The sequence below is a fragment of the Erwinia aeris genome, assembly GCF_041224955.1.
GTDB classification, from domain to species: domain Bacteria; phylum Pseudomonadota; class Gammaproteobacteria; order Enterobacterales; family Enterobacteriaceae; genus Erwinia; species Erwinia aeris.
Genome location: NZ_JBGFFX010000001.1, coordinates 683,184 through 740,489, shown reverse-complemented (window position 1 = coordinate 740,489; position 57,306 = coordinate 683,184). Strand labels below are relative to the sequence as shown.

51 protein-coding genes (2 of these 51 running past the window's edge) are annotated in these 57,306 nt (G+C 58.2%); 29 read left to right on the top strand and 22 right to left on the bottom strand.

From position 1 onward, the window contains the following. From catC to ydgT, 9 genes are all read right to left on the bottom strand, one after another. Window positions 1-9, bottom strand: partial view of a muconolactone Delta-isomerase gene (catC, locus tag AB6T85_RS03505; protein WP_369894808.1) — the 5' end (the start) only. 282 nt of this gene lie to the left of the window's left edge; 9 of the gene's 291 nt are visible here — the first part of the coding sequence; it begins with the start codon at window positions 7-9; its stop codon lies off the left edge, out of view. Between the two features lie 54 nt (window positions 10-63). Then, on the bottom strand, window positions 64-699 hold the full coding sequence (gene nth, locus AB6T85_RS03500; protein ID WP_253454364.1) for an endonuclease III: 636 nt from the start codon (window positions 697-699) through the stop codon (window positions 64-66). Further along, window positions 696-1,391, bottom strand: coding sequence for an electron transport complex subunit E (locus AB6T85_RS03495; RefSeq protein ID WP_369894807.1), 696 nt, complete (start codon window positions 1,389-1,391; stop codon window positions 696-698). The genes nth and AB6T85_RS03495 overlap by 4 nt, the downstream gene beginning before the upstream one ends. Beyond that, window positions 1,384-2,013: an electron transport complex subunit RsxG gene (gene rsxG, locus AB6T85_RS03490; protein WP_301253434.1), complete on the bottom strand. Its 630-nt coding sequence runs from the start codon at window positions 2,011-2,013 to the stop codon at window positions 1,384-1,386. Before rsxG ends, AB6T85_RS03495 begins: the two co-directional genes overlap by 8 nt. Further along, complete coding sequence (gene rsxD / locus AB6T85_RS03485; RefSeq protein ID WP_253454361.1) at window positions 2,013-3,074, bottom strand: electron transport complex subunit RsxD; 1,062 nt, start codon at window positions 3,072-3,074, stop codon at window positions 2,013-2,015. The genes rsxG and rsxD overlap by 1 nt, the downstream gene beginning before the upstream one ends. Beyond that, entirely contained in the window at window positions 3,075-5,606 is a 2,532-nt protein-coding gene (rsxC, locus tag AB6T85_RS03480; RefSeq protein ID WP_369894806.1) for an electron transport complex subunit RsxC, read from the bottom strand. Next, complete coding sequence (rsxB, locus tag AB6T85_RS03475; RefSeq protein ID WP_125290113.1) at window positions 5,599-6,174, bottom strand: electron transport complex subunit RsxB; 576 nt, start codon at window positions 6,172-6,174, stop codon at window positions 5,599-5,601. Before rsxB ends, rsxC begins: the two co-directional genes overlap by 8 nt. Continuing rightward, window positions 6,174-6,755: an electron transport complex subunit RsxA gene (gene rsxA / locus AB6T85_RS03470; protein ID WP_034914646.1), complete on the bottom strand. Its 582-nt coding sequence runs from the start codon at window positions 6,753-6,755 to the stop codon at window positions 6,174-6,176. Before rsxA ends, rsxB begins: the two co-directional genes overlap by 1 nt. A gap of 354 nt (window positions 6,756-7,109) precedes the next feature. Beyond that, window positions 7,110-7,325, bottom strand: a complete 216-nt coding sequence (gene ydgT, locus AB6T85_RS03465) for a transcription modulator YdgT (RefSeq protein ID WP_125290112.1) — start codon at window positions 7,323-7,325, stop codon at window positions 7,110-7,112. Between the two features lie 525 nt (window positions 7,326-7,850). Here ydgT and ytfQ point away from each other — a divergent pair. From ytfQ to AB6T85_RS03435, 6 genes are all read left to right on the top strand, one after another. Continuing rightward, window positions 7,851-8,807 carry a galactofuranose ABC transporter, galactofuranose-binding protein YtfQ gene (ytfQ, locus tag AB6T85_RS03460; protein ID WP_253454359.1) on the top strand — a complete coding sequence of 319 codons (957 nt, stop codon included), beginning with the start codon at window positions 7,851-7,853 and terminating at the stop codon, window positions 8,805-8,807. Between the two features lie 47 nt (window positions 8,808-8,854). Next, window positions 8,855-10,375 (top strand): galactofuranose ABC transporter, ATP-binding protein YtfR, encoded by a 1,521-nt coding sequence (gene ytfR / locus AB6T85_RS03455; RefSeq protein WP_369894805.1) that lies wholly within the window; start codon window positions 8,855-8,857, stop codon window positions 10,373-10,375. Then, window positions 10,368-11,378 (top strand): galactofuranose ABC transporter, ATP-binding protein YtfT, encoded by a 1,011-nt coding sequence (gene ytfT / locus AB6T85_RS03450; RefSeq protein ID WP_253454357.1) that lies wholly within the window; start codon window positions 10,368-10,370, stop codon window positions 11,376-11,378. The genes ytfR and ytfT overlap by 8 nt, the downstream gene beginning before the upstream one ends. Continuing rightward, complete coding sequence (gene yjfF, locus AB6T85_RS03445; RefSeq protein WP_253454356.1) at window positions 11,371-12,354, top strand: galactofuranose ABC transporter, permease protein YjfF; 984 nt, start codon at window positions 11,371-11,373, stop codon at window positions 12,352-12,354. The genes ytfT and yjfF overlap by 8 nt, the downstream gene beginning before the upstream one ends. A 248-nt stretch (window positions 12,355-12,602) precedes the next feature. Further along, window positions 12,603-13,832 (top strand): anaerobic sulfatase maturase, encoded by a 1,230-nt coding sequence (locus AB6T85_RS03440; protein ID WP_369894804.1) that lies wholly within the window; start codon window positions 12,603-12,605, stop codon window positions 13,830-13,832. 59 nt (window positions 13,833-13,891) lie between these two features. Continuing rightward, window positions 13,892-15,562, top strand: a complete 1,671-nt coding sequence (locus AB6T85_RS03435; protein WP_369894803.1) for a sulfatase family protein — start codon at window positions 13,892-13,894, stop codon at window positions 15,560-15,562. A gap of 84 nt (window positions 15,563-15,646) precedes the next feature. Here the strand turns inward: AB6T85_RS03435 and araA are convergent, their stop codons facing one another. Together araA and AB6T85_RS03425 are read right to left on the bottom strand one after the other, a co-directional pair. After that, a complete protein-coding gene (araA, locus tag AB6T85_RS03430) occupies window positions 15,647-17,152 on the bottom strand; it encodes an L-arabinose isomerase (RefSeq protein WP_301250963.1) in 1,506 nt (501 codons plus the stop codon). Between the two features lie 9 nt (window positions 17,153-17,161). Then, the gene (locus AB6T85_RS03425) at window positions 17,162-18,844 is read right to left on the bottom strand and encodes a ribulokinase (protein ID WP_369894802.1); all 1,683 of its coding nucleotides are present in this window, start codon (window positions 18,842-18,844) and stop codon (window positions 17,162-17,164) included. Window positions 18,845-19,189: 345 nt separating this feature from the next. Here AB6T85_RS03425 and AB6T85_RS03420 point away from each other — a divergent pair, with 345 nt between their 5' ends. The 5 genes from AB6T85_RS03420 (at window position 19,190) to AB6T85_RS03400 (ending at window position 24,780) form a co-directional block, all read left to right on the top strand. After that, window positions 19,190-20,173 carry an arabinose ABC transporter substrate-binding protein gene (locus AB6T85_RS03420; RefSeq protein WP_125290104.1) on the top strand — a complete coding sequence of 328 codons (984 nt, stop codon included), beginning with the start codon at window positions 19,190-19,192 and terminating at the stop codon, window positions 20,171-20,173. Between the two features lie 47 nt (window positions 20,174-20,220). Further along, entirely contained in the window at window positions 20,221-21,735 is a 1,515-nt protein-coding gene (gene araG, locus AB6T85_RS03415) for an L-arabinose ABC transporter ATP-binding protein AraG (RefSeq protein ID WP_369894801.1), read from the top strand. Between the two features lie 15 nt (window positions 21,736-21,750). Next, window positions 21,751-22,731, top strand: a complete 981-nt coding sequence (gene araH / locus AB6T85_RS03410) for an L-arabinose ABC transporter permease AraH (RefSeq protein WP_253454351.1) — start codon at window positions 21,751-21,753, stop codon at window positions 22,729-22,731. Window positions 22,732-22,740: 9 nt separating this feature from the next. Beyond that, window positions 22,741-23,652, top strand: a complete 912-nt coding sequence (gene araC, locus AB6T85_RS03405) for an arabinose operon transcriptional regulator AraC (protein ID WP_125290101.1) — start codon at window positions 22,741-22,743, stop codon at window positions 23,650-23,652. Between the two features lie 87 nt (window positions 23,653-23,739). Further along, window positions 23,740-24,780, top strand: a complete 1,041-nt coding sequence (locus tag AB6T85_RS03400; protein WP_369894800.1) for an oxidoreductase — start codon at window positions 23,740-23,742, stop codon at window positions 24,778-24,780. Between the two features lie 64 nt (window positions 24,781-24,844). On the opposite strand, the gene add is transcribed toward AB6T85_RS03400, so the two are convergent. Together add and AB6T85_RS03390 are read right to left on the bottom strand one after the other, a co-directional pair. Further along, a complete protein-coding gene (gene add / locus AB6T85_RS03395; RefSeq protein ID WP_253454349.1) occupies window positions 24,845-25,843 on the bottom strand; it encodes an adenosine deaminase in 999 nt (332 codons plus the stop codon). A 169-nt stretch (window positions 25,844-26,012) separates the two neighbouring features. Next, window positions 26,013-27,512 (bottom strand): YdgA family protein, encoded by a 1,500-nt coding sequence (locus AB6T85_RS03390; RefSeq protein ID WP_369894799.1) that lies wholly within the window; start codon window positions 27,510-27,512, stop codon window positions 26,013-26,015. Between the two features lie 365 nt (window positions 27,513-27,877). Between AB6T85_RS03390 and fumC the strand changes: the two genes are divergently transcribed. Then, window positions 27,878-29,275: a class II fumarate hydratase gene (gene fumC / locus AB6T85_RS03385; RefSeq protein ID WP_253454347.1), complete on the top strand. Its 1,398-nt coding sequence runs from the start codon at window positions 27,878-27,880 to the stop codon at window positions 29,273-29,275. Between the two features lie 36 nt (window positions 29,276-29,311). Here the strand turns inward: fumC and tus are convergent, their stop codons facing one another. Together tus and AB6T85_RS03375 are read right to left on the bottom strand one after the other, a co-directional pair. Further along, window positions 29,312-30,241 carry a DNA replication terminus site-binding protein gene (gene tus / locus AB6T85_RS03380; protein WP_369894798.1) on the bottom strand — a complete coding sequence of 310 codons (930 nt, stop codon included), beginning with the start codon at window positions 30,239-30,241 and terminating at the stop codon, window positions 29,312-29,314. A 132-nt stretch (window positions 30,242-30,373) separates the two neighbouring features. Continuing rightward, window positions 30,374-30,775: an H-NS family histone-like protein gene (locus tag AB6T85_RS03375; protein WP_125290095.1), complete on the bottom strand. Its 402-nt coding sequence runs from the start codon at window positions 30,773-30,775 to the stop codon at window positions 30,374-30,376. A gap of 702 nt (window positions 30,776-31,477) precedes the next feature. Between AB6T85_RS03375 and AB6T85_RS03370 the strand changes: the two genes are divergently transcribed. Then, entirely contained in the window at window positions 31,478-32,554 is a 1,077-nt protein-coding gene (locus tag AB6T85_RS03370) for an AbrB family transcriptional regulator (RefSeq protein ID WP_369894797.1), read from the top strand. Between the two features lie 22 nt (window positions 32,555-32,576). On the opposite strand, the gene AB6T85_RS03365 is transcribed toward AB6T85_RS03370, so the two are convergent. Next, window positions 32,577-34,616, bottom strand: coding sequence for a choline transporter (locus AB6T85_RS03365; RefSeq protein WP_253454344.1), 2,040 nt, complete (start codon window positions 34,614-34,616; stop codon window positions 32,577-32,579). A 392-nt stretch (window positions 34,617-35,008) separates the two neighbouring features. Between AB6T85_RS03365 and msrA the strand changes: the two genes are divergently transcribed. Further along, window positions 35,009-35,539, top strand: coding sequence for a peptide-methionine (S)-S-oxide reductase MsrA (gene msrA / locus AB6T85_RS03360; RefSeq protein ID WP_253454343.1), 531 nt, complete (start codon window positions 35,009-35,011; stop codon window positions 35,537-35,539). 38 nt (window positions 35,540-35,577) lie between these two features. On the opposite strand, the gene AB6T85_RS03355 is transcribed toward msrA, so the two are convergent. After that, the gene (locus AB6T85_RS03355; RefSeq protein WP_301250954.1) at window positions 35,578-36,813 is read right to left on the bottom strand and encodes an MFS transporter; all 1,236 of its coding nucleotides are present in this window, start codon (window positions 36,811-36,813) and stop codon (window positions 35,578-35,580) included. Window positions 36,814-36,909: 96 nt separating this feature from the next. Here AB6T85_RS03355 and AB6T85_RS03350 point away from each other — a divergent pair, with 96 nt between their 5' ends. From AB6T85_RS03350 to AB6T85_RS03335, 4 genes are all read left to right on the top strand, one after another. Next, the gene (locus tag AB6T85_RS03350) at window positions 36,910-37,806 is read left to right on the top strand and encodes a LysR family transcriptional regulator (protein WP_369894796.1); all 897 of its coding nucleotides are present in this window, start codon (window positions 36,910-36,912) and stop codon (window positions 37,804-37,806) included. Between the two features lie 117 nt (window positions 37,807-37,923). Next, window positions 37,924-39,141, top strand: a complete 1,218-nt coding sequence (gene mlc / locus AB6T85_RS03345) for a sugar metabolism global transcriptional regulator Mlc (protein WP_369894795.1) — start codon at window positions 37,924-37,926, stop codon at window positions 39,139-39,141. Window positions 39,142-39,272: 131 nt separating this feature from the next. Continuing rightward, window positions 39,273-39,944: a dethiobiotin synthase gene (bioD, locus tag AB6T85_RS03340; protein WP_253454340.1), complete on the top strand. Its 672-nt coding sequence runs from the start codon at window positions 39,273-39,275 to the stop codon at window positions 39,942-39,944. Between the two features lie 147 nt (window positions 39,945-40,091). Next, window positions 40,092-41,546, top strand: a complete 1,455-nt coding sequence (locus AB6T85_RS03335) for an MDR family MFS transporter (RefSeq protein WP_369894794.1) — start codon at window positions 40,092-40,094, stop codon at window positions 41,544-41,546. A 30-nt stretch (window positions 41,547-41,576) separates the two neighbouring features. Here AB6T85_RS03335 and AB6T85_RS03330 read toward each other — a convergent pair whose 3' ends face one another. Together AB6T85_RS03330 and AB6T85_RS03325 are read right to left on the bottom strand one after the other, a co-directional pair. Continuing rightward, window positions 41,577-41,876, bottom strand: a complete 300-nt coding sequence (locus AB6T85_RS03330) for a DUF1161 domain-containing protein (protein WP_253454338.1) — start codon at window positions 41,874-41,876, stop codon at window positions 41,577-41,579. 51 nt (window positions 41,877-41,927) lie between these two features. After that, window positions 41,928-42,275, bottom strand: a complete 348-nt coding sequence (locus AB6T85_RS03325; RefSeq protein WP_369894832.1) for a DUF1283 family protein — start codon at window positions 42,273-42,275, stop codon at window positions 41,928-41,930. Between the two features lie 132 nt (window positions 42,276-42,407). Here AB6T85_RS03325 and AB6T85_RS03320 point away from each other — a divergent pair, with 132 nt between their 5' ends. Further along, window positions 42,408-42,737 (top strand): YnfA family protein, encoded by a 330-nt coding sequence (locus AB6T85_RS03320; RefSeq protein WP_301250949.1) that lies wholly within the window; start codon window positions 42,408-42,410, stop codon window positions 42,735-42,737. 106 nt (window positions 42,738-42,843) lie between these two features. Here AB6T85_RS03320 and ydfG read toward each other — a convergent pair whose 3' ends face one another. Continuing rightward, window positions 42,844-43,590: a bifunctional NADP-dependent 3-hydroxy acid dehydrogenase/3-hydroxypropionate dehydrogenase YdfG gene (gene ydfG / locus AB6T85_RS03315; protein ID WP_369894793.1), complete on the bottom strand. Its 747-nt coding sequence runs from the start codon at window positions 43,588-43,590 to the stop codon at window positions 42,844-42,846. 376 nt (window positions 43,591-43,966) lie between these two features. Between ydfG and guaD the strand changes: the two genes are divergently transcribed. Genes guaD through xdhC form a run of 4 tightly spaced genes read left to right on the top strand, consistent with a single transcriptional unit; the run spans window position 43,967 to window position 49,841 of the window. Continuing rightward, entirely contained in the window at window positions 43,967-45,292 is a 1,326-nt protein-coding gene (guaD, locus tag AB6T85_RS03310) for a guanine deaminase (RefSeq protein ID WP_253454335.1), read from the top strand. After that, window positions 45,289-46,734 (top strand): xanthine dehydrogenase small subunit, encoded by a 1,446-nt coding sequence (gene xdhA / locus AB6T85_RS03305; RefSeq protein ID WP_369894792.1) that lies wholly within the window; start codon window positions 45,289-45,291, stop codon window positions 46,732-46,734. The genes guaD and xdhA overlap by 4 nt, the downstream gene beginning before the upstream one ends. Beyond that, window positions 46,724-49,084, top strand: coding sequence for a xanthine dehydrogenase molybdopterin binding subunit (gene xdhB / locus AB6T85_RS03300; protein ID WP_125290083.1), 2,361 nt, complete (start codon window positions 46,724-46,726; stop codon window positions 49,082-49,084). The genes xdhA and xdhB overlap by 11 nt, the downstream gene beginning before the upstream one ends. Continuing rightward, window positions 49,074-49,841, top strand: coding sequence for a xanthine dehydrogenase accessory protein XdhC (gene xdhC / locus AB6T85_RS03295; RefSeq protein WP_125290082.1), 768 nt, complete (start codon window positions 49,074-49,076; stop codon window positions 49,839-49,841). Before xdhB ends, xdhC begins: the two co-directional genes overlap by 11 nt. Before the next feature lie 69 nt (window positions 49,842-49,910). Here the strand turns inward: xdhC and AB6T85_RS03290 are convergent, their stop codons facing one another. Continuing rightward, the gene (locus tag AB6T85_RS03290) at window positions 49,911-50,414 is read right to left on the bottom strand and encodes a phenolic acid decarboxylase (RefSeq protein ID WP_369894791.1); all 504 of its coding nucleotides are present in this window, start codon (window positions 50,412-50,414) and stop codon (window positions 49,911-49,913) included. A 95-nt stretch (window positions 50,415-50,509) separates the two neighbouring features. Here AB6T85_RS03290 and AB6T85_RS03285 point away from each other — a divergent pair, with 95 nt between their 5' ends. Next, window positions 50,510-51,373, top strand: coding sequence for a LysR family transcriptional regulator (locus tag AB6T85_RS03285; RefSeq protein ID WP_369894790.1), 864 nt, complete (start codon window positions 50,510-50,512; stop codon window positions 51,371-51,373). A gap of 45 nt (window positions 51,374-51,418) precedes the next feature. Next, window positions 51,419-53,467 (top strand): peptidyl-dipeptidase Dcp, encoded by a 2,049-nt coding sequence (dcp, locus tag AB6T85_RS03280; RefSeq protein WP_253454332.1) that lies wholly within the window; start codon window positions 51,419-51,421, stop codon window positions 53,465-53,467. A 44-nt stretch (window positions 53,468-53,511) separates the two neighbouring features. Here the strand turns inward: dcp and hpxO are convergent, their stop codons facing one another. Continuing rightward, the gene (hpxO, locus tag AB6T85_RS03275) at window positions 53,512-54,669 is read right to left on the bottom strand and encodes an FAD-dependent urate hydroxylase HpxO (RefSeq protein WP_369894789.1); all 1,158 of its coding nucleotides are present in this window, start codon (window positions 54,667-54,669) and stop codon (window positions 53,512-53,514) included. A 291-nt stretch (window positions 54,670-54,960) separates the two neighbouring features. On the opposite strand from hpxO, the gene AB6T85_RS03270 reads away from it, so the two are divergent. The 4 genes from AB6T85_RS03270 to AB6T85_RS03255 form a co-directional block, all read left to right on the top strand. After that, complete coding sequence (locus AB6T85_RS03270) at window positions 54,961-55,596, top strand: aspartate/glutamate racemase family protein (protein WP_301250941.1); 636 nt, start codon at window positions 54,961-54,963, stop codon at window positions 55,594-55,596. Window positions 55,597-55,676: 80 nt separating this feature from the next. Then, complete coding sequence (locus AB6T85_RS03265; RefSeq protein ID WP_125290076.1) at window positions 55,677-56,123, top strand: DUF441 domain-containing protein; 447 nt, start codon at window positions 55,677-55,679, stop codon at window positions 56,121-56,123. Between the two features lie 60 nt (window positions 56,124-56,183). Beyond that, window positions 56,184-56,597: a hypothetical protein gene (locus AB6T85_RS03260; protein WP_301729604.1), complete on the top strand. Its 414-nt coding sequence runs from the start codon at window positions 56,184-56,186 to the stop codon at window positions 56,595-56,597. 161 nt (window positions 56,598-56,758) lie between these two features. Next, window positions 56,759-57,306 carry the 5' end (the start) of a glycoside hydrolase family 10-like protein gene (locus AB6T85_RS03255; protein ID WP_369894788.1) on the top strand. Its footprint extends 745 nt past the window's final position, so the window shows 548 of its 1,293 coding nt (coding positions 1-548); it begins with the start codon at window positions 56,759-56,761; its stop codon lies off the right edge, out of view.

The following is a 57,306-nucleotide window of genomic DNA, read 5'->3' as shown; positions in this document are numbered from 1 at the left end:
AAACAGCATACCTTTTTCTCCTTAATCTCAGTAAATTGCCGGGTATTTTATCCGGCAAAAGGATCAGATATCGGTTTTCTCGCCGTACTCGCAAAGATCCTCAATCAGGCAGGAGCCGCAGCGCGGTTTGCGGGCAATGCAGGTGTAGCGGCCGTGCAGGATCAGCCAGTGGTGACAGTCTACTTTGAACTCTTTTGGCACCACTTTTAGCAGCTTTTCTTCTACCTGCTCAACGTTCTTCCCCGGCGCGAATTTCGTGCGGTTGCAGACGCGAAAGATATGGGTATCCACGGCAATGGTCGGCCAGCCGAAAGCGGTATTCAGCACCACGTTCGCCGTTTTGCGGCCCACGCCCGGCAGCGCTTCCAGCGCCTCGCGGCTTTCCGGCACTTCGCCGCCGTGCTGCTCCAGCAAAATACGGCAGGTTTTAATGACGTTCTCCGCCTTGCTGTTAAACAGGCCGATGGTCTTGATATAGGCTTTGACGCCGTCGACGCCCAGCTCCAGCATGGCGGCGGGCGTATTGGCAACCGGATAGAGCTTTGCGGTCGCCTTGTTAACGCTGACGTCGGTGGCCTGCGCCGAGAGCAGCACGGCGATCAGCAGTTCAAAAGGCGTAGTGAAAACCAGTTCCGTAGTGGGATGCGGATTGTTATCACGCAGCCGCACTAAAATTTGCTGACGTTTATCCTTGTTCACAGCGTGCTCGGTGCTCCTTTCGGCAGGCTGGCTTCTGCCGCCCTGCGGGCCGCACGGGCCTTCATCTTGTTATCAATCAGGTATTTCGCGGCCAGCAGCATCCCCAGGCCGATAAACGCGCCCGGCGGCAGCATCGCCAGCAGCATTGGCGAATCAAAATGCACAACCTGCACGCGCAGCACTTTCGCCCACGGGCCAAGCAGCTGATCGGCGCCGTTGAAAATGGTGCCGTTACCGATGATTTCACGCAGCGAGCCCAGCACGAACATCACGCTGGTGGCGCCCAGGCCAATGGCCATGCCGTCCAGCGCGGCCAGCGGCACGCTGCTGCGCGAGGCGACCGCTTCGGCGCGGCCCACCACGATACAGTTGGTGACGATCAGCGGAATAAAGATGCCTAACGACTGATAAAGCCCGTAGGCATAGGCGTTGATCAGCATCTGCACGCAGCTCACCACGGCAGCGATAATCATCACGTAAATCGGAATGCGGATATCGGCCGGCACCCAGCGGCGCGAGGCGGAAATCGCGCTGTTGGTGCAGGTCAGCACCAGCGTGGTGGCCAGGCCGAGGCCCAGCGCATTGGTGGCGGTAGAGGTGACCGCCAGCAGCGGACACAGGCCCAGCAGCTGAACCAGCGCCGAGTTATTTTTCCACAGCCCGCCGATCAGCAGGGTTTTGGCTTCACTCATTGGAGTCTCCACAGGTTGGCAGCGAGGCAAGCTGCCCCGGCAACGTTTCAACAAATAGCGTAGTGCGTTTTGTCGCATTCACTACCGCGCGCGGTGTGATGGTGGCGCCGGTAAACTGATCGAAATCGCCGCCGTCTTTTTTCACCGCAAAATGCTTATCATCTTTACCACTCAGCCTGACGCCGCTGAAGCTTTCAATCCAGTTAGAGATGCGCAGCTCTATTTTATCCCCCAGGCCCGGCGTTTCATGGTGTTCCACCACGCGCACGCCCAGTACTTTTCCGTTGAAGTCCGCGCCGACCAGCATCTGAATGGCACCAGAATAACCGTCGGGCGCGGTAGTCTCAACCGCTGCCGCCACCGGCCGGTCATCTTTGCGCGCCAGGTACAGGCGGTGTACACCGCTGCCCAGCGCCGGATTAGTGACGCTGTAACACTCCTGCTGAATCGGATTATTATACAGCTCCGGCGGCACCACCTGATCCAGCAGGCTTTTTTGCTGTAGCGTGGTCTGGTGGTCAATAGTCGGTTTGGTCACGCTGTTGATCACTGCGGTCAGACCGGTAGTGACAGCGGCGAACAGCGCCAGCGTCACGCCATTTTTACGAATCGCATCCAGCATTACTTTTCCTTACGATGGCCGTAAACGCGCGGCTGCGTGTAATAGTCGATCAGCGGCACGGTGATATTCGCCAGCAGCACGGCAAACGCCACGCCGTCAGGATAGCCGCCAAAGCTGCGGATAAGCCACACCAGCAGGCCAATCAGCACGCCGTAAAGCAGGCGGCCTTTATTGGTGGTCGAGGCCGTGACCGGGTCGGTGGCGATAAAAAAGGCGCCGAGCATGGTTGCACCGGAGAAAAGGTGGATCGCAGGCGACACCAGGCTTTCAGGCGAAAAGAACCAGCCGAGCGTGGAGAAGAGCGCCAGCGACAGCAGCATACTGGCCGGGATATGCCAGCGAATGCTGTTGGTGAGCAGCAGAAACAGACCGCCGACCAGATAGCCGATATTTACCCACTGCCAGCCCAGGCCGGCAATAACGCCGCTGTAAATGGGCAGGGCATGCAGCTGCTCCGCGCTGTGTCCGGCGCGCAGGCCGGTTTTAAAGGTATCCAGCGGCGTCGCCTGGCTGACGCCGTCTACGCCGATTTGCAGCTGCTGCATAGTGTGGCCATCAAGCGTCGACCCGTGAAAAATCATCTGCAGCGTGTCCCAGAAGGTGGGCGTGACCGACTGCAAAGCGTCCGGCGGCAGCCAGCTGGTCATCTGCACCGGAAAGGAGATCAGCAGCACCACATAGCCCACCATGGCGGGGTTGAAAGGATTCTGTCCCAGGCCGCCATACAGCTGTTTAGAGATCACCACGGCGAAGAGGGTGCCGATAATTATCACCCACCACGGCGCCAGCGGCGGAATACTGATCGCCAGCAGCAGCGCGGTCAGCAGTGCGGAATTATCGCCCAGCGTTTTGCCTAACGGCTGCTTGCGCAGCTTAAGGATGGCGGCTTCGGCACCGATGCCCGCCGCAGCGGCAATCGCGATTTGAATGAGGGTGCCCCAGCCGAAAAACCAGCACTGAGCCGCGATGCCGGGCAGGGTAGCCACCAGCACCAGCAGCATAATGGTGCTGGTGCTGCGGCGATTATGGGTGTAAGGCGAACTAGCGATGCGAAAAGCCATTTAATCCTCTTGCGTAGAATGCTGCGCCTTACGCGCTTTAACGCGAGCGATGGCCGCCGCCACTGCCGCTTTGCGGGGATCGTCATGTTCTGACGAAGGGATAGTCGTCGCCTGCGCGACCTGTTCCGCCGTTGTGGCCGCCTGGTGCTCTTCGACTCTCTGCTCGATATCGTCCGCAGCGGCTGCTTTCGCGGCCGCCGCTTTCTTCGCTTTGGCGCGGGCAATTGCGGCCTCAACGGCTGCCTTGCGCGGATCGACCTGTGCGGCTTCCGGCTGTTCGCTTACCTGTACGGATTGCTGTTCAGCTGCCTGCACGGGCTGGCTTTCGGTCGTCTGCACGGCGTCGTCAGCAGACGCTTTCGCGGCCGCCGCTTTCTTCGCTTTGGCGCGGGCGATAGCGGCCTCAACGGCTGCCTTACGCGGATCGACCGGTGCGGCTTCCGGCTGTTCGCTTACCTGTACGGATTGCTGTTCAGCTGCCTGCACGGGCTGGCTTTCGGTCGTCTGCACGGCGTCCACAGCAGACGCTTTCGCGGCCGCTGCTTTCTTCGCTTTGGCGCGGGCAATTGCGGCCTCAACGGCTGCCTTGCGCGGATCGACCGACGCGGCTTCCGGCTGTTCGTTTACCTGCACGGATTGCTGTTCAGCTGCCTGCACGGGCTGGCTTTCGGTTATCTGCACGGCGTCGTCAGCAGAGGCTTTCGCGGCCGCCGCTTTTTTCGCTTTGGCGCGGGCAACTGCCGCCTCAACCGCTGCCTTGCGCGGATCGACCGGTGCGGCGGCTGCCTGCACGGGTTGCGCCTGGGCTGCCGCTTCGCCTTCCGTCGTCGCTTTTTTCGCTTTGGCACGCGCGATAGCCGCTTCGACCGCTGCCTTACGCGGATCGCCTGCCTGACGCGTTGCCGGCTCGGTCTCGGACTGCTTTTCAGCCTGCTGCGCGCGCGCCTGCGCTTTCCGCGCTTCACGCTGCGCTACGGCCGCCGCAGTTTCCGCAGCCAATGCGTCTTCGCTGGTTGTCGTCTGCTTCGCTTTCACCCGCTCCAGCGCCGCTTCGACCTCGCCGCGATCCCGCTGGCTGACGGTGCGTTTTGCCTGCTGATGACGGTTTTCACGCGCCAGCTTTTCACGTTCCAGACGGGCCTGGCGTGCTTCAAAGCGCGCTTTTGCCTGCGCGGTGCGCTCCGCTTCCAGATCGATAGCGCGGATCTCCGCTTTTTCCTGGCGGTAATACTGCACCAGCGGAATATTGCTGGGGCAGACATAGGCGCAGGCGCCGCACTCAATGCAGTCGTCAATATTGTGCTCGCGCGCCTTATCGTGGTCGCCGCCCCGGCTGTACCAGTAAAGCTGCTGCGGCAGCAGGGCCGCCGGGCAGGCGTCCGCACAGGCGCTACAGCGAATGCAGGATTTTTCCTCTTCGCTATCGCCCATCTCGCTGGCGGAAGGGGCCAGGATGCAGTTGGTGATTTTCACCACCGGCACGTCCAGCGTTGGCAGCGTAAAGCCCATCAGCGGGCCGCCCATCACCACCATCTGGCCGGGGCCTGGCGTAAAGTCGGCCTGCTGTAACAGATGACTGATGGGCGTGCCGATGCGTCCCCAGACGTTGCCTGGGCGCTTAACGGCTTCGCCGGTCAGGGTCACCACGCGCTCGGTTAGCGGTTCGCCGTTGATAATGGCGCGTTTAACCGCCCAGGCGGTGCCGACGTTCTGCATCAGCACGCCGATATCGGTGGAGCGGCCGCCGTGCGGCACCTCCAGCCCGGTCAGAATTTTAGTGAGCTGCTTAGCGCCACCGGAAGGATATTTGGTCGGGATAACCCGGATCTGCATATCCGTCGCGCCGCCCAGCGCTTTTTTCAGCGCGGCGATCGCTTCCGGCTTGTTGTCTTCGATGCCGATCAGCACGCGCTCGGCCTGCAAGACCCAGCCCAGGATGCGGCTGCCTTCGATGACCTCGTCCGCGCAGTCCTGCATCAGACGGTCATCGGCGGTGATATAGGGTTCGCACTCGGCCGCATTGATAATCAACGTTTTTACGCCGCGCAGCCCGCCTCTCAGCTTGGTAGCGGTAGGAAAGCCCGCGCCGCCAAGCCCGGCCACGCCGGCCTGATGAATACGCTCGACTATCGCCGCGCGCTCATGCTGGCGATAGTCGGCCAGCGGATTTTTTTCAATCCAGCGATCTTCGCCGTCCGGCGTGATAAAAATGCACATTTCCGCCAGCGCGGAAGGGTGCGCCGTCATATGAGGCGCAATATCGTCCACGGTGCCCGAAGTCGGCGCGTGTACCGGCAGCATCCGACCACGGCCAAACGTCAACGGCTGACCGCGCAGCACTTTATCACCCGGCTTCACCAGCATTTCGCCCTCGTGGCCGATATGCTGCTTAAGAGGAATAATAAAGTGGGAAGGCAGCGGCAGCTGGCGCAGCGGCGTGCGGCTGGACTGGGTTTTCATTTCCGGCGGATGAATACCGCCCTGAAAATCCCACAGCTTCTCTTTTTTAAACAGCTTGAACAGGTTACGCATGGCTTTCCACAGAAATGACTTTGACCGGGATAGTTTGCAGATCCCACTTCCAGTTTGCCGTTGTGGTGGCGACCGGACGCATCTCGATGCAGTCAGTCGGGCAGGGCGCGACGCAGAGATCGCAGCCCGTGCAGACATCGCTCAGCACGGTATGCATGGCGCGCGTGGCGCCGACGATGGCATCGACAGGGCAGGCCTGGATGCATTTGGTGCAGCCGATACAGTTTGCTTCGTCAATCCACGCGACTTTGCGCTCGGGTTCCCGCGCCGCTTCGTCGCCCAGCGGCTGTGGCTCGACGTTCAGCAGCGCGGCCAGCTTGAGCATGGTCTGTTCGCCGCCGGGCGCGCACTTGTTGATCTGCTCGCCGTTGTTGCCCACCGCATCCGCATAGGGGCGACAGCCGGGATAGCCGCACTGTCCGCACTGGCTTTGCGGCAAAATAGCGTCGATCTGCTCGACGATAGGATCTTCTTCAACTTTAAATCGGCGCGAGGCATAGCCCAGCAGGCCGCCGAAAATCAGGCCCAGCACGCTTAATACCGCCACCGCAATCCATACTGCACTCATCAGAATTTCACCAGACCGCTAAAGCCCATAAATGCCAGCGCCATCAGACCTGCGGTCACCAGCGCGATAGAGGAGCCTTTAAAAGGCGCAGGCACGTCGGCCAGCACCAGCCGCTCGCGGATACCGGCAAACAGCACCATCACCAGCGAAAAGCCGATCGAGGCGCTGAAGCCGTACAGCGCGGCCTGTAAAAAGGTATGGTTCAGGTTGACGCTCAGCAGCGGCACGCCAAGCACCGCGCAGTTAGTGGTAATCAGCGGCAGAAAAATGCCCAGCAGCCTGTAGAGATCCGGGCTGGTTTTACGCACCACCATTTCGGTGAACTGCACCACTACCGCGATCACCAGGATATAGGCCATGGTGCGCAGATAAACCAGATCCAGCGGCAGCAGGATCAGATGATTCACCAGCCATGCGCAGATCGAGGCCAGGGTGATCACAAAAGTCGTGGCGAGTCCCATGCCAATCGCCGTTTCCAGTTTTTTGGAAACGCCCATAAAGGGACAGAGGCCGAGAAACTTCACCAGGACGAAGTTATTCACCAGCACTGTGCCAATAAAAAGAAGCAGGTAGTCGGTCATTTTTACGCCTGAGAAAAAATAAAAGCGGCTTATTATCGGTCATTCGCGGCCGGACAACAACATCAGCGCGCCGTAGAGCAGCAACGACCGCACGGAGGATTAAATTATCGCCTGTTTTTTCGACACCGAATGCGCCAGAAAGCGTGATTAAAGCGTGCAGTATAGCGGAAGGTGGCAGGCCGACCGTCAACGTAGCCTGTCAGAGATAAAAAAAACCGGGCGTTGCTCAGGCGAGCGGCAACGGCAGCCCGCCTTGATACAGGTTCAGGTTATAAAAACGCTGAGGATGGTACAGCGCGCCCGCGGGGGGAAGAGCTGCAGACTGGAGCAGGTAACAGGATCAGAACGGAAAACCTAAACGACATAATGCCAGACGGATTTGGGTACGCAGCCGAGATCGAACAGACGTCCACCCGAAGCCAGTTCAGCACGACGATGATCGGCGGCGCGATACATATCCATAATCTCTTTATTATCGGTCAGAGAATAGTTGAGATGATCAAACAGCTTCTCCAGGGTATCCGGAGAGCTTACTTTACGAAATTTTAACAGATAGTCTTGAACTGTCATGGTTGCCGTTATGATAAGAAATGAGGAGTTTTAAGTATATGACCAGGCAAGGGGCTGTCTATAGTAGAAAATGCACATTCACGGTAAATTCAGAATAAAGAGTAAGGCATTTCCGCATCCTGCCGCCGTGATTGTCGACTTTAATTAGCATTTGCCCGACTCTTGTTAATAAATGTTATCAGTGTTAATAACTGGATCCAACGGGATGTGGTATTGCTCACAAAATAACGTTTTGCTCTTGCTACAGGCTATTTACGTAAGTCGGCAGATACGGTGCTTCTCTTTGTAATCGCTTTCATGAAGCAGACGGATAAGCGCTTATCTTTATTACACTTATTTAACAATGACTTTTCCGCCTTGACGTATATTTTATCCATATTCCTTTCTTCACTGAAAATCCCTGCCGTTTTGCCCCGCCTTAATTGCTGAATTTTGTGAGCATTGTCGTAAATGTTTTTTTCTGGCTGAGCCACCCTTAAGCGGCAATCACACCCGGATAATGACCCCCGTCAGAGGAACAGACCTATGTGGAAACGTTTACTTTTAACCACGCTGATTGGCGCGGCGCTGAGCGGTAACGCGCTGGCAGAAAACCTAACGGTTGGCTTTTCTCAGGTTGGCTCCGAATCGGGCTGGCGAGCGGCGGAAACCAGCATGGCCAAAAGCGAAGCGCAAAAACGCGGCATCACGCTGAAAATTGCCGACGGACAGCAAAAGCAGGAAAACCAAATCAAAGCGGTGCGCTCGTTTATCGCGCAGGGCGTGGACGCCATCTTTATCGCGCCCGTGGTACAAACAGGGTGGGAACCGGTGCTTGAGGAAGCTAAAGACGCCAAAATCCCCGTGTTCCTGCTGGATCGCGCCATCGTGGTAAAAGATAAATCGCTCTATATGTCCGTCGTCACGGCGGATAACGTGCTGGAAGGCAAGCTGATTGGCGACTGGCTGGTCAAAGAGCTGGCCGGTAAACCCTGTAATGTTGTGGAGCTACAGGGCACCGTCGGCGCCAGCGTGGCGATAGATCGCAAAAAAGGCTTTGCCGAAGCCATTGCTAACGCGCCCGGCATTAAAATTGTGCGCTCGCAGTCCGGAGACTTTACCCGCAGCAAAGGTAAAGAAGTCATGGAGAGCTTTATTAAAGCGGAAAACAACGGCAAGAACATCTGCATGGTTTACGCCCACAATGACGATATGGCGATTGGTGCCATTCAGGCCATTAAAGAAGCCGGCCTTAAGCCGGGCAAAGATATTCTGACCGGCTCGATTGATGGCGTGCCGGATATTTACAAGGCGATGCTGGCAGGCGAGGCTAACGCTAACGTCGAGCTGACGCCTGATATGGCCGGCCCGGCATTCGACGCGCTGGAGAAATTCCGCAAGAACGGCGCCCAGCCGCCAAAAATTATCAAAACCGAATCGAGGCTCTTTTTGCCAGCCGACGCCCAGGCCCAGCTGGATAAGAAAAAAGGAATGGGTTACTGACACCTTTGCCGTCCGCTTGTCGGACGGCGCTGCTTTCGAGGCCAGCCATGACCAGCTCATCGCAAACATTGCCGCTGCTCAGCATCAGCGGACTGAGTAAAAGTTTTCCCGGCGTCAAAGCGCTGGCAGGCGTTTCTTTCGATCTACAGGGCGGTGAAATCATGGCGCTGCTGGGCGAGAACGGCGCGGGTAAATCCACCCTGATTAAAGTGTTGACCGGCGTTTACCGGCGCGATGCGGGCACCGTTACGCTGGCGGGCCAGGCTATCGATCCGCGCAGCACGGCGGAGGCCCAGCAGGCGGGGATAGGTACCGTCTATCAGGAGGTCAATCTGTTGCCCAACATGTCGGTCGCGGACAACCTGTTTATCGGGCGCGAACCGCGTCGGCTGGGGATGATCGATCGCCGCCGCATGAATAAAGAGGCGCGAACGCTGCTGCACAATTACGGCTTTGAGCTGGACGTGACGCGCCCGCTTGGCCACTATTCGGTTGCGATGCAGCAGATTATCGCTATCTGCCGCGCGGTCGATCTCTCCGCACAGGTGCTGATCCTGGATGAGCCAACGGCCAGCCTGGACGCCAGCGAAGTGACGATGCTGTTTACGCTGATGAACCAGCTGCGCGCGCGCGGCATGGGGCTGATTTTCGTTACCCATTTTCTGGACCAGGTATACAAAATTTGCGATCGCATCACCGTGCTGCGCAACGGCCAGTTTGTTGCTACGCGAGAAACGCACGCGCTGCCGCAAATCGAGCTGATTAAGCTGATGCTGGGGCGCGAACTGCTGGAAACCGCCCTTCAACGCGCGGGCAGCACCTTAAAAAGCCATCAGCCGGTGGTGGAGTTCAAAGATTACGGCAGGAAAGGGACGATAGAGCCCTTCAGCCTTAGCGTTCGTCCCGGCGAGGCCGTTGGCCTTGCCGGTCTGCTGGGCTCCGGACGCACGGAAACCGCAGAACTGCTGTTCGGCATTAAAAGCGCCGACAGCGGCAGCGCCTTCATCAGGGGAAAACCCCGCACTATCCGCACGCCCGCGCAAGCCTCGCGCACGGGAATCGGCTTCTGTCCCGAAGATCGCAAAACCGACGGCATTATCGGCGCGGCCTCCGTGCGGGAAAATATCATTCTGGCGCTACAGGCCCAGCGCGGCTGGCTCAGACCTATCGCCAGGCGCGAGCAGCAGCAGATAGCCGAACGCTATATCAAAAGCTTAGGCATTCGGACGCCGCATGCCGAACAGCCGGTGGAGCTGCTGTCCGGCGGCAATCAGCAAAAGGTGCTGCTCTCCCGCTGGCTGGTGACCAAACCGCAGTTTCTGATCCTGGACGAGCCGACGCGCGGCATCGACGTTGGCGCGCACGCGGAGATTATCCGGCTAATCGAAACGCTTTGCGCGGATGGCCTGGCGCTGCTGGTTATCTCTTCTGAACTGGAGGAACTGGTCGGCTATGCGGACAGGGTGATTATCCTGCGGGATCGCCGACAGGTTGCGGAGATCCCGCTGGAGGATCTCTCCGTCACCGCTGTGGTTAAGGCGATAGCCGCCGGAGGAACCCATGCTTGAGACAAGGCTGATGAAAAAAACCGCTTCGGGACGGAAACTTCCGCCGGGCATGCCGCAGCTCGCCGCGCTGATCCTGGTGCTGCTGGCGGACAGCCTGGTGGCAAACAACTTCTTTGCCGTGCATCTTCAGGACGGGCGGCTGTTCGGCAGCCCGATTGATATTCTTAATCGGGCCGCGCCGGTAGCGCTGCTTTCAATCGGCATGACGCTGGTGATTGCCACCGGCGGCATCGACCTGTCGGTAGGCGCGGTGATGGCGATTGCCGGTGCCACGGCGGCCACGCTGACCGTTTCCGGACACAGCCTGCCGGTCATCGTGCTCGCCTCGCTGGGCAGCGGGCTGCTGTGCGGCTTGTGGAACGGCGTGCTGGTGGCGCTGTTAAAAATCCAGCCTTTTGTGGCGACGCTGATTTTAATGGTGGCCGGGCGCGGCGTTGCCCAGCTGATTACCCAGGGGCAAATCGTCACCTTTAACAGCGACTCGCTGGCGCAGCTGGGCAGCGGCACGCTGTTGCTGCTGCCGGTGCCGGTATGGATAACCCTGGTCGTGGCCCTGCTGGTCTGGCTGCTGGCAAGAAAAACCGCGCTGGGCATGTTTATCGAAGCGGTGGGGATTAACCTGCGCGCCGCGCGCAACGCCGGGGTCAACGGCTGGGCGGTGGTGATGACAACCTATATCATCAGCGGACTGTGTGCCGCCGTGGCGGGGCTGATTGTCGCGGCGGATATTCGCGGCGCGGACGCCAACAATGCCGGGCTGTGGCTGGAGCTGGACGCTATCCTCGCCGTGGTTATCGGCGGCGCTTCGCTGCTGGGCGGCCGGTTTAACCTGCTGCTGTCGCTGCTGGGCGCGCTGACTATTCAGGCCATGAATACCGGTATTCTGCTTTCCGGCTTTCCGCCGGAGCTGAACCAGGTGGTCAAGGCCGTGGTGGTGATGGCAGTGCTGCTGCTGCAATCGCCCGCCTTTCTGCAACTGTTTAAGCGAGGTCGCCGTGATTAAACGCTATTTGCCGTTAATGATTACGCTGCTGGTGTTTGTGGCGGGCTACCTGTTCTGCCTGGCGCAGTATCCCGGCTTCGCCTCCACCCGCGTGATCGCCAATATCCTGACCGATAACGCCTTTTTAGGGATTATTGCCGTTGGCATGACCTTTGTGATCCTCTCCGGCGGTATCGATCTGTCGCCGGGCGCGGTGATCGCTTTTACCGGCGTTTTTCTGGCGCGGGCCATTGGCGATTTTCATCTCGATCCCTGGCTGGCGTTTGCGCTGGTGATGGTGCTTGGCTCGGCATTCGGCGCGCTGATGGGCTGGCTGATCGACGCGCTGAAAATGCCTGCTTTTATTATCACGCTGGCTGGCATGTTTTTTCTGCGCGGCAGCAGCTATCTGGTGTCGGAAAGCTCTATCCCCATCGATCATCCGCTGTACGGCACGCTCTCTTCGCTGGCCTGGAAAATTCCCGGCGGCGGGCGGCTCAGCCTGCTGGCGCTGATTATGCTGGTGGTGGTCGCGGCGGGGATCCTGCTGGCGCACCGTACGCGCTTTGGTAACGAAGTCTATGCTATTGGCGGGAATATCACCTCCGCGCGCCTGATGGGCATCGGCACGCGCAGCGCTACCGTACGTATCTATATGCTCTCTTCTGCGCTGGCGACGCTGGCGGGCATCGTGTTTTCGATCTATACCTCGGCCGGTTACGCGCTGGCGGGCATGGGCGTAGAACTGGACGCCATCGCGTCGGTGGTGATCGGCGGCACGCTGCTCTCCGGCGGCGTCGGCACGGTGCTCGGCACGCTCTTTGGCGTGCTGATCCAGGGGTTAATCCAGACCTGGATTAACTTTGACGGTACGCTCAGCTCATGGTGGACCAAAATCGCCATTGGCATCCTGCTGTTTGCTTTTATCGCGCTGCAAAGGCTGCTGACGGCAGTCTGGGATCGCCAGCAGAATGCGCCGGTGAAGCGTCTGAGCTGACTCGACTATTTTTTGCCGAAGAGGTAAACCGCACTGATTTATCGTGATTGTAATCACAGTATGCCCCGTCGGCAGTTGTGGGAACGGCCGTCGCGGGCTTAGTGTCATCCACGGCAGGGCGTAACCGCAGGGCGGGCGAAACCTGAAAAAAGAGCGTGAAATATTCCGCTTTTTTTTCAGGTTTTTTTTCGCCTGTTAGTCAGGGAAGGCATCGCAGCAGCACGCGTGATAACGCACCAGGAGGGGGTATGCAGAACGGCATCAATTTTCAGCTCATGGCCAAGCCTCCCGGCGCGGCCTGCAATCTTCGCTGTGATTACTGCTTTTATCTGGAAAAAATCCAGCTTTATCCGCAGCATACCGCGCACAGAAAAATGGATGACGCGACGCTGGAAAACTATATTCGTCAGACCATTGCAGCCCAGCACGCGCCCGTCGTCGACTTTATCTGGCAGGGCGGCGAACCAACGCTGGCGGGCATCGATTTCTACCGTCGAGCGCTCGAACTTCAGCAGCGTTACGCTCAGGGCCGGCAAATCAATAATTTTTTCCAGACCAACGGCGTCAATCTTAACGACGACTGGGCGCGCTTTTTCAAACGGCACCGCTTTCTGGTGGGGCTTTCGCTGGATGGCGACAGCATCACGCACGACCGTTACCGGCGTTCGCGTGCGGGCAAAGGCACCTTTAACGAGGTGATGGCCGGGCTGGCCTGCCTGAAACGTCACCATGTCGACTTTAACACGCTAACGGTAGTCAACGCCGATAACGTCGCCAGACCAAAGGAGATTTACCATTTTTTGCGCCGCGCAGGCAGCCGCTATATGCAGTTTATTCCGCTGGTGGAGCGACGAGCGTCCGAGCCAGACGCCAGCGGCCTGACGCTGGTCACGCCGGATTTCAAAGGTGACTGCCGGGTCGCGCCCTGGTCCGTACCCGCGCTGGCTTACGGCCGCTTTCTTAACGCGATTTTCGACCACTGGGCGCAGCACGATATCGGCGCAATTTTTGTGATGAACTTTGAACAGACGCTGGCGAAGCTGGTCGGCCAGCCCGGCATCTGCGTACAGAGCGAAACCTGCGGCGGTAATCTGGTGGTAGAGGCGCAGGGCGATATCTATTCCTGCGACCATTTTGTTTATCCGCAGCACCGGCTGGGCAATATCAACCATGATGATTTACGCACGCTGGTGAACGGCGAGAAGCAGCGCGCGTTCGGCCAGCGCAAGCTGACCCAGCTGAATCAGGCCTGCCTGCGCTGCGACGCCAGATCGCTTTGCCATGGCGGCTGCCCCAAACATCGTTTTCTGTATGCCGAAGGAGACTGGCCGCAAAACTATTTCTGCGCGGGGCTGGCGTTGCACTACCGGCACGTGCTGCCGGTGATGCAGCAGATACTCTCGCTGGCGCAGCAGGGAAAAAGCGCGCCGCAGCTGCAAAAAAGCATCCGGCGATATTACCAGGGGCTGCGCCCCTGAACCAAACGGACGAGCGCGCAGGTCGTCGCCGTCCGGTTACCGTCACGGAGGATAAAGTTATGAAGAAAACAACCTTAACCGCGCTGGCGCTCTGCTGCCCGGTATTATATCAACCCGCTACGGCGGCCCCGCCGCCTGCGGCAGGCGCGTCGGCAAAACCCAATATCGTTTATATCCTGCTGGACGATCAGCGCTACGACGCCTTCGGTTTTATTAACCCGCTGATCAAGACGCCGCATATGGATGAGATCGCCCACAACGGCACCTGGTTTAAAAACGCTTTTGTTACCACATCGCTCTCTTCGCCCAGCCGGGCTTCTATTCTTACCGGGATGTACGCGCATAACCATGGCGTAGCGGACAATAATCCGACCGATCTTTCGCGGCTACGCTATTTTCCGGAGCTGCTGCAAAAGAGCGGCTATCAGACCGCCTTTTTTGGCAAATGGCACTTCGGCGGCGCGGACAGCACGGCGAAAGCGGGTTTTGCCGGATTTGACCGTTGGGTAGGGCTGCTGGGCCAGGGCGACTATTATCCCATCAATATGTTCGGCGAACCGGCGATGCTGAATATCGACGGTAAGCTCACGCCGCAACAAGGCTACATTACCGACGAGCTGACCGACTATACGCTGGACTGGCTTGACCATACCGACAAGTCCAGACCCTTTATGGTTTATCTGTCGCACAAGGGCGTTCATGCCGATTTTTATCCCGCCGTGCGCGATAAGGGCAAACTTTCCAGTGTGACTTTCCCGCTGCCGGAGACGTGGGCCGATACGCAAGAAAACTACGTCGGCAAGCCAATGTGGGTAAAAAACCAGCGTAACAGCTGGCACGGCGTGGACTATCCCTATGACAGGAAAATGGATCTCCAGCAGTTCCAGCGCGACTACTATGAAACGCTGATGGCGGTGGACGACAGCGTGGGGCGCGTGCAGGCGTGGCTGAAGAAAAACGGCCTGGCCGATAACACCATCGTGATGGTGATGGGCGATAACGGCTTTATGTTCGGCGAGCATGGTCTGATCGATAAACGCGCCGCCTACGAGGAGTCGATGCGCGTGCCGCTGATAGCGTCCGGTCCCGGTTTCGCTAAGGGCAAAGTGGTCGAGGATGTGGTGGCGAACATTGATATCGCGCCGACCCTGCTGGATGCGGCGGGCATTGCGAAACCGGCGAACTACGACGGCAGCAGCTTTCTCGGGCTGGGTACCGGCCGTAAAGATTTGCCGCCGCGTAAGGATTACTTCGTCTATGAATATTTCTGGGAATACAACTTTCCCTATACGCCGACTACCTTTGCTATTCGCACGCCGCAGTATAAATACATTCAGTACTACGGTATCTGGGATAAAGAGGAGCTGTACGATATCGCCAAAGATCCGCATGAGAAGCACAATCTGATCGACGATAAATCCAAAGCGATGATCGAAACCAAAATCGCGCTGCGCAAAAAGCTGTTTGACGGTCTGAAAGATCATCAGGGCAACAGTATTATTCCCTACAACGAGCGCACCAGTCAGGGCGTGGTGTTCCGTTATCGGGAAGGCGGAAAGAAAATGGCCGATTTTCCGGCGGAGTGGCTGCGTGGTGACAATCCCCGGGACAAATACGACGGCGTGCTGCCGGACCAGTATCAGAAAGAGAAAGCAGACGAGCAGGTGTTCGCCTCTTTTGAAAAAACGGAGGCGCTGATCCACCAAATGCTCCAGCAGCCAGCCCGATAGCGGCGGGGAGCCCGTCCGGCGACAGATAAAATAAAAGCCCCGACGTCTCCGTTGGGGCTTTATATGCTTGCCAGATCGGCAGGCTTAACGCTGGTTCAGCCGATAGTACGCCTCGTTCCAGCGCAGCGCGTCCTTAAAGCCGTGCAGCGTGGTTTCTTCGTCAATCACCAGCACCTCAATACCGTGCATTTCGCCGTACTGACGCATATCCTCCACCGTCAGCGCCTGGCTGAACACGGTATGGTGCGCGCCGCCGCCGAGGATCCAGGTTTCGGAGGCCGTTGCCAGCGAAGGCTGTGCGCGCCACAGAGCGCGGGCTACCGGCAGCTTCGGCAGCGGTTTTGGCTGCTCCACGGCGTCGACGACGTTAACCAGCAGGCGGAAGCGGTCGCCCATATCGATCACGCTGGCGTTTACCGCGCGTCCGGCTGGCGTGGAGAAAATCATGCGCGCCGGATCGGCCTTGCCGCCAATGCCCAGATACTGCACGTCAATCAGCGGACGGCTTTCTTTGGCGATGGAAGGGCAGACTTCCAGCATATGCGAACCCAGCACCAGCTCGTTGCCCGGCGAGAAGTGATAGGTGTAATCCTCCATAAAGGAGGTGCCGCCCGGCAGACCGGTCGCCATCACTTTAAAGATGTGCAGCAGCGCGGCGGTTTTCCAGTCGCCTTCGCCGGCAAAACCGTAGCCCTGGCCCATCAGTCGCTGTACCGCCAGGCCCGGCAGCTGGGTCATGCCGTGCAGGGTCTGGAAGTTGGTGGTGAACGCCATGCAGCCTTCGGCCTGCAAAAAGCTTTTGATCCCCAGCTCGATGCGGGCCGCATCCAGCACGTTCTGTCGCTTCTCGCCGTTGGCTGCCGCCGCTGGCGTAAAGTCATACAGGCTCTCGTATTCATCGATCAGCGCGTTGACGTCGCCATCGCTGACGCCGTTAATCACCTCCACCAGGTCGCCCACGCCCCAGCCGTTAACCGAGTAGCCGAACTGGATCTGCGCCGCCACTTTATCGCCTTCCGTTACCGCTACTTCGCGCATATTGTCGCCAAAGCGAGCGACCTTAAGCTGCGAGCTGGCCTGCTTAGCGGCAGCGGCGCGCATCCACTTGCCGATGCGCTCCTGGGCAGTTTTATCCTGCCAGTGGCCGGTGATCACGCTGTGCGGTAGCCGCATCCGCGCGCCGATAAAGCCGAACTCGCGGCCGCCGTGCGCGGTCTGGTTCAGGTTCATAAAGTCCATATCCATGCTGTCCCACGGGATCTCCGCGTTGAACTGGGTATGGAACTGCAACAGCGGCTTGTTCAGCACCGACAGGCCGCCAATCCACATTTTGGCGGGCGAAAAGGTATGCAGCCAGGTGATGATGCCTAAACACTCGTCGGCATAGTTCGCCTCGCGGCAGAGCGCCAGCGCCTCGTCAGGGCTTTTCACCAGCGGCTTGAGCTGAAGACGAAACGGCAGATTGCCGTCGCGGTTAAGCCCGTCCACCACCTGCTGAGCATGATGCTCCACCTGACGCAGCGTCTCACTTCCGTAAAGGTGCTGTGTACCGATAACAAACCAGACGCTGAGCGCATTGAGCTGAGCCATACTTTCTCCTTAACTGTTGAGCTGGCGCGGGGCGAACAGGGGTTCGGCCACGTCGCACCATTGAAGGTAACGCTGATAAAGCTGCTGATAGCGATCGACGCGGCTGGCGTCGGGCTGCAGCGTGGTAGCAATTGGGCTGGCCATTTTCTGCTGGGCGGCAGGCACGTCGGGATAGACGCCGGCGGCCACGGCGGCAAAAATCGCCGCGCCCAGCGCACAGCATTCGTCCGACGCGACGATATCCAGCGGTCGGTTCATCACATCGCAGCAGACCTGCATAATGGCCGGGGATTTACGGGCGATACCGCCCAGGGTCAGGATGTTTTCTACCGGAATATCCTGACGCTCGAAACATTCCATAATGGCGCGTGCGCCAAAGGCGGTGGCGGCGATAAAACCGCCGAACAGCGTGGCCGCGTCGGTACCCAGGTTAAGATCGGTAATGACGCCTTTCAGGCGCTGATTGGCAAAAGGCGTGCGGCGGCCGTTAAACCAGTCCAGCACCACCGGCAGATGATCCAGCTGTGGATCGGCAGCCCAGGCCTGAGTTAATTCGTTAAGCAGATTTTTCTGTATCTCCGTCAGTTCCGCCTGAAGATGCGGGTGTTTTTCGGCGGCCTGAATTAACGGCCAGCTGAGCAGGCGACTGAACCAGGCGTACATATCGCCAAACGCCGACTGGCCCGCTTCCAGGCCGATCATATTCGGCACCACGCTGCCGTTAACCTGGCCGCAGATGCCGTCAATGGCGCGCTCGCCGACGCGGTCCACATCGGCGATCAGGATGTCGCAGGTTGAGGTGCCAATCACTTTTACCAGCGTGTAAGGCGTGGCGCCCGCGCCGACGGCGCCCATATGGCAGTCGAACTCGCCGCCGGAAATCATCACGCCAGACGGCACGCCAAGCCGCGCCGCCCATTCCGCCGTAATCTGCCCAACGGGCTGTTCGGCCGTCCAGGTTTCGCTGAACATCGGCGTATCCAGATGCTCCGTCAGCAGCGGATCCAGCGCGTTAAAGAAATCCGCGCCCGGCAGGCCGCCCCAGGCAGGATGCCACAGCGATTTATGCCCGGCGGCGCAGCGTCCACGGCGGATCGCTTCCGGCGCGGTAGTGCCGCTGAGCAGGGCGGGCACCCAGTCGCACAGCTCCACCCAGGCGACCGCCGCCTCGCGCACCGCTTTATCCTCACGGCTGACGTGCAGGATTTTTGCCCAGAACCACTCTGAGGAGTAGGTGCCGCCAATAAAGCGCGCGTAGTCTTCGAAACGCCCGCTGTGGCACAGCGCGGTAATTTCTTCCGCTTCTTTAATGGCCGTGTGATCTTTCCACAGCACAAACATGGCGTTGGGGTTTTCAGCGAATTCCGGACGCAGCGCCAGCACGTTGCCGTCGCGATCGATGGGCGCTGGCGTGGAGCCGGTGGAATCGACGCCGATCCCCACGATGTTTTGGCGCTGAGCGGGCGTTAATTTAGTGACAACGTCACTTATGGCCCGCTCAAAGGCGTCGATATAGTCCTGCGGATGATGACGGAACTGATTGATGCGGCTCTGGCTGTACAGACCCGCCTGCCAGCGCGGATAGGCGACGACTCCGGTTTGCAGCTCTTTACCGCTTGCGCACTCTACTGCCAGCGCGCGTACGGAATCACTGCCAAAGTCCAGACCGATTGTGATGGCGTCCAACTGCATTTTTCTCTCCGGGCGGTCAATGAATACGATATGACTACCCTAAGAAATCGCGCGCCAGGCGGTTAGTCTAAAGGGCGCTGCAAATATGCACTTTTCTGTCGTCGCGCAGCGTTTTGTGACCAACTTCAAATGTTTGATTTGTGTTAATTTTGCTAAATATATGGATTAAACAGCTAAAAGCTCAGGGTGTGATAGCGCTCTCCCTTTCTACGCATCTTTACCATTACAACTAGCGCTTATCGGCGTCTGCGCTAATGCCGAATATGCTGGCGTTACAGCGTGCCAGGACCGAATGATACCGTTTACATTAAACCGCCAAAAGCGGGCACTGAGCCGGAGAGCCTCATGCACAAATTTACTCAGGCGTTAGCCATCGCTGGCCTCGCCGCCGTTATGTCACATTCAGCTATCGCTGACACCATGAAGCTGGGTTTTTTAGTCAAGCAGCCGGAAGAACCCTGGTTTCAGACCGAATGGAAGTTCGCCGATAAGGCGGGCAAAGATTTAGGCTTTGAGGTAATTAAAATCGCCGTGCCCGATGGTGAAAAAACGCTGAACGCTATCGACAGCCTGGCCGCAAGCGGCGCGAAGGGCTTTGTGATCTGCACGCCCGATCCTAAACTCGGTTCCGCCATCGTGGCGAAGGCCCGCAGTTACGATCTGAAAGTGATTGCCGTGGACGATCAGTTTGTTACAGCCAAAGGCAAACCGATGGATACGGTGCCGTTGGTGATGATGGCGGCAACCAAAATCGGCGAGCGTCAGGGGCAGGAACTCTATAAGGAGATGAAAAAGCGCGGCTGGGACGCGAAAGAAACGGGCGTCATGGCGATTACGGCGGACGAGCTGGATACGGCACGTCGCCGCACCAGTGGGTCAGTGGACGCGCTGAAGGCGGAAGGCTTCCCGGAAGCACAGATTTATAAAGTACCGACCAAATCCAACGATATCCCCGGCGCTTTCGACGCGGGCAACTCGCTGCTGGTGCAGCATCCGGAAGTGAAACACTGGCTGATTGTCGGCATGAACGACAACACCGTTCTCGGCGGCGTGCGCGCAACCGAAGGCCAGGGCTTTAAGGCGCCGGACGTGATCGGCATCGGCATTAACGGCGTGGATGCTATCAGCGAACTCTCCAAAGGCAAGGCGACCGGTTTCTTCGGCTCGCTGCTGCCAAGCCCGGACGTGCACGGCTATAAAAGCATTCAGATGCTCCACGACTGGGTGACCAAAGACGCCGAGCCGCCGAAGTTTACCGAAGTCACCGACGTGGTGCTGATCACCCGCGACAACTTCAAAACCGAGCTGGCTAAAAAAGGCCTGATGTAATCGGACGGGGGCCGCCGCGCGGTCCCCGGCGCACCTTATAGCGAGGAATGACCATGCCATCCCCGTATCTGAGCTTTCACAATATCGGCAAAACTTTCCCCGGCGTTAAAGCGCTGACGGATATCAGCTTCGACTGCGCGGCGGGCCAGGTGCACGCCCTGATGGGCGAAAACGGCGCGGGCAAATCGACGCTGCTGAAGATCCTGAGCGGCAGCTATCAGCCGTCCAGCGGCGAAATCCGCCTGAAAGGCCAGCCGGTTAATTTTGCCAACACGCTCGACGCGCTGAACGCGGGCGTGGCGATTATCTATCAGGAACTGCATCTGGTGCCGGAAATGTCGGTAGCGGAGAACATCTATCTGGGCCAGCTGCCGCAGCGCGCGGGCTTTGTTAACCGCTCGCTGCTGCGCTACGAGGCGGGATTACAGCTAAAAAACTTAGGGATGGATATCGATCCCGATACGCCGCTGAAGTCGCTGTCGCTTGGCCAGTGGCAGATGGTGGAAATCGCCAAAGCGCTGGCGAGGAATGCCAAAGTCATCGCTTTTGACGAGCCGACCAGCTCGCTCTCCGCCCGTGAAATCGAGCAGCTGTTCCGCGTGATCCGCCAGCTGCGCGACGAGGGCAAAGTGGTGCTGTATGTTTCGCACCGAATGGAAGAAATCTTCGCGCTCAGCGATGCCATTACCGTCTTTAAAGACGGCCGCTACGTGCGGACCTTTCAGGATGTCGGCGCCACCAGCCATGATGAACTGGTGCAGGCAATGGTTGGCCGCGAAATTGGCGATATTTACGGCTACGCGCCGCGTAAAACCGGCGAGGTGCGCCTGAAGCTGGATAACGTGCAGGCCAAAGGCGTGCGGACGCCGATCTCGCTGGAGGTGCGCGCGGGAGAAATCGTCGGCCTGTTTGGCCTGGTGGGCGCGGGCCGCAGCGAACTGCTGAAAGGGCTGTTCGGCGGCACGCGCATCAGCGGCGGCGAAGTGCAGCTTGACGGCAAAGCGTTAACCATTCGTGAGCCGTCCGACGCTATCCGCGCCGGGATCCTGCTCTGTCCGGAGGATCGCAAGGCGGACGGCATCATCGCGGTGCATTCCGTGCGCGACAACATCAATATCAGCGCGCGGCGCAATAACCTCACCGCAGGCTGCCTGATCGACAACCAGTGGGAAAGTAAAAACGCCGCCAGCCATATTCGCTCGCTGAATATTAAAACGCCCGGCGCCGACCAGCTAATCATGAATCTTTCCGGCGGTAATCAGCAGAAGGCGATCCTGGGACGCTGGCTGTCGGAAGAGATGAAAGTGATCCTGCTGGACGAGCCAACGCGAGGCATTGACGTCGGCGCCAAGAATGAAATTTACCGTTTGATTTACGCGCTGGCGGAAGAGGGCATCGCCGTGCTCTTCGCCTCCAGCGATTTACCGGAGGTGATGGGGCTGGCCGATCGCATTCTCGTGATGCGCGAGGGCGCCATCGCGGGCGAGCTGAGCCATCAGGAAGCCACCGAAGCCCTGACGCTGGCGCTTGCCATGCCGAAAACCACGCAGCGCGTAGCCTGACTTAAGGAGTCAATCATGTCTTTAACTACCTCTTCCGCCACGCCGCCAACGCAGCGCGTCAATCTGAGCCGCATCTGGGATAATTTCGGGATGCTGGTGGTGTTTGCCGTGCTGTTTATCGGCTGCACGATCTTTGTGCCCAACTTCGGCACGTTGATCAATATGAAAGGGCTGGGCCTGGCGATGTCGATGTCCGGCATGGTGGCCTGCGGCATGTTATTCTGCCTTGCCTCCGGCGACTTCGATCTCTCGGTCGCCTCGGTGATTGCCTGCGCCGGCGTCACCGCCGCCGTAGTGATCAATATGACGGAAAGCCTGTGGATCGGCATTGCGGCGGGCCTGCTGTTGGGCGTGCTCTGCGGGTTCGTTAACGGCTTCGTGATCGCCAAACTCAAAATCAACGCGCTGATCACCACGCTGGCGACGATGCAAATCGTGCGCGGCCTGGCCTATATTTTCTCTGACGGCAAGGCCGTGGGCATTGAAGACGAGCGTTTCTTCGCGCTGGGCTACGCCAGCTGGCTGGGCGTTCCGGCACCGGTCTGGCTGACCATCGGCACGCTGATTGTCTTTGGCTTTCTGCTGAACAAAACCACCTTTGGCCGCAACACGCTGGCTATCGGCGGCAATGAAGAAGCGGCTCGCCTGGCTGGCGTACCGGTAGTGCGCACGCGTATCATCATTTTCATTCTTTCCGGGCTGGTTTCCGCCGCGGCGGGCATTATCCTCGCTTCGCGCATGACCAGCGGCCAGCCGATGACCTCGCTGGGCTATGAGCTGATCGTTATCTCCGCCTGCGTGCTGGGCGGCGTCTCGCTGAAGGGCGGCATCGGCAAAATCTCCTACGTGGTGGCGGGCGTGCTGATCCTGGGCACGGTGGAAAACGCGATGAACCTGCTGAATATCTCGCCGTTCTCGCAGTATGTGGTGCGCGGCCTGATCCTGCTGGCGGCGGTGATTTTCGACCGCTACAAACAAAAAGCCAAAACGGCCTGAGGAGGCGTTATGTATCATCGTCTGGCGCCGGTGGCGCAATCCAATCCGCTGCTGCCCGGCTATCCCTTTAACGCCTGGCTGGTGGCGGGCCTGACGCCAATCGGCGCGGGCGATCCGCTCGACTTCTTTATCGATCGGCCCTCCGGGATGAAAGGCTATATCATCAACCTGACCATCAAGGGCCGTGGCCAGGTCTTCAGCGGCGAAGAGGCGTTTGAGTGCGAGCCGGGCGATCTGCTGCTGTTTCAGCCTAAAACCTCGCACTACTACGGCCGCTCGCCGGAGAGCGACTGCTGGCACCATCGCTGGATCTACTTCCGCCCGCGCGCCTACTGGAGCAGCTGGCTGGTGTGGCAGGATGAGAAGCGCGGCGTCGGCAGGCTGCGGCTGCCCGAACGGCTGTGGGGCGAGTTCGAACGGCTGTTTACCACCATTGAGCAGACGCACACCTCCGGCAAACGCTTTGCGGAAGAGCTGGCGATGAACCTGCTGGAAAGGCTGCTGCTGCGCGCGGTGGAAGAAGATCCGCGCAGCCATCAGCAGATCCGCGATCCGCGTATCATCGAAGCCTGCCAGTACGTGACCAACAACCTGGCGGGCGAGCTGAAGATTGACGAGGTCGCCAACCACGTGTGCCTGTCGCCGTCGCGGCTGGCGCACCTGTTCCGCGAGCAGATGGGCATCAATCTGCTGCGCTGGCGAGAGGATCAGCGCATCATTCGCGCCAGGCTGCTGTTGCAGACCACTCAGGAGCCTATCGCCACCGTGGGGCGCATTGTGGGCTATGACGATCAGCTCTATTTTTCCCGCGTGTTTCGCAAGCGCGTAGGCGTCAGCCCCAGCGATTTCCGTCGTCGCTCGCTGGACGCCGACACGCTGGTGACGCGCGAAAGCTGGGATCTGCTGAGCGCCAGTCAGTAACTTTCTTATAACATTCAGCCTAATCCGTCTTGTCCTTGCCCGAACGATAGTCTTAAATCATTCGGGTAAGCGACAAGAGGAATTGACATGAACGACACTATTCGCGTTGGCCTGGTGGGCTACGGCTTTGCCAGCAAGACGTTTCACGCGCCCCTAATCAGCGGCACTTCCGGCATGGAACTGGCCGCCGTATCCAGCAGCGACGCTGCTAAAGTACATGCCGACTGGCCCACCGCCACGGTCGTGGCCGAACCGCAGGCGCTGTTCGATGACCCATCCATTAAGCTGATTGTTATTCCCACCCCTAACGACACCCATTTCCCGCTGGCCAAAGCCGCGCTTAACGCAGGCAAGCACGTGGTGGTGGACAAGCCCTTTACCGTGACACTGTCACAGGCGCGCGAGCTGGAAGCGCTGGCGGCCGCCAAAGGCCTGCTGCTGTCGGTCTTTCATAACCGCCGCTGGGACAGCGATTTCCTGACCCTGAAAACGCTGCTGGCAGAAGGCACGCTGGGCGAAGTGCGCTACTTTGAATCCCATTTTGACCGTTTCCGGCCGGAAGTGCGCAACCGCTGGCGCGAGCAGAAGGGCGCGGGCAGCGGCATCTGGTACGATTTAGGGCCGCACCTGATCGACCAGGCGCTCCAGCTGTTCGGTTCGCCGGTGGCGATTAATGTGGATCTGGCGGAGCTACGCACGGGCGCGCAGACTACCGACTATTTCCACGCCGTACTGACCTATCCAAAGCGTCGGGTGGTGCTGCATGCCAGCATGCTGGCGGCGGCGGAATCGCCACGCTATCAGGTACACGGCACGCGCGGCAGCTATGTAAAATATGGTCTGGATCCGCAGGAAGACAGCCTGAGAGCGGGCGCGCGTCCGCCGCAGGAAGAGTGGGGCTACGATATGCGCGACGGCGTGGTCACGCTGGCTAACGGCGAAATGATGGCGGAAGAGACGCTGCTGACCACGCCGGGCAACTATCCGGCCTATTACGCCGGCATTCGCGACGCTGTCAACGGCGACGGCGCGAATCCGGTGACGGCGCAGGAAGCGATTCAGGTGATGGAGCTGATCGAACTGGGCCTGCAATCCGCCGAGAAGCGTCAGACCCTGTCGCTGAAGTAGTCTTATGGCACTGCAGCAGGCTTAGCGAAAACTGCCCCGGCGCGCTGCCGGGCAGTTTTAGCGATCAGGCCGCTACGCTGGCGCGGATCGCCTCTTTTTCCGCTTCGCTTAAGAAAGCGATTTTCAGGCCGTTTTCCTGGGCGGTACGGATCTGCTGCTGGCTCAGGCCTGCCTGCGGCGCGGCGATTTTGTATTCGTGCCCAATCTCAATACCCTGCACGGCAGGATCGTCAGTATTGATGGTCGCCAGAATGCCGTGATCCAGGAACGTCGCCAGCGGATGGTGCAGCAGCGAAGAGACGGTGCTGGTCTGGATATTGGAGGTCAGACAGGACTCAATGCCGATCCCTTTTTCCGCCAGGTAATCCATCAGTTTTGCATCTTCTACCGCTTTCACGCCGTGACCAATACGCTCGGCGCCCAGCTCGTGGATCGCCTGCCAGATGCTTTCCGGCCCTGCTGCTTCACCGGCATGAACGGTAATACGCAGGCCAGCGTCGCGCGCGCGGGTAAAGTGGCTTAAAAACTGGCTGCCGGGGAAGCCCAGCTCGTCGCCAGCCAGATCCAGCGCGGTGATGCCGTCACGGTGCGCCAGCAGCGCCTCCAGCTCCAGCAGACAGGCTTCTTCGCCAAAGGTGCGGCTCATAATGCCGATCAGGCGTACGGTAATGTTGTGCTTTTCGCAGCCCGCGCGTACGCCGTCAATAACGGCTTCCACCACGCCCGCGATCGGCAGGTTGTGGGTCATCGCCATATAGCCGGGAGAAAAACGCAGTTCCGCATAGTGGATACCGGCGCGGGCGGCGTCTTCAACGTTCTCCATCGCGATACGGCGGCAGGCTTCCAGCGAGCCAAGCACCTTGACGCCCCAGTCCAGCTTTTGCAGAAAGCTGACCAGATCCGGCTCGTTTTTCATTACCTGCACGTGCGGGCGCAGCGTTTCCAGCGTGGTGGCGGGCAGCGTAAGGTTAAATTCACGGCCTAAATCAAGAATGGTTTGTGCACGGATATTGCCGTCAAGATGGCGATGGATATCGGTAAGGGGAATACGGGAATCAATCATGGCGGTGCACTCTGTAGTGATAAAAGTGCATAACAGTATAAAAACATTCCGCGCTGCTGTACCAGCGAATTGCGCGATTGTCGGGCCAACTGCCGATTAATTGCCCGCTGGCGCAATAAAAAACCGTACCGGCCTTGCGCACGGTACGGTTGGTAGCTTAACGATGGGGTTACTGCTGCGGCATTGCCGCCGGTTCGCCGCCCAGCATATAGCGGGCAAAGAACTGGTCGAGCGTCATTTTCTCGCCGTTCATCGTAACCTGGCCGCTCGCATACTGTAGGCTGGTGACGATATTGTTGTCCTGCTGTTTGGTCAGACGGAACATCTGGCCCATTGCGGCCACGCCTTTCACCTGCTGATCGGCCAGCTTAGCGGCTTCTTCCTGCTTATAGCCTTCCGCCATAGCAACCTGCGTCATCATCTCCGTGGCCATATCCATAGAGATAGTCAGCTTGCCGTCCAGCGTTTTCAGCACGTTATCCAGCGCCTGGCTCAGGGTTTGCGGCTGCGGCGCACCGGCAACGCGATCTTTAAAGTGCACGGAAAGGTTAAAGTTGCTTTCGCCTTTGGCGTTTTTCCAGCTCAGCGGCGCAATAGTGATGACCGGGTTACCTTTCAGCAGCAGCGGCAGGTTGGCATTGAGGATTTCGCCGATACGCTGCTGATAAAGCGCAAAGTTATCGCTCACGCCCGGTTCGTTCATCAGCGCCTGCACCTGGCTTTGATAGTTATCGCTGAAGGCCTTAAGACCGTCGGCGTCAAACTGGGAAAGCTTGAGCGACAGTTTGACCTGACCGAAGTCCCGATCGCGGATTTTCATCGCGTCCAGCGCAAGGTCGGTGGTGCCGGAAACCTGATTGTTCACGCTATCGTAAGCGGAGTTCAGCTTAATGCCGTGCAGTTCAAAAGAGGGCTGGCCGTTTACGGTCGAGCTGAGCTTATCCAGGCTGCTTTTCTGATCGCCAATGCGCAGGCCCTGGGCGTTAAGGTGCGTTTTGCCGTCCAGGGTCAGGCCGTTCAGGGTAAACATAACCGGCATATTAAGCTGATTGCGCATGGTCAGCACCAGGCTTTCCAGCTTGCCGTCGTAATCAACCTTATCGCCTTTTTTATCGGCGCTGAGGTTGATGGTGCCGCCGTTAGAGGCAAAGCGCTCACCGGTCTGGGCATTGGTATAGTCCAGCGGCAGCAGCTTAATAACGGAAGCGGTCGCGCCGCCGTAGCCTACGCGGGTTTCCGCCTGCAACGCCGACTTGCCTTTAGCCATCTCAAACAGCTTTTTCACCGCGTCGGTATTTTCGAGCTGGGTATGTACCGAAGCCATGCTGGGGATCAGATTGAATTTTTTCAGCTGGGCGAAAGGGAAAGGGCCATGATCGATTTTTTCGTCAAACACCACGCTCTGGCCCGGCTTCAGCGGCGAAGTATCTTCGGTCTGTGAGTCAGACTGGACCACCAGGCGCAGCGAGCTGCTGAAAACGCCGCGCTGCCAGTCCTGATAGCTTACCTTCAGGCGGCTGTTCGGTGCCAGCACATTCAGGCGAGCGTTGGCCTCCTGCACCAGTTCATCCCTGTTCTTTTCCAGCTGTTTACCGGTAAACCACGCCGTACCGGTCCAAATCACGCCAAGAGCGACAATCACGCCCACCGCTACTTTTGTTTTTTTCATCTGTAAAATCGTCCTTTTTTAAGTCACCGATGCCGACAATCGCATCCGGCGCAATCCGGCAAGAAAAACGTTTCTGTATAACAGGTTAATTATGATAGCAACTGTGGCTCGCGGCGTCAGCCGCAATCTGGCTTCCGTGCGTAATGTAAAAAGAATGCGGCAGGTTGCCAGAATAAATGCGGGCCAGGCAGAAAGAAAAAAAAGTATTAACTCTGTGTTATATGAAAGAAATTTTCGGCGGCGGCGAAATGCGATAAGGACGACCGGCTCGCAAAATGTTAAATTATTGTATGTCATACTATGGCCCGCGCAAAACGCCCGGACGGGCAAGTTGGGTTTCATCATAACCAGTAAAGGAGAGAGACATGGCCGCCAACCGCATTGAAAAAGATTCAATGGGTTCCATCGAAGTGCCGGCAGATAAACTTTGGGGCGCGCAAACGCAGCGTTCTCTGGAGCATTTTCGCATCTCCAGCGAAAAGATGCCTGTTGAACTGGTGCACGCGCTGGCGTTAACCAAACGCGCAGCGGCGAAGGTGAACAGCGATCTGGGCCTGCTGCCCGCAGAACGCTCGCAGGCGATAGTGCAGGCTGCCGACGAGGTTCTGGCCAACCAGCACGCAACCGAGTTTCCGCTGGCTATCTGGCAGACCGGTTCCGGTACCCAGACCAATATGAATATGAATGAAGTCCTGGCCAACCGCGCCAGCGAGATCCTGGGCGGCGAGCGCGGCATGTCGCGTCTGGTGCACCCTAACGACGACGTTAACAAGAGCCAAAGCTCTAACGACGTTTTTCCTACCGCCATGCACGTTGCTGCCGTTATCGCGCTGAAAGAGCACCTGATCCCTCAGCTGAAAGTGCTGCAAAAAACGCTGGATGAAAAAGCACAGGCCTATAAGGACATCGTGAAGATTGGCCGTACCCATCTTCAGGACGCCACGCCGCTGACGCTGGGCCAGGAGATTTCCGGCTGGGTGGCCATGCTGAAGCACAATCTGACGCATATTGAGCAGAGCATTCCGCACGTGGCGGAGCTGGCGCTGGGCGGCACGGCGGTTGGTACCGGGCTGAACACGCACCCGGAATATGCGGTACGCGTAGCCAAAGAGCTGGCGGAGCTGACTAAGCAGCCTTTCGTCACCGCGCCAAACAAATTTGAAGCGCTGGCAACCTGCGACGCGCTGGTGCACGCGCACGGTTCGCTGAAAGGACTGGCGGCCTCGTTAATGAAGATCGCTAACGACGTGCGCTGGCTCTCTTCCGGCCCTCGCTGCGGTATCGGCGAGATCGCCATCCCGGAAAACGAACCGGGCAGCTCTATCATGCCAGGTAAAGTGAATCCGACGCAGTGTGAAGCGATGACCATGCTTTGCTGTCAGGTGATGGGCAACGACGTTGCGGTCAATATGGGCGGCGCGTCCGGTAATTTTGAGCTTAACGTTTATCGTCCAATGATTATTCATAATTTCCTGCAGTCGGTGCGGATGCTGGCGGACGGTATGGACAGCTTTAATCACCATTGCGCCGTAGGCATTGAGCCGAACCGCGATCGTATTTCACAACTGCTGAATGAATCGCTGATGCTGGTAACGGCGTTGAATACCCATATCGGTTACGACAAAGCGGCGGAAATTGCCAAAAAAGCGCACAAAGAAGGCCTGACGCTGAAAGCGTCCGCGCTGAAGCTGGGCTACCTAACGGAAGAAGAGTTTGACCTTTGGGTCAGGCCGGAAGAGATGGTCGGCAGCATGAAAGCGTAATAGCTGAATAAGAGCGGAAATGTTTCCGCTCTTTTTTTATGCAAGGCGGTCACTGTAAAGGTGTAAACGAGGGATCAGCGAAAAGAGCTTTTTTGCTTCCGGTTTAAATCGATGCACGATCTTACCGGCATCGTAATTTAATAATTCGCCCAGCTTAGGGACGGATAAGGCATCGGGGCAGAGCACCAGCAAGGGAGAAGGGCAGGCGAGCTGCGTTTGTTTTTGCTGTTCCTTATTCCATACGCGGGCAATCGGCTGCACCTTGACCGGCCTTTTTATCTTCAGCTTTGCCGTAGCGGGCAGCGAATTAAGCATGGCGATCTCATCCTGTAATTTTTCCCCCCACTGTTCGCGCGTCCAGGGTGCCATAGCGCGACCGGAGCGCAGGCTTTTTTTCAGTTTTTCCACTATCTCTTCGCGACTAACGTTTTTAATTATATGTTTATTTGCCCAGCCGAAACGCACGGAATCGGGCGCGTCGAGTAAAGAGATAGAGCGATAAGCGTTAAGCGTTATTAGCCCCCGCAAATGGCTGTGCACAAATTCAAAACGATCTTCGCTGGGCACGCCCGACTCTACCGTAATAATTTCCTCCAGCCGTTTTTTTAGTTTATTAACGGTCTCTACCTGCTGCCGTAAAGCATCGGCCTGTTCCGCTGAAGCCTCAAGGCAAATGGCGCCGGGCAGGCGAACGGCGGCCTTGGTGCTGACCGTTTCCGACTGGTGCTGCATATAAAGCCGGCCGTAGTGGGCGAGGGCCATGGCGAAGGCGGGCTGCGCCAGATGCTGCACGACGGCGATTTCCGTGACGGGATCGTGTTCCTGACCTTTTTGAACAGGCGGCAGTTCAAACACGCGGGCGGCCAGCAGGCGCTGTCCGGAAAGCCGCTGCGTAAGCTCGCCTAAAGCGGCCTGCAAATCCGTGGCGCAGCGGTGCAGATTTTCAACGGCGTCGTATCGACTCATCATATGTCCTTAGTTACAACATACTTATAAGAGGGTAGAGAGTAAAGATTAACTACGCAAGCGAGGGAATAAAGGAACCGGTCAGAAAGGGAATAAAAGCTGCCACGCTGAATGACCAGCGTGGCTGAAGATTTAAATCAGGAAATCTTCCAGCTTTTTACCCTGATCCAGCGCCTGCTTAATCACCGCTGGCGTACGGCCCTGGCCGGTCCATGATTTGGTTTCGCCATTTTCATCGGTATATTGATATTTAGCAGGACGTGGCGCGCGCTTGGCACGAGATTTACCTGAATTAGTTTCAGCTGCGGTCAGCTCGCTTAAATCGATACCGTCGTCCAGAAGCATCTGACGATATTTCGCCAGCTTCTCTTCTTTTTCTTTGATTTCAGAAGCGATAGCCGCTTCTGCATCACGACGTTCGTTAACGACTGCTTCGAGTTTTTCCAGCATCTCTTCCAGTTCAGATAAAGAAACTTCACGAGCCTGTGCACGAAGAGTTCGAATGTTATTTAGTACTTTCAGAGTTTCGCTCATAAAGGAATCCGTAGCGTTAAGTTAGTTAAAAAACATAATCAGTGTATGTATCGTAGGACAGTGTACATAGAATTGCCGCAGTTAAAAACACTAAATCTAAAAAAAAATCCTTAATTACGCGACTTTTTCATATTTTTTGCAAAATAGCGCCGGCAGAATGACGCTATATTTTTTTATGAATGGGAAAATTCTTAACGCCATACTGAAGTGTGACAATAAAAAGGCACGTCAGGCTTATCAAACACCTCTACAATTACAGCGCCGAAGCGCACGGGTAAAGAGAGCTGATTTAATCTGCTGTAACGGCATCGTAAGAAATTTTTGCAAGCTGCCAGCAGGATTGTTTATCGGCCTGTTATGCTGCACGGCTTTAAACTCTGCCGCCAGGTAAAATCAGTAAAGCCGCCGCTTATAATGAAAGCGGCAAAGATAAAAATATCAGGATACAAAGTTGCCCTGCTTCGCCTTGCCCGTTTCACTAATTATCGTCAAATTCATCCGTTCGGCTTATCTTTGTAGTTACAACATACTTTTAGTTAGGTTTTTAAAGGTGGCGTTAAGTCCGCTATTACATGCAGCTCCTCTGTGGCTTTAAAACAGAGAACTAAAGCTTTATAGCTCGGGCAGGTAATAACCAGCGATACTGGTACGGTTTGTTTTGATGTGCCAGGATAAACGTATCTGTTTCAGCAGGATAAATTAATGCACGCCTCTTTTTTACGCTGGCCCGTTCTCATTCTGTTGTCTGCGCTTGTAGTAAGCCTTCTTGAACAGCTACGGCTGCCCGCCGCGCTGCTGCTTGGCCCCATGCTGGTGGCGATTGTCTTTGCCGCTCACGATAAGCCGGTGATCATTGCCAGACCGCTCTTTTATTTAGCGCAGGGCGTGGTGGGGTGCATGATCGCCCGCGCCATGCCGCCCTCGATATTTACAGAAATAGCCGCAAACTGGCCGCTGTTCGGCGCGGCTATTTTCTCCGTTATTATCGCCAGCGCGCTGTCGGGATGGTTGTTAACCCGCTGGCAGGTGTTGCCAGGCTCAACGGCAATATGGGGATCGTCGCCCGGTGCCGCTGCAGCAATGACGCTGATGGCGGAAAATTATGATGCCGACGTGCGGCTGGTCGCCTTTATGCAATATCTGCGTGTGGTTATTGTCGCGGTGCTGGCTACCTTCATCGCACGTATCTGGGCGCCTTCGCCAACAGCCTCGTCAGCTTCGGCGTTTGCCATTATTCAGCCGGTGGCATGGCCCGCGTTCGGCGCCACTTTATTAGTGATTGTGGCCTGCGTGGGAATTAGCCGCCTGTTAAGGCTGCCTGCGGGCGCTTTATTAATTTCGCTGGCTGGCGGACTACTGGTGCAAAATACCCACTGGGTAAAACTGGAATTACCGCCTGTTTTACTGATGACGGCCTATGCTTTGATTGGCTGGAGCATCGGGCTGCGCTTCAATCGCGCTATCCTTATCTATGCGGCAAAGGCGCTGCCGCGTTTGCTGCTGGCGATATTTAGCCTGGTGGCCGTTTGCTGCGGGCTGGCTTTTTTACTGGTACGTTTCGCCGGTATCGATCCTTTAACCGCTTACCTGGCAACCAGCCCCGGCGGCGCCGACTCCGTAGCCATTATTGCCGCGTCCAGCCATGTCGATCTTTCCTTTGTTATGGCCATGCAAACCGGGCGTTTTATGGTGGTGCTGCTTACCGGGCCGCTTTTAGCTAAATGGTTAGCGAAGCGGGCAGGCGCGCGGCAGCTGACAGGCAATAAAAAGCCGGACTAAAAGTCCGGCCCTTGTTTTTTTATCAGGCTTCCGGGAAAGGCATGGTGCTGCCCGGCGCTTCCCGATGAATATGCAGGAAGGTCAGATGACGCTCGTACTGATCGAGAATGTCATTGATGATCTGCTCTTTGGTATAGTCCATCAGATCGTTGCCCTGCGTACCCTCAAGCAGGAAGGTTTCCAGACGGAAATAGTCCGACTTGCCGCTGCGGGCGCGATAGGTAAACGCCGGTACGGAGTAGCGCTGCGGCCAGATCTGATACAGGAAGCTCTGCTCGTCGCCCAGGTTGACCACCATTTCCAGATGGTTGAGGCGTTCATCCTCCAGCGGCGGCAGCTCGCTGACCTGCACCTTAGCACCGCGTCGCTCCAGCTCCAGCGCGACTTCTTCCATCGCTGGTCGACAAACGTTATCCAGCATCTTTTTCGTATGCGTGCTGCCGGGATAGTTCATCACGCGGGAGATACGCTGTTTCCAGTTCAGGCGATCCTCGCGGGAAACCGGCGCTGGCGGCGTGCTGACGATGGTACTGGCGCGGCGGTGATCTTCCACGCGCAGCGACTTATAGAGACCGGCCATCACAAAGAAAATCACAAAGCTGAAGGGCAGACCCATAATCACCGTGGTTTTCTGTAGCGCGGTCACGCCGTTAACCATCAGCATACCCAGCGTCAACAGGCCAATCGCCAGCGACCAGAAAATACGCAGCCAGTTAGGCGCATCGTTATTGATGTCGCTCAGCTTCGAGGTAAAGTTGCCCAGCACCAGCGAGCCGGAGTCCGCCGAGGTGACGTAAAAGAGCAGGCCGGTGATAGTGGCTACAGAGGCGCTGAAGGTAAAGGCAGGATACTGCGCCAGCAGGCTGTAGAAGCCGCGTTCCGGGTGAGCCAGCGTTTCCTGCGCCAGCGCGGTGTTGCCGTGAATAATTTCATACAGCGCGCTGTTGCCGAAAATCGACAGCCACAGCAGGGTAAAGATAAACGGAATGGTCAGCGTGCCCACCACAAACTGGCGGATGGTGCGGCCGCGTGAAATTCGCGCCAGGAACAGGCCGACAAACGGCGACCAGGCAACCCACCACGCCCAGAAGAACAGCGTCCAGTTGTTCATCCATTCGGTAGGGCGGTCGAAGGCAAAACTGTTCAGCGTCATGCCCATAAAGCGGTTGATATAGTCGCCAACGTTCAGCACCAGCGCATTAAGCAGGAAGCTGGTGTTACCCATGCACAGCACGAACAGGATCAGACCCAGCGCCAGCAGCACGTTAAGTTCCGACAGCAGACGGATCCCTTTATTCACGCCGGAAGTCACCGAAATAGTCGCCATAATTACCGACAGCGCAATCAGCGCTGCCTGGGCTGTCAGCCCTTCCGGCACGTCAAACAGCACCTTCAGACCGTAGTTCAGCTGCACCACGCCAATCCCCAGCGTGGTGGCGATACCGAAAATAGTCCCGATAACCGCCGCGATATCCACTGAATGGCCGATAGGGCCGTTGATCCGCTTGCCGAAGATAGGGTAGAGCGCAGAGCGGATAGTCAGCGGCAGGCCGTAACGATAGCTGAAGTAGCCCAGCGCGATGCCCATCAGTGCGTACATCGCCCAGCCGGTTAAACCGTAGTGGAACAGCGTCCAGACCATCGCCTGTCGCGCTGCCTCCAGCGTCTGCCCCTGGCCTTCCGGCGGCATCATATATTGCGTGACGGGTTCCGCTACGGAGAAAAACATCAGATCGATGCCGATGCCGGCGGCAAACAGCATCGCCGCCCAGCTCATCAGGCTGAACTCCGGCTTGGACTGCTCCGGGCCGAGCTTGATAGAACCAAAACGGGAAGCGGCAATCAGCACCACAAAGACGATATAAACGGTGGCCGCCAGCAGGTAATACCAGCCGAACGTATTGGAGACCCATTGCAGGGTATTATTTATCCAGCGATCGGATAAATCGGTAAAAAAGATAGTGGCAAGCGAGAACAGCAGAATTAACGCTGCTGAGGTATAAAAGACCACGGGATTAATGCGGTCTTGCTGATCTTTCCTGGGTATTTCAGTCGTCGGCATAGATTCTCCGAAAAAATGCTCAAGAATAAACCCGGTTTTCACAAAGCGTGCCTTAGCGCATACTGGGAAACATCCGCCGCATATCCGCTAACTACACTGGGGAACCGCTCGGGCAGGTAGTTTATGAGGTTGATCTTTGTCGATTATTTAGCTGTTTGCTCTGTCTCCTTCCTTCAATTGTTAAAAATAAGCTCCACATGATAGTTTTTATTGATTGAGCATTCAATTAAAAATAACAAAGCGATAAATTCATCGCATCAGACCTTATAGTTTCTGTGTGTTATTGGTTTTGGCTTTTACTCTAATAACCAGCACCGCATGGAAGGGCGTAGCAATAATTAAAAACTTATGCTGCAATGATTAACGAGGCTTGCAAAAGCAAATAAGGAATTATGATGACTGAATATGCAATTATCGCGGGTGGCTGTTTCTGGTGTACCGAAGCCGTGTTTAAGCAGATTAACGGCGTGGAATCGGTAGAGAGCGGCTACATTGGCGGCCACGTTGCCAACCCGACTTACAAGCAGGTCTGCACGGGCGAAACCGGCCATGCGGAAGCTATCCGCCTGGGCTTCGATCCGGAAAAAATCAGCTACGGCGAGCTGCTGGATATCAGCTTCGCTACCCATGATCCAACCCAGCTAAACCGTCAGGGTAACGATATCGGTACCCAATACCGCTCGGCGATTTTCCCGCTGAATGAAACGCAGGCGGTGGAAGCCAAAGCGGCTATCGCGCGCGCGCAGGCGGAGCTGGCGGAGCCGGTGGTAACGACCATCGAAAGCGCCAGCGAATGGTATCCGGCGGAAGATTATCATCAGAACTATTGGGAAGGCGAAGGGCAGGAAAACCGTTATTGCCTGGCCGTGATCCCGCCAAAACTGCAGAAGCTGCGCAAGCACTACGCCAGCCAGAATAAATAAGGCGTTACTTCTGAAAGCGGGCAGCCAGCCCGCTTTTTTTACAGCTTTTTACTGCGCAGGCGGAAACCGGTCATCAGCGCCAGCAGCAGCAGCAGCGTAATAAAACCGGCAATGCCCGGCCAGCCGAAATGATGCCAGAACACGCCGCCAAGCGTACCCGCCAGGCTCGATCCCAGATAGTAGCTAAAAAGATAAAGCGAAGAGGCCTGTCCTTTGGCACGTCTGGCGCGCGGGCCTATCCAGCCGCTGGCAACGGAATGCGCCGCAAAAAAGCCGGCCGTAAACAGCATCATGCCCGGAAAAATCAGCCATAACGTATTCGCCAGCGTGATCAGCACGCCAGCCAGCATCAGGGTCACCGACGCCAGCAGCACCGCCGCCCGGCCGTATTTAGCGGTCATCGCGCCCGCTTTCGGCGAGCTCCAGGAGCCGGTGAGATAGACCACGGAAAGCAATCCTACCACCGCCTGGCTCAGCGACCACGGCGGTGACAGCAGCCGGTAGCCAATATAGTTAAACAGCGTGACGAACGCGCCCATCAGCAAAAAACCTTCTGCAAACAGCAGCGGCAGGCCGCTGTCGCGCCAGTGCAGCCGAAAATTGATCAGCAGGCTGCGCGGCCTTAGCGAGGCGGGGCGGAAATGGCGCGAGGGCGGCAGAATTTTCCAGAACATCAGCGCCCCCGCCAGCGCAAAGCAGCCAATAACCGCGACCGCGACTCGCCAGCTGGTAAAATCGGCGATCACGCCGCTTAACAGACGGCCGCTCATGCCGCCGATGGAGTTGCCGCTAATATACAGGCCCATCGAAAAGGCGATGGCGCTGGGGTGGATCTCTTCGCTCAGATAAGTCATTCCCACCGCCGCCACGCCGCTCAGCGCCAGGCCGGTCAGCGCCCGCATCAGCAGAATGCCGTGCCAGCTGGACATGCCTGCCGACAGCAGCGTAAACAGCGCTGCCAGCATCAGCGCCGTCACCATAACGTTTTTACGGCCGACCGCATCGGAAAGCGGGCCGGTTACCAGCAGGCCCAGCGCCAGCAGACCGGTAGAGATAGACAAAGAAAGGCTGCTGGCGGCAGGCGAAACGCCGAATGCCTGCGACAGAATGGGCAAAATGGGCTGTACGCAATACAGCAGCGCAAAGGTGGCTAAACCCGCAGAAAACAGTGCCAGCGTCACGCGCATAAACTGCGGCGTGCCGCGCTTAATGTAGATTTCGGCGGGTGGGGTAACGCTTTCTTCTGCGGTAACGAGTCGGGTCGTAACGTTCACTGCCTGTCCTTAAACGTAGAAAAGTTGATGTTAATTTTATGTAACATTGAGCAGGTTGTATAATCTATTAATCCTCTCGATTGAGATTTTTAAGATATGAATATTGAGCTTCGTCATCTGCGCTATTTTATTGCCGTCGCGGAGGAGCTGCACTTTGGTCGCGCCGCTCAGCGTCTTGCCCTTTCCCAGCCGCCGCTCAGCCAGCAGATCCAGCAGCTGGAGCAGCAAATTGGCGCCAGGCTGCTGGCCCGCACCAACCGTAGCGTACGGCTCACGCCTGCTGGCGCCCAGTTTCTGGTCAGCGCCCGGCAAATCCTGCAAAACGTGGCCGTAGCGGCCGATAAGGCCGCCAGGCTGCATCGCGGGGAAGAGGGCACGCTGCGGATCGGCTTTACCTCCTCCGCGCCGTTTATTTCTGCGGTTTCCGACGCGCTGTTCAGCTTTCGCCAGCGCTACCCGGACGTGCATTTACAGATGCAGGAGATTAATACACGCCAGCAGCTGGCTCCGCTGCATGAAGGACGGCTGGATCTGGGCGTGATGCGCAATACGCCGCTGCCGGACACGCTGGAGCACCGGCTGCTGCTGCGGGAACCGCTTTGCGCCGTGGTTCATTGCGCGCATCGTCTGGCCGGGCGCGGCTCTGTCTCGCTGCGCGAGCTGGCGGCTGAACCCTTTGTTTTTTTCGATCCCCAGGTAGGCACGGCGCTCTACAGCGAAACCCTGACGCTGCTGGAGCGCTATGCCGTCCGGCCCAATATTGCTCAGGAAGTGGGCGAGGCGATGACCATCCTCGGGCTGGTCGCCACCGGGCTGGGCGTTTCGATCCTGCCCGCGTCGTTTCGTCGGGCGCGGCTGGAGCAGCTCAGCTGGCTGACGCTGCAGGAAGAAGATGCGCTGTCGGAAGTCTGGCTGGTATGGCAAAAGCAGGGCGAAATCAGCGCCGCTACCCAGCATATGCTGAGCCTGATGTTAAGAAACGATGATTTGTAATGATCAAGTAGCTAAGCGTTATTCTGTGCTGTTAATCACAATAAAAATCAAAGCGTTGACGAGCCAGCGGAACTGTTTCACCATGAGTAGAGATTTATTTTGAGGCGCGAAAATAAAGTGATAGCCGATAGTCAGCCTGGCCATATCGATCAGATCAAACAGACCAATGCGGGCGTGGTGTATCGCCTGATCGACCGCTACGGCCCGATATCGCGCATTGCCCTGTCGAAAAAAGCACACCTGGCCCCGGCAAGCATCACAAAAATCGTGCGCGAGATGCTGGAAGCGCATCTGGTGCAGGAAACGGAGTTTCAGGAAGCGGGCAGCCGCGGCCGCCCGGCTGTCGGCCTGGTGGTGGATACGCCGGCCTGGCACTATCTTTCCGCCCGCATCGGCAACGGCGAGTTCACGCTGGCGCTGCGGGATTTAAGCAGCCTGCTGGTGGTGGAAGAGGTGCGGCCGCTGCCCGTTGACGATCCGCAGCCGCTGCTGTCGCGCATTATTAATGAAATCGACGCCTTCTTTATTCGCCACCAGCAGAAACTGGAAAGGCTAACCGCTATTGCCATCACGCTGCCGGGCATTCTCAATGCGCAAAAAGGCATCGTGCATCGCATGCCTTTTTACCGCGTCAGCGATATGCCGCTGGGCGAGGCGCTGTCGGCGCGTACCGGCCTGCCGGTTTATATCCAGCACGATATCTGCGCCTGGACCATGGCGGAAGCGCTGTTTGGCGCCTCGCGCGATCTTAATAACGTTATCCAGGTCGTTATCGATCACAACGTCGGCGCAGGCGTGATTACCGGTGGCCGCCTGCTGCACAGCGGCAGCAGCACGCTGGTAGAGATAGGCCATACGCAGGTCGAGCCATGGGGCAAACAGTGTTACTGCGGCAATCATGGCTGCCTGGAGACGGTCGCAAGCCTGGAAAGCGTGCTGGAGCTGGCCGCGCAAAAAATGCAGGCCGCGCCGGACTGCCTGCTGCATCAGCAGCCGCTTACCGCCGCGTCGCTTTGCGATGCCGCGCTGGCGGGCGATCCGCTGGCGAAAGGGATTGTCACCGGCGTCGGGCATCACGTGGGTCGTATCCTGGCAATTATGGTTAACCTCTTTAACCCTGAAAAAATAGTTATAGGATCGCCGCTTAATCGCGCCAGCGAAATCCTCTATCCCGCCATCGCCGATTGCGTGCGCCGTCAGTCCCTGCCGGTTTACGGCCAGCATATCGCCATCGAACCTACCCAGTTTTATAATCAGGGCACCATGCCAGGGGCCGCGCTGGTCAAGGATGCGCTCTATAACGGCACGCTGCTGGTGAAACTTCTCCAGGGCTGACGCCACGCCCTTTATTACGCAAAAGATTGCGCTAACGCAAGCCTCACTCCTGTTCGCTACCCTAAGATGTTGCGTCTTAATTGTTAATTATTGTTTATAAATTATCGACAGAATCGGAGCGTAGAGAGAGTATGTTAAAGCGTTTATTTGTCACTGGCACCGATACAGAAGTGGGTAAAACAGTGGTCAGCCGCGCACTCTTGCAGACGCTGTCCGAAGGGGGGCGGCGGGTGGCTGGCTATAAGCCCGTCGCCAAAAGCAGCCAGCAAACCGATGAGGGGCCGCGCAACAAGGACGCGCTCGTGCTACAGGCTTCTTCTTCCGTTACGCTTCCTTATTCCGCCATTAATCCGCTGACCCTGCTGGATGATGAGATCAGCACCAGCCGCGATGCCGTTATCAACTACCAGAAGCTGAGCGAGAGCCTGCACGCGCTGTCAGCCCAGGTTGATTCCGTAGTCGTGGAAGGCACCGGCGGCTGGCACAGCCTGATGAACGATCTGCGGCCGCTTTCCGCCTGGGCGGTTGATGAGCGGCTGCCGGTAGTGATGGTGGTCGGCATCAAGCTGGGCTGCATCAGTCATGCGCTGCTGACGGCGCAGGCGATAGCCAACGACGGCCTGCCGCTGTTGGGCTGGGTCGCCAACCGCATTAATCCCGGTCTGGCGCATTATGCGGAAATTATCGACGTGCTGAGCCAAAAAATTCAGGCACCGCTGCTGGGCGAGCTGCCTTACCTGCCGAAACCGGAACAGCGTGAGCTGGCCCGCTATCTGGATTTGAGCGTGCTGCGTCAGCCATAGCAACTGCCGCCGTTCCCCTTACGTTTTCTTTTCTGCCTACCGCTACAGCACCTGCTGTAGCGGTTTTTTTATCGCGCCAGCGCACAAACAGGAAACATCCGGCGCCAATCCAGGCCAGAATAAGAACGGACAACACTAAGGAGCGGTATGACTGAAACAGCACACACCGGGGTGAGCCATCGCCACTGGATACTGATCGCCGCGATGCTGGCGATGTTTATGGCGGCCATTGAGGTGACCATCGTCGCCACGGCCATGCCCACCATCGTGGCGGAGCTGGGCGGATTTTCACAATTTGGCTGGGTTTTTTCCGTTTATCTGCTGACTCAGGCGGTCAGCGTGCCCCTTTACGGCAGGCTTGCCGATCTGTGGGGAAGGAAACGCGTCTTCTTTATCGGCACGTCGTTGTTCCTTCTTGGCTCGGTACTGTGCGGTTTCGCGCCCGCCATGAGCTGGCTGATCCTGTTTCGCGCCGTCCAGGGGCTGGGCGCGGGCGCAATTATGCCGCTGACCGCGACTATTATCGCCGACGTCTACTCGCCAAAAGAGCGGGCGGGTATCCAGGGCTGGCTCTCCAGCGTCTGGGGCGTGGCGGCGGTGGTCGGGCCGCTGACCGGCGCCTGGATAGTGGCGCATTTCAGCTGGTCGCTGGTGTTCTGGGTTAACGTGCCGGTAGGGATCGTTTCGATGCTGATGCTGGCGCGCTGGTTTCCGGAATCGCGAGGTGAAACGCGACAGAGGCTTAACCTGGCGGGCAGCGGCTGGCTGATGCTGACGGTCAGCGCGCTGCTGACGGCGCTGCTGCAGGCACAGCTGCTCGGTAACTGGGCATTTGTGCTGTCTGGCGTCGCCATACTGTCGGCTTTTATGCTGGTACGGCATGAAAAAAGGGCGCCCGCGCCGCTGTTCCCGTTGGTGATATGGCGTAGCCGGACAATCGTGGCGGGCAACCTCGGCAACCTGATTATCGGCGCGGCAATGATGGGCATCAGCGCATTTTTGCCCACGTGGATCCAGGGCGTTAACGGCGGCACGCCGCTCCAGGCAGGCAGCGCGCTGGCGATGATGTCGATCGGCTGGCCGCTGGCCAGTACGCTCAGCGGCAGGCTGATGCTGCGCACCTCTTACCGTTTCACCGCCCAGCTTGGCTCGCTGCTGCTGATTGCCGGTACGGCGCTGCTGCTGACGCTGCACGTGGACAGCGGCATTAGCTACGCGGGGGTCGCCGCGTTCGTTATTGGCACCGGTATGGGCATGACCAGCACCACGTTCCTGATCGCCGTGCAAAACAGCGCGGAGTTTTCAGTACGCGGCATTTGTACCGCCTCGGTGATGTTCAGTCGCCTGCTGGGATCGGCGGCAGGCACGGCGGTCATGGGCGCGGTGCTGAACTATAACCTGGCGCAGCGGCTGCCGCAGCACGACGATCCGGTGCAGCAGATTATGGCGCAGGCGCAGAGAGAAGCTTTATCGCAAGGGAGTTTGCAGCATGTGATTGGCGAGGTGGCCAGCTCGCTGCACTGGGTGTTTGCCGTTTCATTGGTCATCGCCTTCGCCAGCCTGGCGGTGGCGCGGTTTATCCCGGCGAAGAAACCGGAATAAAGAAAGGGCCGCGCAGGCGGCCCTTATCCATCAGGAAGAAGGGGCATCCTGAGAGGTCCCGGCGCTGGCCGGTACGGCCGCGTCGCTATCGCCGTTGCGTTCACGCTTGTAGACTATTTTTTGCGAATCGTTTTCACAATGGCCTACCACCTGACCGCCAGCCTGATCGGCCTGGTCGCTGGGCACCACGTCCAGCGTAAAGCCGGAAGCAGGCACGCCGTTATTGATAATTTTCTGATTAATGTCCGCTTTAACCGTCTCGCAGGAAGCCTGTACAGCCAGCGGAGCGGCGACCATCAACGCCGGTAACAGCCATTTTATCGCTTTCATCGTCCTTTCCTTTTGCCTGAAAATTACGCTAACTATAGCAGCTATCCGCTATCAGGGCGCGACGGGACGTCCGCTGCGGCGATCCAGGCAGCGCAATGTGCTCGGCTCCCAGTAGGCATTAACGTTCAGGCTCTGCTCACAGGCGTCGCGAGTATCAATGGCGCGGTCAGCCTTATCAAAATTCTTTTCCACGCGCTGATTCACTTTGCTGCGCAGGCGATGGGTTTCATCCCACTGCTCTTTCTCCTGGCGGGCCTGCTCTTTAGTCAGCGAGCTGTCGCCGTCCTGAATGATCAGCCTGTCCGTTCTTGCTTCGGCGGTCTGCTGAAAAGAGGCCAGCGCGCCAAACAGAACCAGCGGCAGCGCAGCCCTGACCAGCGTAGATTGCCAGAAATTCATCTTTTTCATCATCAATTCCTTATTCCTGTTTTACAGCCGCGCGGCTGCATCGAACGCCGCGAATAGTATATCATCTGCGCGCGCGGGCTAACCAGCCGACTTGCGCATCCGTTTAGCCTGTAGTGAGGAAACATGCTGCTGAAAACCGTCCTGCTTTTTTTTCTGACCGCGCTGGCCGAGATCGTCGGCTGTTTTCTGCCCTGGCTGTGGCTACGCAAGGGTGGCTCCGCCTGGCTGTTGCTGCCCGCGGCGGCCAGCCTGGGGCTGTTTGTCTGGCTGCTGACGCTGCATCCGGCGGCGAGCGGGCGCGTCTATGCGGCCTACGGCGGCGTATATGTGGCGACGGCGCTGCTGTGGCTGCGTTTTGTGGATGGCGTAAAGCTAAGTCATTACGACTGGGCGGGCGCGGCAATCGCCCTGGGCGGGATGCTGATTATCGTGGCCGGTTGGGGAAGGGGCTAGCAAATCAGAACAGGCCCGGCAGAAGGTAGCCGCCGGGCCAGATAGCGCATTACGCCTTATGGACTTTGGCCCGGCCAGGATTAAAGCCGCCGGGCCAGATAGCACATTACGCCTTATGCACTTTCAGCCCGGCCAGGGTTTGCGCGACCGGCATCATTTCCAGCGTGTTGATATTGACATGCTTCGGCAGCGTGGCGACCCACCAGACCGCTTCAGTCACGTCTTCGGCAGTCAGCGGCTCGGTGCCGTCGTAGACGCTATCGGCCTTAGCGTCATCGCCTTTAAAGCGCACGTTCGAAAACTCCGTGCCGCCCACCAGTCCCGGCTCGATATCGGTCACGCGCAGGGCGGTGCCGTGCAGATCGGTGCGCAGATTCAGGCTGAACTGCCGCACGAAGGCTTTAGTCGCGCCATAAACGTTGCCGCCCGCGTAAGGCCAGCTGCCGGCAATCGATCCCAGATTGATAATATGGCCCACGTTGCGCTCAACCATCGCCGGCAGCACGGCGCGGGTCATATAGACCAGCCCTTTATTATTGGTGTCGATCATCGCTTCCCAATCGTCCAGGCTCGCTTTATGCGCGGGTTCGATGCCTAACGCCAGCCCGGCATTATTGACCAGCACGTCGATATTGCGCCATTCGGCGGGAAGCTGCTCCAGCGCCTCTTCAATGGCCGCACGGTTGCGGACGTCAAGCTGTAGCGTATAAAGGTTGTCGCCCAGCTCCTGTTTCAACGTTTGCAGACGCTCCTGACGACGGCCGGTGGCGATTACCTTGTGTCCTTCACGGATAAAGCGTCGGGTAATGCTTTCGCCGAATCCGGCAGTGGCACCCGTAACAAATACGATCATCTCACTGTTCCTCAACGCATTTTGGATTCTCAACACGATAACACTTCAGATCGATTCTGATAAGAAGGATTGGTTATGGTTGATAATACAGGCTGCACGATCGAGGTGCGTTCTGCGTAAAAACGCCAGAAAACGGTGCAATGGCACAGGGAAAAACTGCTCGCTGCGCAAGAAAAAAAGGCAGGCAATCGTTTGCTGATTGCTGCAATCGGTTGCGCATACGATTGCCTCGATTCATTCAGGGTTTCTTAATGCATCCATATTTAAGTAACTGATAAATAGCATATAAATTCCGATTATTAATGTGGCACAGCAATTGCAGCTTTGAACGCAGGCCGTTCACTGTTCGCCAAAGACTTGTTCAGAAGGAAGCGCTATGCCATCCATCACCGCCATTCGCGGCAGTTTTTTTGATATCACCGCACCGGTCAGCCAGCCTGAAGAACTGCCGGCCCACGCCCGCTACATTGAAGACGGCCTGCTGCTGCTGTGCGAAGGCGAAATTCTTTCGCTTCAGACGTGGGAAGCGGGGCAGCATCAGCTCGCCGCCGGGCAGCCGATAACCGACTACCGAGGCAAGCTTATTGTGCCGGGTTTTGTCGACAGCCATATTCACTATCCGCAAACGGAGATGATCGGCGCTTTCGGCGAGCAGCTGCTGGAGTGGCTGCAACAGTACACTTTCCCGGTAGAGAGCCAGTATCACTGTCCGCAGCACGCGGCAAAGATGTCGGCCTTTTTTCTGCACCAGCTGCTGAGTAACGGCACCACCACGGCGCTGGTTTTCGGCACCGTGCATCCGGAATCGGTGGATGCGCTGTTCAGCGCGGCCGAAGGGTTGGGAATGCGTCTGATCGCCGGGAAAGTCATGATGGATCGCCATGCGCCGGACTACCTGACCGAGACGCCCGAACAGAGCTACCGGCAAACCCGCGAGCTGATTGAGCGCTGGCATAATCGCGGGCGCCTGAGCTATGCGCTGACGCCGCGCTTTGCGCCAACCTCTTCGCCAGCGCTGCTGGAAAAGGTCAGGCAGCTGAAGGAAGCCTATCCGGATATCTGGCTGCACACCCACCTGAGCGAAAACCCGCAGGAAGTTGCCTGGGTCAACGCGCTTTTCCCCGAGCGCGACGGCTATCTGGACGTGTATCACCATTATCAGCTGACGGGCCGCCGCAGCGTCTTCGCGCACTGCATCCATCTGGAGGATAGCGAGTGGGACTGCCTGCATCAGACTGATTCGGCAGTCGCCTTCTGTCCTACTTCTAACCTGTTTCTCGGCAGCGGCCTGTTTAAGCTACAAACCTGCTGGCAAAAAAACGTCAGGCTGGGCATCGGTACGGATGTCGGCGCGGGCACCACTTTTAATATGCTGCAAACGCTGGGCGAAGCCTACAAGGTCGGGCAGCTACAGCAGTATAAAATGGCCGCCTGTGAGGCGTTCTACCACGCCACGCTCGGCGGCGCGCAGGCGCTGGATCTGCATCATAAGATCGGTAACTTCCAGCCCGGCAAAGAGGCGGACTTCGTGGTGCTCGATCCGGCCGTCTCGGCGCTGCAAAAGCTGCGCTGCGCCAACAGCCGCGATATCTGGGAGAAACTTTTTGTGCTGATGACGCTGGGCGACGATCGCAATATCGCCTGTACCTGGGTCAACGGCAAACTGGTCTGGCAGCCGCAGAGCGAGGAGAAAGCCGCATGATCCAGTTTTTACTGAACCAGACGCTGGTCACCGAGCAAAGTCTCGATCCTGAAACCACCGTACTGAACTATTTACGCCAGAACCAGCGCCGCTGCGGCACCAAAGAGGGCTGCGCTTCGGGCGACTGCGGTGCCTGTACGGTCACGTTGGGGCGCGTCGAGGCGGGCAAAATGGTGTATGAAACCGTCAACAGCTGCATCACCTTCGTCAGTAGCCTTCAGGGCAAACAGCTGATCGCCGTTGAGGATCTCCGCCAGGGCGACGAGCTGCACGAGGTGCAAAAAGCGCTGGCGACGTGCCACGCCTCGCAGTGCGGCTTTTGTACGCCGGGTTTTGCGATGTCGCTGTTTACGCTGCAAAAAAACAGTGAAGGCTGGCGGCGGCAAGAGGCGGAGCAGGCGCTGGCGGGCAACCTGTGCCGCTGCACCGGCTATCGGCCGATTATTGATGCGGCGCGTCAGCTCTGCGAACGGCCGCAGCCGGACAGCTTTGCGCAGCGCGAGGCGCAGACGGTGGCAAAACTGATGGCGATCCACAACGGCGAAGAGCAGGAGCTGGCGTTCAACGGCAACCGCTGCCTGCTGCCGAAAAGCCTCGATCGCCTGGCGGAACTGCTGCTGGCGCATCCGGAGGCGAAGCTGCTGGCGGGCGGCACGGATTTAGCGCTCCAGGTGACGCAAAGCTATAAACCGCTGCCTTTGGTTATCGCCCTGGATCAGATAGCAGCACTGAAAGCCTGTCGGGAAGAGGAGCAGGCGATTGTGCTGGGGGCGGGCGCTTCCCTTCAATCCTGCGCCACGCTGTTGCGGCCCCATATTCCTGCCTTCGCGCAGGTGCTGGAGCGTTTCGCTTCGTTGCAGATCCGCAATCGCGGCACGCTGGGTGGCAATATCGCCAACGGCTCGCCCATCGGCGATACCCCGCCGATGCTGCTGGCGCTCAACGCAACGCTGACGCTTCAGCGCGGCTCACAAATCCGCACGCTGCCGCTGGATGAATTTTTCGTGGACTATCGCAAAACTGCGCTACGGCCCGGCGAATTTATCCTGTCAATCAGCGTGCCAAAAGTGACCGCGTCACAACATTTCCGCGCGTGGAAGGTGTCCAAGCGGCTGGAAGATGATATTTCCGCCGTTTTCGGTGCATTTATGCTGGAGCGCGACGCCGACGGCCGGGTAACCGCCGCGCGTATCGCCTTCGGCGGCATGGCGGCAACGCCAAAACGTGCCGTCCATTGCGAAAGCGCGCTGGTGGGCAAACCGCTGACGCAGCAGTCGCTGGCGCTGGCCTGCCGTGCGCTGGAGCAGGACTTTACGCCGCTGAGCGACTTCCGCGCCAGCGCGGCCTACCGGTTACAGGTAGCGAAGAACCTGCTGCGTCGCTATCACGCTTCGCTTACGGAAGAGCTAACCCTGCTGGAGGTAACAGACTATGTCCAATAATCGTCCCTTAGTGGCGGCTGACGTTATCGCCCGGCAGTATCAGGCAGGCATTCAGAGCGGCGTCGGTAAAAGCAATAAGCACGAGAGCGCGGATAAGCACGTCTCCGGCGAGGCGATCTACATCGACGACAGGCTGGAGCTGCCGGGCATGCTGCATCTCTGTCCCCGCCTTAGCGAGCATGCGCACGCCCGCATCCTCAGCATAGATACCGATCCCTGCTACGCCATTCCCGGCGTGGTCAGCGTGCTGACCTGGCAAAGCGTGCCGGGCGAAGGGGATATCGGGCCGCTGGAGCCGGGCGATCCGCTGCTGGCAAAAGACGTCGTAGAGTATGCCGGACAGATCGTGCTGGCGGTGGCGGCGTCAAGCCCGCAGGCGGCCCGCCGGGCGGCGGAAGCGGCCATTATTGAGTACGAGCCGCTGACGCCGGTGCTGGACGTCAAAGAGGCGCTGGCGAAAGCGCATTTTGTGCAGCAGCCGCATGTGCACCAGCGGGGCGACGCGGAAGCCGCGCTCGCTCGCGCCAGCCATCGGCTTCAGGGCGAGTTCCACATCGGCGGCCAGGAGCATTTTTACCTGGAAACGCAGATTGCGCTGGTGGTGCCGGGCGAAGACCAGTCGCTCCAGGTTTTTTCCTCCACGCAAAATCCGACGGAAGTGCAGAAGCTGGTAGCGTCGGTGATGGGGATCACCATGAACAAGGTGACGATAGATATGCGGCGGATGGGCGGCGGCTTTGGCGGTAAAGAGACGCAGGCCGCCGGCGTCGCCTGCCTGTGCGCGGTAGCGGCGCGGCAGACGGGCAGACCGGTGAAAATGCGGCTGGCGCGACGTGACGATATGCACATAACCGGCAAGCGGCATCCCTTCTACGTGCGCTATGACGTAGGGGTGGATAACGATGGGCGCTTCTGCGGCGTAAAAATCGATCTGGCCGGCAACTGCGGCTATTCGCTGGATCTCTCTGGTTCGATCGTCGATCGCGCCATGTTTCATGCCGACAACGCCTACTATCTTGGCGACGCGCTGATCACCGGCTATCGCTGCCGTACCAATACGGCGTCCAACACGGCCTATCGCGGCTTTGGCGGCCCGCAGGGCATGGTGGCGATTGAGCAGATCATGGATCATATCGCCCGCGAGCTGAACCTCGATCCGCTTGAGGTACGCAAACGCAATTATTACGGCAAAGAAACGCGTAACGTCACGCACTACCACCAGCAGGTGGAAGGCAATTTGCTGGAGGAGATGACCGCGCAGCTGGAGGCCAGCGCGGACTATGCGGCCCGCCGCCGCGAAATCACCGCCTTTAATCACGGCAGCGCTTATCTGAAACGTGGCCTGGCGCTGACGCCGGTGAAGTTCGGCATCTCTTTTACCTCCAGCTTCCTTAATCAGGCGGGCGCGCTGATCCTGATTTACACCGACGGCACCGTACAGCTTAACCACGGCGGCACGGAAATGGGCCAGGGCCTTAATACCAAAGTTGCGCAGATCGTGGCGGAAGTGCTGCAAATCGACGTCGATCGCATCCAGATCACCGCAACGGATACCGGCAAAGTGCCTAATACCTCGCCGACGGCCGCCTCAAGCGGCACCGATCTTAACGGTAAGGCCGCCCAGAACGCGGCGCAGATCCTGCGCGACCGATTAACGGCTATGCTGTGCAGCCTGCATAACTGTAGCGCTGAGCAGGTCAGCTTCAGCAACGGCATCGTCAAGGCAGGCGAAAAACATTTCACCTTTGCGGACGTGGCGCAGCTGGCCTGGCTGAACCAGGTGCCGCTTGCCGCGACCGGCTACTACAAAGTGCCCGGCATTCATTACGATCGTGAAGCAGGGCGCGGCACGCCTTTTTACTACTACGCCTTTGGCGCGGCCTGCGTGGAGGTCATTGTCGATACGCTGACCGGCGAATATCGGCTGCTGCGGGCGGATATTCTGCATGACGTCGGCGCCTCGCTGAACCCGGCGATCGATATTGGCCAGGTTGAGGGCGGCTTCGTGCAGGGCGTGGGCTGGCTGACCAGCGAGGAGCTGGTGTGGAACGAGCAGGGCCGCCTGATGACCGACGGCCCCGCCAGCTACAAAATTCCGGCGATTGGCGACGTGCCTGCGGATCTGCGGGTTACGCTGGTGGAAAACCGTAAAAACCCGAAAGACACGGTGTTTCATTCCAAAGCGGTGGGCGAGCCGCCGTTTATGCTGGGGATAGCCGCCTGGTGCGCACTCCAGGATGCCGTAGCCAGCGTTGGCGACTACCGTCAGCACCCGCTGCTGGATGCGCCCGCCACGCCGGAAAGGGTCTTCTGGGGGGCAGAAAAAATGAGGGAACATAATGCGACCTGACGACTGGATTAAAATACTGGCCTCGCTACACGAAAAGCGTGAGCCCTGCGTACTGCTGACGGTGCTGGAGGAAAAAGGCTCGGTGCCGCGCGACAGCGGCAGCAAAATGATTGTCACCGCCGGGCAATCTTTTCTGACCATCGGCGGCGGCCATCTGGAATATCAGTGCATCGCCCTTGCCAGAGAGATGCTGACGACGCGCAGCAGCGAACCGCGTAGCGAGCATTTCAACCTGGGCGCCCGGCTTGGACAGTGCTGCGGCGGCATGACCTCCGTGCTGTTTGAGCCGTTGATCCAGCCGCAGCCGCAGATAGCGGTGTTTGGCGCAGGCCACGTAGGCCGGGCGCTGGTCACCATTCTGGCGACGCTGCCCTGTCATGTCTGTTGGGTAGACGAGCGTAAAGAGCAGTTCGTTCAGGTGCCGGAAGGGGTGACGATCTGCTGCCCGGAAGATCCGCGCGACGCGGTGAAACAGATGCCGCCGGAAAGCTATTACGTGGTGATGACCCACCATCATCCCACCGATCTGGCGCTCTGCGAGGCGATCCTGACGCGCGGCGACTATCGTTACTTCGGGGTGATTGGCTCGGCGACCAAACGTCAGCGGTTTGATTATCGGCTGGAGGGCAAGGGCTTCAGTCGCCAGCAGCTGGATACCCTGCGCTGCCCGATTGGCCTGCCTGACGTGAAAGGCAAGCTGCCCGCCGAGATTGCGGTAGCGGTAGCGGGTGAGATTATTGCCTGCTATGGGCAATAAAACGGCCAGCATGGCTGGCCGGGAAAAGGAGAAGCGCGTCAGGTCACGCGATAAAATCTGATTGACTGATTATTTGAGGTTATCAGGAAAATTCGCAGGCAGCTCGCTGGCCGCACAGTCAATCACGCTGTCGTTATCGGGTCCGCAGTCGTGGATAAACGTGATCGTCGCGAACTCATCGATAATTTCCGTTGGATAAGCCGGGCCGGCTTCGCGATAGCGTTCCATTTCCGCAATATGCTCGTTCTGGAAACAAACGGTTTTTTGCGGGTCATTCATGACCCAGCGCGGGAAGAAGATGGTGCCGTGAAACAGGCGGTCGCCCAGGTTAGCTATCAGGCTGACGTCGGTGCCGGTCGGCTCCGTCCAGGAAATTTTATAGCTCTCCTCGCCGACACGCACGATATAAGCCCGCTGATCTTTCACCCAGCGGTTGCCGACCATGCCGCTGTGAATACGATAATCCAGCGTCTGCTCGTTCTTGACGTAAATTTCGTAATTCCAGCCGTTGTCGTAGGTATAAACCAGGTGTTTACCGATAAAGCCGCTCAGGTCATTTCGATCGAATTTCATCTTATCCTCCTGTGTTTTTTTGACACTTTATCGGTTTATTTTCTGAATTAATAACGCTAATTTTAAGTCAAATTCATCTGATAATTAAATCAATCATGCATAAAACGACGCTGGAACAGTGGGCGCTGCTGGAGAAAGTGGTGGAGTCGGGCAGCTTTGCGAAAGCAGCGGAGGCGACCTGCCGCAGCCAGTCTTCGGTCAGCTACAACCTCGCGCTGCTGCAGAAAAGGCTGGGCGTGGCGCTGCTGCGGCCTGAAGGGCGGCGAACGGTACTGACGGCGGCGGGCGAGCAGCTGCTGGCGCGGGTCAGACCCTTGCTGAAAGCGTTCTGGTATGTGGAAGCCCATGCCGCTCTGTTGACCACGGGCGTGCGGACGCGCCTGGATTTAGTGGTGGATGCCATTTTCCCGCGCGGGCGCCTGTTTACCATTCTGCGGCAGTTTCAGCAGCAGCATCCGCATACGCAGGTAAACCTTACCGAAGTGCTGGAAAGCAACGCGGCAGAAAGGCCGGAAGCGGACGTGATGGTGCTGACGCGTCGTCAGGATCTGACCGGTCGGGGAGAATGGCTGATGAATATTGATTTTGTCGCGGTGGCGCATCGCGATCATCCGTTGCACCAGCAGGCGGCACCGCTGAGCGGCGAGGATCTGGCGGCTTACCCGCTTATCCGCATCGCAGAGCGGGAATCCGACGGCCAGGACGACAGCCTCGATGCGGCCGAATGCTGGACTTTCTCCACCATTGATGCCGCGGCGGAGGCCGTGATCGCGCAGGTCGGCTACGGCTGGCTGCCGGAAGAGCGTATCGCCTCGCAGCTGGCTGCCGGCACGCTGAAAATTCTTCCCATGACGCACGGCGGCAGACGTGCTACACCCTTACATCTGATTGTTAAAGATTTATCATCGGACGATCGGCAAATCCAGACGCTGACCAGGCTGTTCAGCATGCCTGCCTGATGCCGCCCGTTTCGCCTATTCGGAGAGTCGATAAGGAGTCATGCCATGCCCACTAATCCGTTCAGCCAGCCCAGCCCGCTGCCGTTTCAGGCGCCGCCTTTCGATCGCATTACCGAAGCCGACTATCGTCCGGCGCTGGAAGAGGGAATGCGGCAAAAACGGGAAGAGGTAGAGCGCATCGCCAACAGCGCCGAGCCGCCGACCTTCGCCAATACTTATCAGGCGCTGGAGCAGTGCGGACTGATGCTCCGGCGCGTGGAGAGCGTGTTTAACGCCATGACGTCAGCCAACACCAGCGATCTGCTCCAGCAGCTTGACGAGGAGATGTCGCCACGGCTGACGGCGCTGGAGGATGATATCCGCCTAAACAGCCAGCTGTTTGCACGTCTCGACAGCGTTTACCAGCAGCGCCAGAGCCTGGGGCTGGACGACGAATCGCTGCGCCTGGTGGAAGTAACCTGGCAGGCGTTTCAGCTCGCCGGGGCCAGCCTCAGTGACGACACAAAAGCGCAGCTGAAGGTGCTGAATCAGCAGGCGGCCACGCTGACCACGCAGTTCACCAATAAGCTGTTGGCGGCGACCAAAGCGGGCGGGCTTGCCGTCAACGATGCGGCAGCGCTGGCAGGGTTAAGCGAGGCCGAACTGAGCGCGGCCGCCGCAGCGGCGCAGGAGAAAGGCCTGCAGCCGCAGTGGCTGCTGGTGCTGCAAAACACTACGCAGCAGCCGGCTCTGCAAAGCCTCAGCAACCGCGACACGCGGGAGGCGCTGTTTTCGGCTGCCTGGCAACGGGCTGAAAAGGGCGACGGCAACGATACCCGCGCGCCGATCGCTAATCTGGCCAGCATCCGCGCGCGTCAGGCGCAGCTGTTGGGGTTTGCCAGCTATGCCGACTGGAAGCTTCAGGATCAGACGGCCTCAACTCCCCAGGCCGCCCTCGATTTTATGCGTGCCATCGTGCCTGCTGCCACCGCGCGTGCTAACCGCGAGGCGGCGGATATTCAGGCGGTGATTGACCAGCAGCAGGGCGGTTTCCGCCTTCAGCCCTGGGACTGGCTGTTCTATGCCGAACAGGTGCGCAAGGCGAATTACGATCTGGATGAAAACCAGATCAAACCTTACCTTGAGCTGAATAACGTACTGGAAAACGGCGTATTTTGGGCAGCCACCCAACTTTATGGCATTACCTTTAAGGCGCGCAGCGATATCCCGGTTTACCATCCCGACGTACGCGTCTATGAAATTCTGGACGTCGATGGCGAACCGATGGCGCTGTTCTATACCGACTATTTCAAGCGCGACAACAAGGGCGGCGGCGCGTGGATGGGTAATTTTGTTGAACAGTCCACGCTGCTCGGCACTAAGCCCGTTATTTATAACGTCTGCAACTATCCCAAACCGCCTGAAGGGCAGCCCGCGCTGCTCGCCTGGGATGACGTGATTACGCTGTTCCACGAGTTCGGCCACACGCTGCACGGTCTGTTCGCCGAACAGCGTTATCCCTCGCTTTCCGGCACCGCCACGCCCAGGGATTTCGTTGAGTTCCCCTCTCAGCTTAACGAACACTGGGCCAGCGATCCGCAGGTATTCAGCCATTTCGCCCGCCACTATCAAACCGGCGAGCCGATGCCCACGGCGCTGCATAAGAAAATCATCAACGCCAGCAAGTTCAATAAAGGCTACGACATGACCGAGCTGCTGGCCGCGGCGCTGCTGGATATGCACTGGCACAGCCTGGCCGCCGACCAGCAGGAGCAGGACGTCGCCACTTTTGAACAGCAGGCGCTGGAAGCCGAGCAAATCGCGCTCGCCGCCGTGCCGCCACGCTATCGCTCCAGCTACTTTCAGCATATCTGGGGCGGCGGCTATGCGGCAGGCTACTACGCCTATCTGTGGACGCAGATGCTGGCCGACGACGGTTTTGTCTGGTTCAGCGAGCACGGCGGCCTGACGCGGGAAAACGGCCAGCGGTTTCGCGACGCCGTTCTGTCGCGCGGCAACAGCGGGGATCTGAAAGCGCTGTATGCACAGTGGCGCGGCAGAGAGCCGGAAATCGAAGCCATGCTGATTAACCGGGGATTAAAAGAGGAAGGCTGACGGCGTCTTCAGCGCGACGGCAGTCACCGTCGCGCTGGCGTGAGTCAGGCGAAAGGCCCGCCCTGAATGGTGTCGCACATGCCCTGAAGAATGCGCTCGCCGGTTTCGCTTTGCAGTTCCCGATACCACTGCTCCGTGACGGCCATATCCTTGCCGTGCGTAACGTCGCAGCGTTTGCGGGCTTTCAATACCAGATCCTTCACGCGTCCGGCGCGCCGGGCCTGATAGCGCAGCAGCGCGTCTTCAATACCCATCGAATGCGTTTGCAGGCAGTTTGCCAGCACTACCGCATCCTCCATTGCCGCGCAGCCGCCCTGACCAATATCGGGCGTGGTGCTGTGCGCCGCATCGCCCAGCAATGCCACGCGGCCTTTTACCAGCTGTGGAAACGGTTCGATATCATGGATTTCCACACGGTTGGTGGTGGCCGGATCGATCTGCGCAATCAGCTTTTGCACCGGCGCGGCCCAGCCTTGAAAATAGCGTTGCAAATCGGCGCGCAGCGTGCTGCGATCTTCCGCCAGCCCCGGCGGCAGCGGCACGTCAAAGAAAAAGTAAAAGCGGTTGTTCGCCACCGGCATCAGCGAAACGCGCTTGCCTTCGCCGACAAAGGTCGTCCACTGCCGGGCTGGCGCGATGCTTTCGTCCAGCGCCACCAGCCCGTTCCAGTTAACATAGCCCGCGTAGCGCCGCGGCACGGTTTGTCCCAGCACGTAAGGACGGACGGCGGAGTGCGCGCCGTCGCAGGCAATCAGCAAATCGCCCTGCGCCTCGCTGCCGTCCGTAAAATACGCCGTCACGCCCCGATCGTGCTGTTCCACGCTCGCCACGCGTTTGCCGAACCGTACCCTGTCAAGGCCATAGTGTCCCAGCAGCATGGACTGTAATTCCGCGCGCGCGACCGGGTAAGGGCGCTCGCCGGACTCGGCAATCAGCGGCGCCAGGCTGAACTGCGTCAGAGGATTGCCCGTCCGCGCATCATGATAGGCCATGGTCTGCATCATGCCGCCCAGCGCCCGCAGCTGCTCTTTCATGCCCAGATAATTCAGGCACTTCACGCCGTTGGGCCAGATGGAGATGGCCGCGCCGACGGGCTTAATTTCTTTTACCGCTTCAAATACTGCGGTTTCGATACCAAAACGCTGCAGCGCAATGGCGGTGCACATGCCGCCGATCCCCGCGCCCATAATCAATGCTTTCATCTGTTTCTCCTTCAGGCTTCCCTGGAGGCTTTGCAACTTTTGTACCAGTTGCGCCGTCCGGTTCGCGCGGGGTGAAACAATCTGAACTATACAGGCGTTATGGCGACGGAGTGCGTCCAGTCCGCGCGCCTGGTGAAACGATCGTTTCGTTAAATTCCTGCTTCAGGCTGGCGCATTGCACCAGCATGGTGATCCATCAGTGAAACAAAAGTGACGGAAAGGGCCGAAGTGTTGGCAAAGCGCTAAAGAATTTGCCACAGTGGCAAAAGACCTTTTTCAGGAGAAAGCAAGATGGCAACCATAGCCTGTCTGCATGCGGCAAGAAGCAACATAGTGCTGTTTGAAGAGGCGCTGCAAGCGTTGGATTATGATGAGGTTCAGCTGCTGCACTGCGTGCAAAGCGAGCTGTTAACTCAGGCGGCAGAAGCGGGCGAAGTGACTCCCGACATTGAGGCGGCCGTCAGCCATATCCTCGACGAGCTGTGCCAGCAGGCCGATGCGGTGATCGTCACCTGTACCACGCTGGGCGTGGTGGCACTGGATCCTAAACGTTTCAGCAAGCCTGTTATTCGCGTGGACGCGGCGCTGGCGAAGGCGGCCTCGCACTATCACGGCGCGGTGCTGGTGCTCTGCACCGCCCATTCTACGCTTGCGGCCACCACGCGGCTGTTCGAGGCGTTTATTCCCGGCAGCCGTCTGGCCGTAGAACTGATCCCGCGCGCCTGGGCCTTTTTCAACCAGGGGGATATGGATGGCTACCATCGTGAGATCGCGCACTATATTCGCGATCGCCACGAGTGTGCGCTGGGCTGTATCGTGCTGGCGCAAAGTTCGATGGCGGGCGCGGCAAAGCAGATCAATACCACGCTGGCGGTGCTGACCGGCCCGGAAACCAGCCTGCAGGCCGCGCTCGAAGCTATTCTTTAATTTTTAAGGCGTTAAAAAGAGCTAGAGCGCAGCGGCAAAGCGTTTTAAGGTGTAGCCCCACGCTTTGACAGGAAACCACTATGTTCGATTTAACGCTGTTTATTCTGCTGTTTCTGGCGGGGCTCAGCTACTTCAGCCACAACCTGACCGTCGCTATCGCTTTGCTGGTGCTGATCGTGGTGCGCATGACGCCGCTGAACGCGCTGTTCCCGTGGATTGAAAAGCAGGGCGTCACCGTCGGGATTGTGATCCTGACCATTGGCGTCATGGCGCCCATTGCCAGCGGCGCGCTGCCGACCAGCACGCTGATGCACTCCTTTCTGAACTGGAAATCCCTGCTGGCGATCGCGGTAGGCATTTTCGTCTCCTGGGTAGGCGGGCGCGGCGTCAGCCTGATGGGATCGCAGCCTACTATCGTCGGCGGCCTGCTGATCGGCACGATTATCGGCGTGTCGCTGTTTCGCGGCGTGCCGGTCGGGCCGCTGATCGCCGCCGGGCTGGTGTCGCTGTTTATCGGTAAAATGTAGCCGTCCGCAGAAAGCGTTCTCTGCTATGATGACGCTCTTTTTTTTCGCCAGGAGAAACCGGTGAGCAAGCAGGACAAGCGCAGCAAGCGCGCCAAACTCAAAGCCAAACAGGCCAACAACGCCCGCGCGCGTGGCAAACAGCTGGATGCGGTCGGCCGCAGCAGCTACGTCGCCACACCCGAAATGATCGAGCTGTTCGCCAGCCTGCCGCCGCTGGACGAGCAGGGCGATATGCCTTTTGTCGGCGACGTTTACCGCTGGTGTGACGAGGAATATGGCTTTGACGGCGATAGTGCGGAAAACGAGATGTTGCAGGTTGCCGCGCTTTGCGTGCTCTATATCCACTGGCGCACCAGCGAAGGCGCGACCTCGCTGAACCAGAACGAGATGATTGAAGCGGCTATCCGCCTGAGCGAAGAAAACGAAGCCTTTAAAACGCATTATCAGGCGGCGCGCACGCTTATAGTAAAATAGCGCTAACGGGCGTTCCGGATGAGGAAACCCGCATAACTGTCCGCGCTTTCCAATGCATTTCCGCCCGGTCGATATCAGCGGCAACGCCGACGCAAAGACGGAAACCATTGCTTTAGCGCTGGTGGAGAAATATCTGACGCCATAACCAGGGAGCAGGCAAGATGTTAATAAAAAGGGGTTCAGGCTGGCTTGGGGCGATGCTGGTGCTGCTTATGGCAGGCTGTAGCCATAAGTCTGAGGTCAAATCGCTGGTCACGCCTTATGTGCCGCCCACGCCCGTAATAAAGCCTCAGCCTGTGCGCGGCGTCTGGCTGGCAACGGTGAACCACCTCGACTGGCCGCCGCCTGCTTCTCTAACGCTTGCCGATCCCGAACTGCGCATCGCGCGACAGCAGCAGGCGCTCGTTCAGCGGCTGGATAAGTATGTGGCGTTGGGCATCAATACGGTCTTTTTCCAGGTGAAGCCTGACGGCACCGCGCTTTATCGCTCCGCGATTTTGCCCTGGTCTGCCGAGCTGACCGGGGCAATCGGCCAGCATCCCGGTTACGATCCGCTGCAGTTTTTGCTCACCGAGGCGCATAAAAGAGGCCTCAAGGTACACGCGTGGCTTAATCCTTACCGGATCACGACGAACACTTCGCCAGCCACGGTCAGTGCGCTGCAAAAAACGCTGCGTCAGTCACCGGCCAGCGTTTTCGTGCTGCATCG

Coding starts and splice junctions, on each gene's coding strand:
- AB6T85_RS03390 (WP_369894799.1), bottom strand. CDS start 27,512: ATGAAAAAAACAAAAGTAGCGGTGGGCGTGATTGTCGCTCTTGGCGTG.
- xdhC (WP_125290082.1), top strand. CDS start 49,074: ATGCGACCTGACGACTGGATTAAAATACTGGCCTCGCTACACGAAAAG.
- msrA (WP_253454343.1), top strand. CDS start 35,009: ATGATGACTGAATATGCAATTATCGCGGGTGGCTGTTTCTGGTGTACC.
- AB6T85_RS03400 (WP_369894800.1), top strand. CDS start 23,740: ATGAACGACACTATTCGCGTTGGCCTGGTGGGCTACGGCTTTGCCAGC.
- AB6T85_RS03350 (WP_369894796.1), top strand. CDS start 36,910: ATGAATATTGAGCTTCGTCATCTGCGCTATTTTATTGCCGTCGCGGAG.
- xdhA (WP_369894792.1), top strand. CDS start 45,289: ATGATCCAGTTTTTACTGAACCAGACGCTGGTCACCGAGCAAAGTCTC.
- AB6T85_RS03265 (WP_125290076.1), top strand. CDS start 55,677: ATGTTCGATTTAACGCTGTTTATTCTGCTGTTTCTGGCGGGGCTCAGC.
- fumC (WP_253454347.1), top strand. CDS start 27,878: ATGGCCGCCAACCGCATTGAAAAAGATTCAATGGGTTCCATCGAAGTG.
- add (WP_253454349.1), bottom strand. CDS start 25,843: ATGATTGATTCCCGTATTCCCCTTACCGATATCCATCGCCATCTTGAC.
- dcp (WP_253454332.1), top strand. CDS start 51,419: ATGCCCACTAATCCGTTCAGCCAGCCCAGCCCGCTGCCGTTTCAGGCG.
- AB6T85_RS03495 (WP_369894807.1), bottom strand. CDS start 1,391: ATGAGTGAAGCCAAAACCCTGCTGATCGGCGGGCTGTGGAAAAATAAC.
- AB6T85_RS03375 (WP_125290095.1), bottom strand. CDS start 30,775: ATGAGCGAAACTCTGAAAGTACTAAATAACATTCGAACTCTTCGTGCA.
- ytfR (WP_369894805.1), top strand. CDS start 8,855: ATGACCAGCTCATCGCAAACATTGCCGCTGCTCAGCATCAGCGGACTG.
- ytfQ (WP_253454359.1), top strand. CDS start 7,851: ATGTGGAAACGTTTACTTTTAACCACGCTGATTGGCGCGGCGCTGAGC.
- rsxB (WP_125290113.1), bottom strand. CDS start 6,174: ATGAGTGCAGTATGGATTGCGGTGGCGGTATTAAGCGTGCTGGGCCTG.
- rsxG (WP_301253434.1), bottom strand. CDS start 2,013: ATGCTGGATGCGATTCGTAAAAATGGCGTGACGCTGGCGCTGTTCGCC.
- AB6T85_RS03440 (WP_369894804.1), top strand. CDS start 12,603: ATGCAGAACGGCATCAATTTTCAGCTCATGGCCAAGCCTCCCGGCGCG.
- AB6T85_RS03365 (WP_253454344.1), bottom strand. CDS start 34,616: ATGCCGACGACTGAAATACCCAGGAAAGATCAGCAAGACCGCATTAAT.
- AB6T85_RS03285 (WP_369894790.1), top strand. CDS start 50,510: ATGCATAAAACGACGCTGGAACAGTGGGCGCTGCTGGAGAAAGTGGTG.
- bioD (WP_253454340.1), top strand. CDS start 39,273: ATGTTAAAGCGTTTATTTGTCACTGGCACCGATACAGAAGTGGGTAAA.
- AB6T85_RS03435 (WP_369894803.1), top strand. CDS start 13,892: ATGAAGAAAACAACCTTAACCGCGCTGGCGCTCTGCTGCCCGGTATTA.
- rsxC (WP_369894806.1), bottom strand. CDS start 5,606: ATGCGTAACCTGTTCAAGCTGTTTAAAAAAGAGAAGCTGTGGGATTTT.
- ytfT (WP_253454357.1), top strand. CDS start 10,368: ATGCTTGAGACAAGGCTGATGAAAAAAACCGCTTCGGGACGGAAACTT.
- AB6T85_RS03325 (WP_369894832.1), bottom strand. CDS start 42,275: ATGAATTTCTGGCAATCTACGCTGGTCAGGGCTGCGCTGCCGCTGGTT.
- AB6T85_RS03370 (WP_369894797.1), top strand. CDS start 31,478: ATGCACGCCTCTTTTTTACGCTGGCCCGTTCTCATTCTGTTGTCTGCG.
- hpxO (WP_369894789.1), bottom strand. CDS start 54,669: ATGAAAGCATTGATTATGGGCGCGGGGATCGGCGGCATGTGCACCGCC.
- araG (WP_369894801.1), top strand. CDS start 20,221: ATGACCATGCCATCCCCGTATCTGAGCTTTCACAATATCGGCAAAACT.
- AB6T85_RS03320 (WP_301250949.1), top strand. CDS start 42,408: ATGCTGCTGAAAACCGTCCTGCTTTTTTTTCTGACCGCGCTGGCCGAG.
- AB6T85_RS03330 (WP_253454338.1), bottom strand. CDS start 41,876: ATGAAAGCGATAAAATGGCTGTTACCGGCGTTGATGGTCGCCGCTCCG.
- xdhB (WP_125290083.1), top strand. CDS start 46,724: ATGTCCAATAATCGTCCCTTAGTGGCGGCTGACGTTATCGCCCGGCAG.
- tus (WP_369894798.1), bottom strand. CDS start 30,241: ATGAGTCGATACGACGCCGTTGAAAATCTGCACCGCTGCGCCACGGAT.
- AB6T85_RS03290 (WP_369894791.1), bottom strand. CDS start 50,414: ATGAAATTCGATCGAAATGACCTGAGCGGCTTTATCGGTAAACACCTG.
- AB6T85_RS03425 (WP_369894802.1), bottom strand. CDS start 18,844: ATGCAGTTGGACGCCATCACAATCGGTCTGGACTTTGGCAGTGATTCC.
- AB6T85_RS03420 (WP_125290104.1), top strand. CDS start 19,190: ATGCACAAATTTACTCAGGCGTTAGCCATCGCTGGCCTCGCCGCCGTT.
- rsxA (WP_034914646.1), bottom strand. CDS start 6,755: ATGACCGACTACCTGCTTCTTTTTATTGGCACAGTGCTGGTGAATAAC.
- araH (WP_253454351.1), top strand. CDS start 21,751: ATGTCTTTAACTACCTCTTCCGCCACGCCGCCAACGCAGCGCGTCAAT.
- AB6T85_RS03335 (WP_369894794.1), top strand. CDS start 40,092: ATGACTGAAACAGCACACACCGGGGTGAGCCATCGCCACTGGATACTG.
- araA (WP_301250963.1), bottom strand. CDS start 17,152: ATGGCTCAGCTCAATGCGCTCAGCGTCTGGTTTGTTATCGGTACACAG.
- ydgT (WP_125290112.1), bottom strand. CDS start 7,325: ATGACAGTTCAAGACTATCTGTTAAAATTTCGTAAAGTAAGCTCTCCG.
- araC (WP_125290101.1), top strand. CDS start 22,741: ATGTATCATCGTCTGGCGCCGGTGGCGCAATCCAATCCGCTGCTGCCC.
- guaD (WP_253454335.1), top strand. CDS start 43,967: ATGCCATCCATCACCGCCATTCGCGGCAGTTTTTTTGATATCACCGCA.
- ydfG (WP_369894793.1), bottom strand. CDS start 43,590: ATGATCGTATTTGTTACGGGTGCCACTGCCGGATTCGGCGAAAGCATT.
- AB6T85_RS03270 (WP_301250941.1), top strand. CDS start 54,961: ATGGCAACCATAGCCTGTCTGCATGCGGCAAGAAGCAACATAGTGCTG.
- rsxD (WP_253454361.1), bottom strand. CDS start 3,074: ATGGCTTTTCGCATCGCTAGTTCGCCTTACACCCATAATCGCCGCAGC.